Consider the following 53,022-nt stretch of genomic DNA (forward strand, 5'->3'; position numbering starts at 1 on the left):
AGGGAAACAACTGGCGGGAGACATCAAAGGCCAGGTGCGCTGCGGGCGTCTGGAGCGCGAACAAATGATTGCCTGGCTACAGGAAAACCGGACGCACTGGGTGATCGATGCCTCGCATCCGTACGCCGAGGTGGTGAGCCGCAACATCATGAGCGCCTGCGAAGCGGCGGGCGTACTGCTGAGCCGCTACCAGCGCCCTGAGCAGTTGAGTGGTTTAACTCACCCGCACCTGTACACCGTACAAAGCATTCCGCAAGCCTGTGAGGTGGCGCGACGCTTCGGCGATCGTGTGCTGCTGACGACCGGCAGTAAAGATCTGGCCATCTGGCGCGAAGGGTTGCCTGAAAAAAAGCTGCTGGCGCGCGTTCTGCCTGTTCCTAAGGTCATTCAGCAATGCGCGGATCTGGGATTTGGTGTCGGTGAAATCTTCGCACTGTGCGGGCCGTTTAGCGCCGAGTTCAACGCCGCGTTTTATCGCCAGTGCCAGGCTGATGTGGTGATCACCAAAGCATCTGGCGCTGAAGGTGGTTATCAGGAAAAGGTTCAACCCTGTCTGGATGCCGGAATCCCCTGCATTGTGATTACACGTCCGGCACCGTTGGTGACGGGAGAAGAGTTACTGGAAAGTCAGGCCGCCTTTGGGGCGCGTTTAACGCGCTGGCTGGCCACTGCTTAAGGAGTTTGAGATGAAAAAGGCGCTTCTGGTGGTCAGCTTTGGCACCAGCTATCACGACACCTGCGAGAAAAATATCGTGGCCTGTGAGCGCGATCTTGCAGCTAGCTGCCCTGACCGCGACCTGTTCCGGGCGTTTACCTCCGGGATGATAATCCGCAAGCTCAAGCAGCGAGACGGTATTGAAATCGACACGCCGCTACAGGCGCTGCAAAAACTGGCGGAGCAGGGGTATCAGGATGTGGCTATTCAGTCACTGCACATTATCAATGGCGACGAATACGAAAAAATTGTCCGCGAAGTGCAAAGTATGCGTCCGCTGTTTTCACGCCTGACGCTGGGTGTACCGCTGCTGAGCAGCCATGAAGATTACGCACAGTTGATGCTGGCGTTGCAACAGCAGATGCCGGCGCTTGGCGAAAGTGAAAAAGTGGTCTTTATGGGACACGGTGCCAGCCACCATGCTTTTGCCGCCTATGCCTGTCTCGACCACATGATGACGGCGCAGCGCTTTCCCGCGCGGGTTGGGGCGGTGGAAAGCTATCCGGAAGTGGATGTGCTGATTGAAAGTTTATCTCAGGAAGGGGTGACGGCGGTGCATCTGATGCCGCTGATGTTAGTCGCTGGCGACCATGCCATCAACGATATGGCCTCCGACGAAGATGATTCCTGGAAAACGTTGTTCAATGCAGCAGGGATACCGGCTACGCCGTGGCTTAGTGGTCTGGGTGAGAACCCGGCGGTTCGCGCCATGTTCGTGGCACATTTACAGCAGGCGCTTAATGTGGCGCTGGAGGAAGCTGCATGAGCGGAAAACTGTATGCACTGAGCACCGGGCCAGGTGCTTCCGACTTGATTACCGTGCGTGCCGCACGCACGCTGGGCGCGCTGGATATTCTCTATGCGCCTGCCGGGCGTAAAGGCGGCGACAGTCTGGCATTGTCGATTGTACGTGAGTATATCGGTGAACAGACCGAAGTCCGCTGCTGTCATTTTCCTATGAGTGCCGATAGCGCTGAAAAAGAGGCCGTCTGGGATGAAGTTGCTGCCGCGCTGGTTCAGGAAGTCGAGGCCGGTAAACAGGTGGGGTTTATCACTCTCGGCGATGCGATGCTGTTCAGCACCTGGGTCTTTTTACTTCAGCGTATTGGTTGTCCTGACTGGCTGGAAATCGTTCCTGGCGTCACGTCTTTCGCCGCGATTGCCGCGCGTTCCAAAACGCCGCTCGCTATGGAGCAGCAGTCACTGGCGGTGGTCTCCTGTACTGCACCGGAAGCGGAAATCCAGCAAGCGTTACAACAGCATGACAGTCTGGTGTTGATGAAAGTGTACGGTCGTTTTGCACGTATCAAAGCGCTGCTACAACAAGAAGGTTTGTTGGACTGTGCATTAATGATGTCTGAAGCCACGCTGCCAGGTGAACAGTGCTGGCGTCATCTCGATGAGGTGAGCGACGATCAGCCGCTGCCTTATTTCTCGACCATTCTGGTCAATAAACAGTGGGAGTATGCACAATGAAGCTTGAACAACAGCTAAAACAGCTGTCTTTCAGCGGGTTGGCTGCGGCGCTATTACTGATGATTGTTCCTGAACAAGCGTTCGCCATGCACATTATGGAAGGTTTCTTGCCGCCGATGTGGGCGCTGGCCTGGTGGCTGCTGTTTTTACCCTGCCTGTGGTACGGGCTGGTACGTCTGCGCCAAATTGTGCAAGAGGATAACCACCAGAAGGTTTTGCTGGCCCTGTGTGGCGCTTTTATTTTTGTGCTGTCGGCGCTGAAAATTCCTTCCGTTACCGGAAGCTGCTCACATCCTACCGGTGTAGGCCTGGCGGTTATCCTGTTTGGACCGGGCGTGGTAGCCATCCTTGGGGCGATTGTCCTGCTGTTCCAGGCTCTGCTGCTGGCACACGGTGGTTTGACAACGCTCGGCGCGAACGGCATGTCGATGGCGGTAATTGGCCCGGTAGTGGGTTACATGGTGTGGAAAATGGCCTGCCGTGCAGGGCTGCGTCGTGATGTCTGCGTCTTCCTGTGCGCGATGTTGGCGGATCTCGTCACCTATTTCGTGACCTCGGTGCAGTTGGGCGTTGCGTTCCCGGATCCGTCCGCTGGCGCTACCGGCTCAATCATCAAGTTCATGGGGATTTTCTGCCTGACGCAGATCCCAATTGCGATAGCGGAAGGGTTACTTACCGTGCTGATTTACGATCAGCTAACCAAACGCCAGTTGATAACCGCACAAGGGCATTAACGATGAAAAAGACGCTGATTATATTGGGCATGGTAGTGGCGCTGGTGATCCTGCCGTTCTTTATCAACCACGGTGGGGAGTACGGCGGTTCAGATGGTGAGGCGGAAAGCCAGATTCAGGCTATTGCCCCGCATTATGAGCCCTGGTTCCAGCCGTTGTATGAACCCGCAAGCGGTGAAATTGAAAGTCTGCTGTTTACGCTCCAGGGATCGCTTGGCGCAGCCGTGATTTTCTATATCCTGGGTTACACCAAGGGCAGGCAACGCCGTGATGACCGGGCTTGACAGGCTTAGCTATCAAAGCCGTTGGGTTCATGTCTCGCCGGTGCGGAAATTTCTGCTCTGGCTGGTGATGATGATTCTGGCGTTTACTCTGCCCCCATTGGGGCAGGGTATTGAGCTTTTACTTATTGCCGCGCTGAGCTGCTGGCTGCTGCGTATTTCCTTCTGGCGCTGGTGCCGTTGGATGGCATTACCGTTTGGTTTTCTCACGGTTGGCGTGGTGACCATTTTGTTTAGCATCAGCCGCGATCCACAGACGCTGTTGGCCAGCATACCTGTGGGAAGTTACTGGTTGGGGATCAGTGCACCAGGTGTGGTAACCGCCAATGAAACCTTCTGGCGCAGCCTTGCCGCGTTGGCGGCAACTTTCTGGCTGGTGCTGAATCTGCCGTTTCCGCAATTAATTATCTTACTCAAACGCGCGCATGTTCCTCGCCTGCTAACTGAGCAGATCCTGCTGACCTGGCGGTTTATTTTTATCCTGTTAGACGAGGCGCTGGCTATTCATCGCGCACAAACGCTGCGTTTTGGTTATCGTAGCTTGCCGTTGGGCTACCGCTCTCTGGCAATGCTGGTGGGATTGCTGTTCACCCGCGTGTTGATCCGCTACCAGCAAATGACTACCACACTGGATATCAAACTGTATCAGGGTGATTTTCACCTGTAAGGAAAAGTATGCTTGCCACCTCAGCGCTTTGGTTTCGCTATCAGGATGACCCGATCCTCAAAGGGCTAACGCTGGATTTTTCGACGCATGCCGTCACCGGACTGGTAGGCGCTAATGGCTGCGGGAAATCCACGCTGTTCATGAACCTGAGCGGTTTACTGCGCCCACAGCAAGGCGCGGTGATGTGGCAGGGCAAACCGCTGGATTACAGCAAGCGCGGCCTGCTGGCGCTGCGTCAACAGGTGGCAACGGTATTTCAGGACCCCGATCAGCAAATCTTTTATACCGATATCGACAGTGATATCGCCTTTAGCCTGCGCAATCTTGGGGTGGATGAAGCTGAAATCGCTCGCCGCGTGGAAGATGCGCTTACGCTGGTCGACGCCCAGCATTTTCGCCATCAGCCCATTCAGTGTTTAAGCCATGGGCAAAAAAAACGGGTAGCAATTGCCGGGGCGTTGGTGTTGCAGGCGCAGTATCTGCTGCTGGATGAACCTACTGCGGGCCTCGACCCGTCAGGCCGCACGCAGATGATTGAGATAATCAAACGCATCGTTGCGCAAGGAAACCACGTCGTAATTTCCAGCCATGATATCGATCTTATCTATGAAGTAAGCGATGCGGTGTACGTTTTACGCCGGGGCGAAGTGCTCACGCACGGTACGCCAGGCGACGTTTTCGCCCGTACGGATCTTATTGAACAAGCGGGATTAACTCAGCCCTGGCTGGTGAAGCTGCATACAGAGTTGGGCTTCCCGCTGTGTAAAACAGAGGCTGAATTTTTTAGCTGTATGCGAGAGAACGCACTGAAGGAGGCGTCATGACGCAGGCAATAATGTTGCAGGGAACGGCATCTGATGTGGGTAAAAGCGTATTGGTCGCCGGGCTGTGTCGTATTTTTTATCAGGATGGACTGCATACCGCGCCGTTCAAATCGCAGAACATGGCGCTGAACTCTGGCATTACGCCAGAGGGAAAAGAAATGGGCCGCGCGCAAATTTTTCAGGCCGAAGCCGCAGGCATTACGCCAGATGTGCGTATGAACCCGGTGTTACTTAAACCGACCAGCGATCGAAAAGCGCAGGTAGTGCTGATGGGTAAAGTGGCAACCGATATGGACGCGGTGAGTTACCACGAGTACAAGCCACGTCTGCGGGAACAGATCCTGTCAGTTTATAACAGCCTGGCGCAGGAGTTCGATGTGCTGGTGCTGGAAGGAGCGGGGAGCCCGGCAGAGATTAACCTGCGCGATCGCGATATCGTCAATATGGGTATGGCCGAGATGGCGCAGTGCCCTGTCGTTTTGGTGGCGGATATCGATCGTGGCGGGGTGTTCGCCTCCATTTACGGCACGCTGGCGCTGTTGCACGATCACGAGCGCGCGCGGGTAAAAGGGGTGATCATCAACAAGTTTCGCGGTGATGTGACGCTGCTGCACTCCGGTATCGAGCAAATTGAAGCGCTGACCGGCGTTCCTGTGCTGGGCGTGATGCCATGGCTGGATGTTGATCTGGAAGATGAAGACGGCGTTGCGCTGCAAAAGGGCAAGTATTTGCGCACTGACAAACGCGACATCGACATCGCCGTTGTTCAAATACCGCACATTTCTAACTTTACTGATTTCAATGCGCTTGCTGCGCAGCCGGATGTGCGCGTGCGCTATGTTCGCCAGCCTGAAGAGCTGGCGGGGGCCGATCTGGTGATTTTGCCGGGCAGCAAAAATACCCTTGGCGATCTGGTATGGCTGCGTGAAAGTGGGATGGCGCATGGCGTCGTGCAATTACATCGTAATAACGTACCGGTGGTGGGGATTTGTGGCGGCTATCAAATGCTCGGCGACACCATCATTGATGAAGTAGAGTCGGGCCTCGGTACGCTGCCGGGTCTGGGCTTACTCAATACAGTCACCCATTTTGCCCAGCACAAAACCACGACCCTGGTTGAGGGACAAATGTCTTCATCGCTGCCTGACTGGCTGGCGGGCACGGCGGGGTTATCCGTTCGCGGTTATGAAATTCATATGGGCGAAACAGCATTAACCGATGAATGCCGGTCGGTGATGACGTTGTACAAAGACGGCGGCAGCGTTGCTGACGGCGCGGTCACTCCGGATGGTCTGGCGTTCGGCACTTATCTTCACGGTCTTTTCGACAGCGATGATTTCACCCGTGCGTTGGTCAATGGCCTGCGAGAACGTAAAGGGTTAGCTCCGCTGGATTCCACCTTCCATTACGCGCAATATAAATCGCAGCAGTTTGATCTGCTGGCGGATGCGATGCGGCAACACATCGATATTGAAAAAATTTATACCATCATGCAGCAACACCGGGAGCCAGTATGATGATTCTGGTTACTGGCGGCGCGCGAAGCGGCAAGAGTCGGCATGCGGAAGCGCTGATCGCTGATTCCCCAAACGTTTTGTATATTGCGACTTCGCAGATTTTTGATGAGGAGATGGCTGCGCGAATTCAGCATCATCGCGATGGACGTCCTGCGCACTGGCGTACAGCCGAACGTTGGCAACATCTTGATGAACTGATCACGGCCGCGAACGATCCTCATGAAGCCATTCTGCTGGAATGCATCACCACGATGGTGACCAATTTGCTGTTTGCGCTGGGCGGTGAAAGCGATCCGGACAGCTGGGATTACGCGGCGATGGAGCAGTCTATCGAAGGTGAAATCCGTTCGCTGATCGCAGCCTGTCAGCGCTGCCCGGCAAAGATCGTGTTGGTCACTAACGAAGTGGGAATGGGGATTGTGCCGGAGAACCGTCTGGCGCGGCATTTTCGTGATATTGCAGGACGCGTGAACCAGCGACTGGCGGCGGCAGCAGATGAGGTCTGGCTGGTGGTATCAGGAATTGGAGTCAAAATTAAATGAGTAAGTTGTTCTGGGCAATGCTCTCTTTTATCAGTCGCTTGCCCGTTCCTGCTCGCTGGTCGCAAGGACTGGATTTCGAGCACTATTCCCGCGGTATTGTAATGTTTCCCCTGATTGGCGTCGTGTTGGGAGGGCTGACGGGGCTGGTCTTTATGGCGCTCCAGCCCTGGTGCGGTATTCCGTTGGCGGCCCTTTTTGCGGTGCTGACACTGGCATTGCTGACCGGGGGATTTCATCTGGATGGTCTGGCGGATACCTGTGATGGCATTTTTTCGGCGCGCCGACGCGAGCGGATGCTGGAAATCATGCGCGACAGTCGTCTGGGCACCCACGGTGGGCTGGCGTTAATTTTCGTTTTACTGGCGAAGGTACTGGTGGTGAGTGAACTGGCTTTGCGTGGCACGCCGATGCTGGCCGCGCTGGCAGCGGCATGTGTCGCCGGGAGAGGAACGGCGGTGTTGCTGATGTATCGGCATCGCTATGCCCGCGAAGAAGGACTGGGCAACGTTTTTATTGGCAAAGTCACCGGGCGTCAAACCTGCGTTACGTTGGGATTAGCGGCGATCCTTGCCGCCGTGCTACTTCCCGGCATGCGCGGCGTGGCAGCGCTGGTTGTCACAATAGTGGCGATTTTTATTCTTGGGCAGTTATTAAAACGCACGTTGGGTGGGCAAACCGGCGATACGCTGGGCGCTGCCATTGAACTTGGCGAGTTGATTTTCTTGCTGGCTCTGCTCTGAGTCAGCCCACATACTGGAACCCTTATGCAGACTTTAACCTCTTTACTCCGCACGATCCCATCACCCGACAGTGCCGCGATGCTTCGTGCACAGCAGCATATTGACGGCTTGCTTAAGCCGCCGGGAAGTTTAGGGCGACTCGAATCTCTCGCCGTACAATTGGCCGGGATGCCTGGCCTGAAGGGTGTGCCGCATGTGAACGGCAAAGCGATGCTGGTGATGTGCGCCGATCACGGCGTGTGGGATGAAGGGGTTGCCGTTTCGCCTAAAGTTGTCACGGCTATACAGGCTGCCAATATGACGCGTGGAACGACCGGCGTCTGCGTCCTGGCCGCTCAGGCTGGGGCGAAGGTTCATGTGATAGATGTTGGGATTGATGCTGAACCTATTCCCGGTGTGGTGAATATGCGAGTGGCACGCGGCTGCGGCAATATAGCCGAAGGTCCGGCAATGAGCCGTTCGCAGGCCGAGGAGCTGTTGCTGGAAGTCATCCGCTATACCCATGAACTGGCAAAAGACGGTGTAACGCTGTTTGGCGTCGGGGAGCTTGGTATGGCAAATACCACACCTGCGGCGGCCATTGTCAGCGTGCTGACCGGCAGTGATGCTGAGGAAGTCGTGGGTATTGGCGCTAACCTTCCTCTTTCTCGGGTGGGGAATAAGGTAGACGTTGTGCGCCGGGCAATTGCCGTCAATCAACCGGATCGCCATGACGGTGTCGATGTGCTGGCTAAGGTTGGCGGGTTTGATCTTGTCGGTATGGCGGGGGTGATGCTGGGGGCGGCCTCCTGTGGCCTGCCGGTCGTGCTGGATGGTTTTCTTTCGTATTCTGCTGCTCTGGCGGCCAGCCAGATTGCGCCGCAGATTAAACCCTACCTAATCCCGTCACACTTCTCCGCTGAGAAGGGCGCCCGCACCGCGCTGGCGCATCTTGAATTGGATCCTTATCTGAATATGGGGATGCGTTTAGGCGAAGGTAGCGGGGCCGCGTTGGCGATGCCGATTATTGAAGCTGCCTGTGCGATGTACAAAAATATGGGGCAGCTCGCCGCCAGTAACATCGTGCTTCCAGATGGTAAGGAAGCGTAGTTACTGCTCAACCTGAACCTCGCCTGATGGCGAGGTTTTTTTATGCGCAAATATGTTGTAAGCCACTAAAACAGATAATAAAAGCTATACTTTACGGATATCTGTTGCGACGAAGGAAAGGAAAAAGATGCGTCGTGTAAAACTGCTTTGTTCACTCATTATGCTGCTTGCGAGTCAGGGAGCGCAGGCGGTGAGTTATCCGCTGCCGCCAGAGGGGAGTCGCCTGGTGGGTAGCACTTTGACTATTACGGTTCCACAAGGAAACACCAAGCCGCTGGAGGCATTTGCCGCTCAGTACGGGCAGGGGTTGAGCAATATGCTTGAAGCCAATCCGGGCGTCGATGTTTTTCTGCCTAAATCGGGTTCAACGCTGGTTGTGCCACAGCAACTGATACTTCCGGATACCGTGCGTGAGGGGATTGTCATCAACGTCGCCGAGATGCGGCTTTACTATTATCCTGCTGGCAGCAATACGGTTGAGGTTTTACCCATTGGCATTGGTCAGGCGGGTAGAGAAACGCCGCGTAACTGGGTGACAGCGGTAGAACGTAAGCAGGAAGCACCAAGCTGGACGCCGACGCCAAATACCCGACGTGAATACGCCGCTCGCGGGGAAAGCTTGCCGGCATTTGTTCCTGCCGGACCAGAAAATCCGATGGGCCTGTATGCAATTTATATTGGCAGGCTTTATGCCATTCACGGGACAAATGCCAATTTCGGTATTGGTCTGCGGGTAAGCCAGGGGTGCATCCGTTTGCGGAATGACGACATCAAGTACCTGTTTGATACGGTGCCTGTAGGGACGCGTGTACAATTAATTGACCGACCGGTGAAATACAGCGAAGAGCCGGACGGTAGTCGCTGGGTGGAAGTACATGAGCCGCTGTCACGAAACCGTTCGGAATACGAGTCTGACAGAAAGGTGCCTTTGCCAGTCACTCCCGCTTTGCGCACCTTTATCAGCGGGAATGACGTGGATGTGAGCCGCGGGAGCCAGGCGTTGGAAAGACGTTCCGGTATGCCGGTGAACATCAGCCTGGTACAGAAGCATTATTAATTTTCAGGGCGACCCTGTTTACCTTCAGGTCGGATGGGTCGCTTTTTTAATTTGATACTGCCCCATTTTTACCACGCCAATATGGTCAGCCATTAGCTGGGCTTCGTGTTCACTGTGGGTAACCAACAGCGCCGTTTGCCCGGCGGCGCGCAAAATATCCCGTACCTCGTTGCCAAGACGCTCACGCGTGCGTTTATCCAGGCTGGAGAAGGGTTCATCCAGCAACAGGATTTCCGGATGTGGCGCCAACGCGCGAGCAAGGGCGATACGCTGTTGTTGCCCGCCGGAAAGCTCATGCGGATATCGGTTGGCATGGCTGTGTAACTCCACCATTTTCAACAGCTCAGTCACTCTGGCCTGTTGTTCCTCACGCGGCATGCGACGCAATCCAAAGGCCACATTTTGCTGCGCGGTCAGATGGGGGAATAACGCATATTCCTGGAAGACCATGCCGACATGACGTTTTTCCGGTGGCAGATGAACGCCGGGACCGGCAACACGTCGCTGTGACACATAGATCTCTCCGTTTTGCAGGCGTTCAAATCCGGCTACTGCGCGTAGCACCGTGGTTTTTCCGCAGCCTGAAGCGCCCAGCAGACAGGCAATTTCACCTTTACGTACCGACATTGAAAATCCGCTCAGTACCGATTGCTGGCTGTTGCCATAAGCAACGTGTACATCCTGGAGTCGTAATGCAATTTCTGACATTGTTGCTCTCTTAACCACGGCGAGTCATTTGGTGACGCACCAACAAAATAACCGGTAGCGTGCCAGCTAAAACAATCATTAGCGCGGCGATAGCACCTTCTTCATAGGTTCCACGTGCGGCTTCCGCATACAGCAACGTTGCCAGCGTTTCAAAATTGACCGGGCGCAAAAGCAACGTTGTTGGCAGCTCTTTCATGGCATCAGCAAAAACCAGCAGGGCACTGCTGACTAACGCCGGGCGCAGCAGGGGAAAATGGACTCGTGCAAACGTCCCCGCACCATTCTCACCCAACAGACGAGACGCCTGTTCCAGCGAAGGTGGAATGCGGCCCAGACCAGAATCCAGCGCGCCAATGGCAATCGCCTGGAATCGCATGGCACAACAAATTACCAGCAGGATCCCGGCGGACATCAGCGGCAGGCCGCGAACATCCAGTAAATCTGCCAGCCAGCGGTCGACAGCCATGGCGGGGGGTAAAAAACCAATCGCCAGAATTGTGCCGGGAACCGCATAGCCTAAAGAGGCCAGACGCATCACGCCGCGACGAAATCCCGGCATGGCGTTGTCTGCGGCGCTATGACGCGCGCTCCAGGCCACCAGCATACTGACGCAAACCACCACTAGCGTAGTTCCCGCTGCCAGCGATAGCGTATTTTGCAATGCTGACAGTAACGAAGAGGAAAGGGGGTTCTCATCACCTATACGTTTGGCGCTTTCCCACATTAAAAACAGTACCGGAGCCAGAAAACCCAGCACAACCGGCAGTGAAATAACGCCACCGAGCAGCCAACCACGCCAGCCACGCACGCGCGTTGGTTGAATTTCCCGCAGGCTGCGGCTGCTGAATCCTTGTTTTCTGCGACCATAAAATTCCAGCGTCAGAATAAGGAATATAAACATCAGCATCATGCAGGCAATTTGTGCCGCGGCAGATAAATCAGACCGCGAGATCCATGTGGTGTACACGGTAACGGTTAACGTCTGTACACCGAGAAACTCCGATGCGCCAATATCGTTGAGCGTTTCCAGCAGTGCCAGACTGATCCCAACGGCCAACGCCGGACGAGCCATGGGCAAAGCAACTCGAAAAAAGGTTCCGGTCGCGCTGCATCCCAGCGTGCGTGCGGCTTCCAGTAAATGAGCCGGTTGGCTAATAAACATGGCGCGGGTTGTCAGATACACGTATGGGTATAGCACTAATCCGAGCAGGATGATTGCGCCGGAAAGTGAGCGTAAATCAGGCAGTCGGAACTGTCTTGGGCTGTCAAAACCCAATAAAAAACGGATAAACGTTTGCAGAGGGCCAATCGGATGCAGCAGATCGAGCCATGCAAAGGCCACAATGTAGGTCGGCATCGCCAGCGGCAACAGTAACGCCCAACTAAGTATTTTACGTCCAGGAAAATCCCATGCCGTTACCGCCCATGCGCTGCCTACGCCAATCACGCCGACCATCACCGCGACACCGGCTAATAACAGCACGGTATTTTTTAGTGCGGCAGGCAGTACATACGTCAGGAGATTATCCCAGTGAGATAAATCGGCCTGGGTAGCCTGCCAAATCAGCGCAATGATCGGTGTCAGAACGCCAAGCGCTACGCACAGCGCGCCAAGATGTAGCGGCGTTAATAATGACTGCGGCCCGGAAACCAGGCCGCGTAACGTCGGAAACTGCAGAGGTTTATTGATCGAATCCAACTTTATCTACCAGCAGACTAGCTTGTTTACGATATTTAACGATTTCGGTTAACGGCGTTTTATCGACGTCGATTTCACCAATAGTTGCACTGATAACCGGATCAAGCGTCACGCCTTTCAGTACCGGGTATTCGAAGTTCGCTTTCGCATACTGCTGCTGGGCAGGTGCGGAAACCAGATATTCCATCAGCTTAACGGCATCGGCTTTATTTGGTGCATAGCGGGCTACAGCTGCGCCACTGATGTTGACGTGTGTACCGCCATTTTCAAAGGTGGGTTTAACGACTTTAATCGCATCGCCCCACTGACGTGCATCACTGCCTTCTTTGGCGTTTTTCATATGGCCGACGTAATAGGAGTTGGCGAGACCAATATCGCAAATGCCGCCGAGAATATCGCGAGCTACATCGCGGTCGCCACCGGTAGCTTTACGCGCCAGGTTAGCTTTCACGCCGCGCAGCCATTCTTCGGTCTTTGCTTCACCGTGATGAGCAATCATTGCGGCGATCAGCGCTGTGTTATACGGGTGCTGTCCGGAACGAATACAAACTTTACCTTTGTACTCAGGGCTGGCGAGTTGTTCGTAATGCCAGTTATCGATTGGCAGTGACTTCTCGGCATACAGCACGCGGGCACGCATCGACAGCGCAAACCACTGATTATCTGCGCCGCGCAGATTGGCCGGAATAGCGGTTTTCAGTGCTTCTGACTCTACTGGCTGAGTTACACCCGCTTCCACTAAATCAATGAGGTTACCGGCATCAACGGTCATCAGCAGGTCAGCAGGTGAATTTTTACCTTCAGCTTTAACGCGCTCAAGCATACCGTCCTTGATATAGACCGTACTGACTTTGATGCCGCTGGTTTTGGTCCAGCTATCAAGCAAAGGCTGGATCAGACCCGGTTCACGGGTGGTATAGAGCGTTAACGTTTCCTGAGCGAAAGCCGGTAGGCTAACAGAGAAGACCAGGGCAGAGGCAAGGGTGATACGGCGCAGTCCGGCGCGAGGCAGAGAATTCATCGTTTATATCCCAGAGTAATTGGAACGTACAGTGAACCGAGCGGGGGGCTCGTTCCTTTGGCTCGCGTACAATAAATGATAATCACTAGCACTTACAATAATTGCAAAGTTTAAACGATTTACATTTACATAACTTTAATCAACGTTGTGATGCGGCATGTAACAGCGGTGCAGAGCGGGCAGGAGGCTTATGAGAGGGATTTAATAGCGACCTGAAAAGCAAAAAGCCTGCTTAGTTTCCTAAGCAGGCTTCTTAAATATGGCTCCTCTGACTGGACTCGAACCAGTGACATACGGATTAACAGTCCGCCGTTCTACCGACTGAACTACAGAGGAATCGTGTGAACGAGGCGCATATTACTGACCTGACCATGAGGTGTCAACAGTAAAATTAGCGCGTCATTTCAATTGGTTAATTAATCTTCAAATTCAGCGTTAATGCACATTTGGTGAGCGACAATGGCCACCTTAGCGGGTATCGCGTAACCGCTCCATGGGGTTCTGGCGGTAAAACTGAATGAAACGTTGCCATAAGGCCGGAAAACGTGGTGCAAATAATTCAGGGGCACTGAAGAAATATTCCGATAGAACGGCAAAGCATTCGGCAGGATCGGTCGCTGCGTAGGCATCTATACTGCACGCGGTTTCACCGACCAGATCAATTTCATCCTGAATGTTATTCATTGCGGCATGCAGGTCGTGCTCCCAACTGGCAATATCTCGCAGAGGGATCGCCGGAATACCGCTGGCGCGGTCGCCATTACGCATATCAAGCTTATGTGCCACTTCATGGATGATCAGATTGAAGCCGGAGGCATCAAAAGAATCCTGAATGTCGAGCCAGTTGAGGATTATTGGACCTTGCTGCCAGCTTTGCCCGGACTGTACAACACGTTGGTTATGTACCAGCCCAATATCGTCTTCCCATTCATCGTCCACGACAAACGGGGCAGGGTAGATGAGAACTTCATGAAACCCGTCGAGCCACTCGATCCCCAATTCCAGAACAGGCAAACAGAAAAGCAGCGCAATGCGCGCACTTTTTAGTGGATCCAGTTCAAACCCCTGAAGCGCTACCAATCTTTTTTGCTGTAAAAAGCGCTCGGCCAGGGCGATAAGCCTGGCTTGTTCTTGCTCGGTGAGATTCACCAGAAGAGGAATAGCCAGGGCGTCGTCCCACGGCCAGTCGTCACTCCGGGTTGTTTCTTGCTCTTTCCAGGGCCACTTAATCATCGTTTTGCTCGCAAACTCGTCACTTGAACGAAATTGACGGAACGGGGTCTGTTAAAATGCCAAATTACCTGGCATCATGGCAACCGCCAAAACGGAGAGATGCCAGAGCGGCTGAATGGACCGGTCTCGAAAACCGGAGTAGGGGCAACTCTACCGGGGGTTCAAATCCCCCTCTCTCCGCCACTATTCAAGCACTTGCACGCCTCGCTTTCAACGACAGTTCTCATGGATGTTTTTTTCTTTGAGTATCCTCACAAGTTTATCGTTGTAATGCCCGCGTGGTAAAAAAATACGTTTCGTATAAATAAAAAGCCCGCTTCATATGAAGCGGGCTTGCTTGTTTTTGCGTCAATTAGAACTGGTAGATCATACCAACACCTACAACATCATCAGTAGAAATACCGACTGCGTCGTAGAATGCATCATCGCCGTCAAGCAGGTTGATTTTGTAATCAACGTAGGTGGAGAAGTTTTTGTTGAAGTAGTAGTTAGCACCAATAGATACGTACTTAACCAGATCTTTGTTGTTGTACTTATTGGTAATGAATCCCATGTCTTCAGTCAGGTCCTTACCTTTAGATTGCAGGTAAGAAATTTCCGGACGCAGACCGAAATCAAACTGGTATTGAGCCGTTACTTCGAAGTTCTGAGTTTTGTTGGCAAAACAGATACTACAATCGCTACTTCCTACTGGGGTCATATTGCGGGTTTCCGCATACATGGTTGCCAGATAGATGTTGTTAGCATCGTATTTCAGACCAACAGTCCAGGCTTCTGCTTTTTCACCATTTGCAGTGGTACCATACTGTTGTTCATTGGTACGGTCAGACGTTGAGAATGCTGCACCAGCACTGATACCCATGCCGAAGTCGTAAGTGGTGGACATACCGAAACCGTCGCCGTTCTGTTTGCGCACATTACGACCGTTGTTGGTTCCTTCCTGACCAAAGACAGAGTTTTTGCTCTCATTTGCACCTTGATACTGCAGTGCAAAATTCAGGCCCTCAACCAAGCCAAAGAAATCAGTGTTGCGGTAAGTTGCTACACCGTTGGTACGGCCTGTCATAAAGTTATCAGTGTAGGTGTATGAATCACCGCCCCATACAGGCAACATGTCGGTCCATGCTTCGATGTCATACAGCACGCCATAGTTACGGCCATAGTCGAAGGAGCCATAATCACTGAATTTCAGACCCGCAAAACCCAGACGAGTAGCGGTATTTGCATTATCATCTTCAATTTCATTTGCTTGAATATTGTATTCCCACTGACCAAAACCGATCAGATCAGAATTAATCTGAGTTTCACCTTTAAAACCCAGACGTACATATGTAGCGTCCCCGTCCTCAGTAGTATCTTCGGAGAAGACATGACGTGCATCGACTTTACCGTACAGATCCAGTTTATTGCCGTTCTTATTATAGATTTCAGCCGCATTTGCTGCGCCTGCAGCTAATAAAGCAGGGAGAAGCAGTGCCAATACTTTTCTTTTCATTATGTATTCCCTTTGCATGATAATTAAAATGAATATGTAGTACTATCCGAGTGACTACATTTGGATACTATCTATGAAGTTCATTTAATTTAAAATATAACATGTAACAAATGTATTTAAAATATTTCAAAATGTTTCTTTTGCATCTTTGTATAATTATGCGTGTGTGTTAATTACATTGGTATTCGCCATGTGAATTGTTTTTAATCAGTTAGTTATATGTGTTTATCTATTTATTTGTTATGTGCATTTTATTTGTTTTGGATGTTTGTTTTTAATATTCATATAAATTATTTTTCGATATTGGTGTCGTGGGTTTTATAAATTCATGTGGATTTTATTTTTAGTGCAATAATAAAAGATGATTATGTAATGGGGCGGGCAGTGGTCTGCAATGAAAATTGTTGCTAAGGTGATTTTCTTTCTACAAAGGGAGATAGCATGAAACTGCACGACTGGCAGTCGCGATTTGAAGCCTGGTTAGCTGATAACCATTCTGGACAAGATGCTGCACATGACATCTTTCACTTTCGACGTGTGTGGATAACGGCGCAAAAGCTGAGTACAGATGCAACCGTAGACTGGCTGGTGGTGTTGACCGCGTGCTACTTCCACGATCTCGTCAGTCTGCCAAAGAACCATCCTGAGCGTCATTGTTCGTCGGTACTGGCAGCCAAGGAAACATGTCGTGTTTTGATGCGCGATTTTCCGGATTTTCCACAACAGCGGTTATCGGCAGTGTGTCATGCCATTGAGGCGCACAGTTTTAGCGCAAAAATCGCGCCAGAAACCCTTGAAGCGAAAATCGTGCAGGATGCAGACCGGCTTGAGGCGCTGGGTGCAATTGGTTTAGCGCGCGTATTTGCCGTTTCAGGGGCGTTAGGGGTTGCGCTGTTTGATGCGGAAGATCCGTTTGCCCGAAAGCGTAGCCTTGACGATAAACAGTACGCGCTCGATCACTTCCAGACCAAGTTATTGACGTTGCCGTTGACGATGCAAACAGAACAAGGGAGGCATTTGGCACAACATAATGCGGATTTTTTACTGACGTATATGGCGAAGCTGAGTGCGGAGTTAAAAGGAGAATACGAAATGCTGGATCTTGACGCGATTCAACCCTTTAAAGCGCGCTAGTCGTCAATACGGCTGAAACGTCAACCGTGCTAATTTATGTTAATCTGTCGGTTATCCATTTCTGCCGGTTAAATGTATGCAGGATAATTTTTCAGTAGCAGGCTCCATGAACCCGATGACAGATGAAAACGAGACCGACGTGCAGGTGATGTTGGCCAAGTTGCTTGAAATATATGACGTGAAAACGCTGGTTGCTCATCTGAATGGCGTTGGTGAGAACCGCTGGAGCCCGGCCATCTTTAAGCGAGTGGTTGCTAATGAAACATGGCATCGCCTCAGCGACCGCGAGCTCATTCATCTGAATACTTTGTTGCCGAAACCACCTGCGCATCATCCGCATTATGCCTTTCGCTTTATCGATCTTTTTGCCGGTATTGGCGGTATTCGTCGCGGCTTTGAAGCGATTGGCGGGCAGTGCGTGTTTACCAGTGAGTGGAACAAGCATGCGGTGCGCACCTATAAAGCGAACAACTACTGCGATCCGCTCCAGCACAACTTTAATGAAGATATTCGTGATATCACACTCAGCCATCACGATGGGGTGAGTGACCAGCAGGCAGCAGAACATATTCGGCAGCATGTTCCTGAACATGACGTGCTGTTAGCCGGATTCCCTTGCCAGCCATTTTCTCTGGCTGGTGTATCAAAGAAAAACGCGTTAGGGCGGGCACATGGTTTCGCCTGTGATACGCAAGGCACGCTATTTTTTGACGTGGTGCGTATTATTGATGCGCGTCGGCCAGCCATATTTGTGCTCGAAAACGTCAAAAACCTGAAGAGTCACGATCAGGGCAAAACGTTTCGCATCATTATGCAAACGCTGGACGAGCTGGGTTATGACGTAGCGGATGCGGCGGATAACGGCCCGGACGATCCGAAAATTATCGATGGGCAACATTTTTTGCCTCAGCATCGCGAACGTATCGTGCTTGTCGGCTTCCGACGCGATCTGAATTTGAAATCAGACTTCACGCTGCGGGATATTGTCACGCGTTATCCGCCGCGGCGTACCACGCTGGCGGAACTGCTTGAACCGACCGTCGATGCGAAATATGTACTGACGCCGGTGTTGTGGAAATACCTCTATCGCTATGCGAAAAAGCATCAGGCGCGGGGCAATGGATTTGGCTATGGCATGGTGTATCCCGGTAACCCTGATTGCGTAACGCGCACGTTATCTGCGCGTTATTATAAGGATGGGGCGGAGATCCTGATTGACCGTGGTTGGGATATGGCGCTGGGTGAGAAAGATTTTGACGATCCGCAGAATCAGCGCCACCGCCCACGCAGACTTACGCCCAGAGAGTGCGCGCGTCTGATGGGGTTTGAATCTCCGCAGGGCTATCAGTTCAGGATCCCTGTGTCAGATACCCAGGCTTATCGCCAGTTTGGTAATTCGGTGGTCGTTCCGGCATTTGCGGCGGTGGCCAGGTTGCTGGAGCCGAAAATCAGGCAGGCAGTTGCTATTCGCGAGAAAGAGAATCAGCGTGGCAGACGTTCACGATAAAGCAACACGCAGTAAAAATATGCGGGCGATAGCTACCCGCGATACCGCAATTGAAAAACGCCTTGCCAGCGTGCTGACAGAGCAGGGGGTAACGTTTCGCGTGCAGGATGCGACGTTACCCGGTCGCCCCGATTTTGTGGTGGATGATTATCATTGTGTGATTTTTACTCACGGCTGTTTCTGGCACCACCACGATTGCTATTTGTTTAAAGTCCCCGCGACACGAACGGAATTCTGGCTGGAAAAAATAGGCAAAAATGTCCTGCGCGATGCGCGGGATTGTGAAAAGTTGCAGGCTCTGGGCTGGCGCGTACTGATTGTCTGGGAGTGCGCCCTGCGTGGTCGCGAAAAGCTGGACGATGAAGCGTTATCTGAACGTGTCATCGAGTGGATCTGCGGCGGTGGCGACACCGCGCAGATCGACACACTCGGTATTCATTTACTGTAACGTTTTTTCCGACGGGGTAGCAACGGCATCCGCTTTAACAGGGAACAGGTATTTCCCCAACGTTACCAGCACCACAGCAAACACGATCACGCCGAGCGCCAGCCATTCGATAGGGGCCAGTCTTTCTCCCCCCAGACCGGTACCTAACAGCACGGCAACAACCGGATTGACGTAGGCATAGCTGGTGGCTAGCGCCGGGCTGACATTGCGGATCAGGAACATATACGCATTAATGGCAATAATGGAGCCAAACAGGGCCAGGTAAGCCACCGCCATAAAGCCTGAAAATGTTGGCATGGTGGTCAGTTTTTCCCCGGAGAGTAGCGATGCACACATCAGCACAATACCGGCGGCTAACATTTCAATGGCTCCGGCCATCATGCCAACGGGTAGGGTAATGCGTGAACCGTACACCGAGCCAAACGCCCAGCTTATTGAACCGATTAGGATCAAAATAGCGCCCCACGGATTGCCACTTAAATTGCCCCCGCTGTTCAGCATGATGATCCCTGCTAGCCCAATCGCTATCCCCAACCATTCCAGCTTGCGCGTTTTGATGCCAAAAAAGTGGCTAAAACACAGCGTAAATAACGGGACGGTGGCGACCACCACGGCGGCAATACCGGAAGGGACATTTTGGTGTTCTGCGACGGTGACCAGCCCATTACCCACAGCCAGCAGCAGGATACCAATTAACGCGGCGTTCAGGATTAGGCGTAAGGGGGGCAGCTTATGCCCACGAATAAGTAAGAAACTTGTTAATAAAATGCCCGCGGAGAGAAAACGTACGGCTGCCATCATTAACGGCGGCCAGCTTTCAACGCCAATGCGAATAACGAAGTACGTGGAACCCCAAATGATGTACAGCGCGAATAGCGCACTGAAAAGCGGTAACAATTGCCTGAAACGCATAATCCCTCACGGTGGAAATAAAAAGGTGCAACATAGTAAACGTCAAAACTATCTTACTGGCGAGATTTATAATTACGTGTTGATGTTAAAAACTTGTTGACCAGAAAGGTCAGTTTCAGCATGGCGTGTTTTACTTCATACTTATGACTGCAAAAAAATAATATTGAGGGTGAAAATTTTGGCAGGAAGTAGCTTACTGACCTTACTCGATGATATCGCCACGCTGCTGGATGATATCTCAGTGATGGGAAAACTGGCCGCGAAAAAAACCGCGGGCGTGCTGGGGGATGATCTGTCGCTTAATGCACAGCAGGTGTCGGGCGTGCGGGCGAACCGCGAACTCCCGGTGGTCTGGAGTGTGGCGAAAGGATCGTTTGTTAACAAAGTTATTCTGGTGCCGTTGGCGCTATTGATAAGCGCATTTATTCCCTGGGCGATCACCCCCTTATTAATGGTAGGCGGGGCGTTTCTCTGTTTTGAAGGGGTGGAAAAGGTTCTGCATACCCTGGAGGCGCGGAAGCACAAAGAAAGCCCGGAAGAGCGTCAGCAGCGTCTGGCTGCTCTGGCCGCACAGGATCCACTCACCTTTGAGAAAGATAAAATCAAAGGGGCAATACGTACCGACTTCATTTTGTCTGCCGAGATTGTCGCAATTACGCTGGGTATTGTAGCGGACGCACCCTTGCTGAATCAGGTGTTGGTGCTATCAGGTATCGCGTTAGTGGTGACCGTGGGCGTGTATGGCCTGGTCGGGATTATCGTTAAGCTTGACGACATTGGGTACTGGTTGGCAGAAAAGCGCAGCCTGCTTGCCCAGTCGTTGGGCAAAGGGTTACTGGTGGTTGCCCCCTGGCTTATGAAAACACTTTCTGTGGTCGGCACACTGGCGATGTTTTTAGTGGGAGGCGGCATTGTGGTACACGGAATATCGCCGCTGCATCATGCGATTGAACATTTTGCTCAGCAGCAAAGTACATTGATTTCGCTAATGCTTCCGACCCTGCTTAACCTGGTGCTCGGCTTTATCATCGGTGGGATTGTCGTTCTGCTGGTAAAAGCTGTCGCCAGAGTGCGCGGGATTTCGCACTAATTGTTACAGGACTGATTACGCAAAACGCCTCCTTGTCATCTAAGGTGTAAAGGTTTCTCTTGATACAGGAGGCTGGTATGGTCTTTTCTGTCAGTGAGGAAGTCACCTCCAAAGAGGGTGGCCCACGTATGATCGTTACCGGGTATGCCAGCGGAATGGTGGAGTGTCGCTGGTACGACGGCTTTGGCGTTAAACGGGAAGCATTCCGTGAAGATGAACTGGTGGTGCCTGGCGAGCGAAGACAGCTCTGTCAGGATGCCTGAACATTTGGCTCGACCGTAACCTGGTGATCTCTCACCTATTAGTTATATTTATCATTCCGGTGAGAATTATTTACTTGTCAGGCAAAAAAATTGCAGATAAGGTTTGGTTCACATCAGATTTTCTGGTGTAACGAATTTACAAGTGCTTCTTGCATAAGCAAGCTTGATCCCGACCCGATAAGGGCCGGGATTTTTTTCGCCCTCAGTCAGCGATTGATTTCCGACACGCTAAAATCATGGATATCAAGCTCGAACGCATCGGCCAGTTCATGCCATGTATGGTAATCACGCCCGTCAACGCTGACGCGCTCCGGGTCATCCTGGCTGCGATGAATTTCACTCTCGCAGATTTCGTTGATTGCCTTTAGCAGCGCGTCGACATCGACGCTGACTTCACGTTTGGCCGTATCGCTGTACTCTTTCGCGGTTTTCATCCTCATACCTCTCAACCGTTAAGGATACCGGGGGAGCGTACCCAAACATCAGATACGCACAACTTAAGTATAGACCGTCGATAAAACCCGCAATCGCGCGTGCACAGCGCTGCCAGAAAAAGGAATTTGTTCTACACTGGCACAAAGCCACAGGAGGAAAACTATGAAGGTGAATGATCGGGTCACAGTCAAAACGGACGGCGGTCCTCGTCGACCGGGCGTGGTACTGGCAATCGAAGAGTTTAGTGAAGGCACCATGTACCTGGTTTCGCTGGAAGACTACCCGCTCGGTATCTGGTTCTTTAATGAATCAGGTCATCAGGATGGTATCTTTGTGGAAAAAGTGGAGTGAGATGAGTTTCGCTGTTTGATTCTGACTGGTGGAGTCGCCACCAGTCAGAACGTCTTAGCGCATATTCACAAAGATACCATTGGTGACGTTATCCGTAAGCCTTACAACGTGATAGATAACTTGCTTATTATGCGTTTTAATCTTTCGTTTTATATTCCCCTTATGGGATGACACCGTCTTGGCTTTGATATTCATTTGATCTGATATCTGTATTGTTCCCTGACCCTCCATCCACATACGCAGCATGCTGGATTCGGTTCGACTTAATGATAATGTCGGCAGATTCACATCAATAGCAATATCTACTTCCTTTTTCAGAATATCGCCAAGTAGTTTATCCAGTGAGTCAGGTTTAATCGATTTAGAACTAATCAATAAATTTTTTCTGACGAGTAGATATTCATCAAAATGTACGTTGGCAATTGCCATAAACACAATAAATAATGTGCTGGGATGCTGATTAATGATTCGCTTTATTTGCTGGCTATTAGCAGGATCGTGGATAAAGCAGTCCTCATTAATAAACACCACAGCGGGTTGTTGAGAGACACAGGCGAGACTGAGTTCATCAACGTTGGAAATGTTGTTGATTTCCCTTTTTTTCACTCCCCGACTTACCAGATATCCGGTTAACCCTAGTCGGGTGTAACTGCATAAATCCATAATAATCGTTGACATGGCATACCCTCACTCAATGCGTAACGATAATTCCCCTTACCTGATTATTTCATCACAACTAAACGGAATAATAACGACCCAAGATGACGCTTTCGCTGTTTTTCAGGCGAATTTACTATCCCGTAAAGTTGCGTATAATTTGCCAGGAAACATCTTAAAGTAAAGTGAATGTTGCGTTATGTGAGTGAGGCAAAAACAAATAAGCCGCGACAGAGATATCCTGGTGGATGTTGTCACTTTTTAAATTTAGGACAATCCTTAGTAAAACAGGATAAAAAATAAGGGTTATTATTTTCCAGGCATTTCGCTGACGATATCGGCCAGTAAATTAAAAATTTCACTGAATAATCGTTCGCAGAATGGCGCAATTAATGGCATTAGCGCCGCCATTAGTGAAATACCTACGGTCAGAGTGAGAGGAAAGCCGATGACGAAAACCGACAGCTGTGGTGCCATGCGATTTAACAAACCAAGTGCAAGGTTCAGCGTGAGCAGCAGCGTCATTACCGGCAGGGCCAGCATTAGCCCGTTGAGGAAAATCAGGCTACCCGCCCGTGCCAGCGCGAGAAACGCATTGCTGTTCACCGGATTGCCGCCGATGGGCAGAGTATGAAAAGTATCTACCAGCAGCGAAATCAGCCATAAATGGCCGTTAAAGGTCAGGAACAGAAGCATGGCGAGCATGTCGATCAGTCGTGCCAGAACCGGCATATTCAGACGGCTACCGGGATCGAAGAACGTCGCGAAGGAAAGGCCCATTTGCAGGCCAATTAATTCCCCGGCGGTACGTACTGCGGCAAACGCAAACTGCATGGTGAAGCCTAATGCGATACCGATCAGGATTTGTTGCATTGCCTGCCAAAGCGCGCCAACAGAAAAGATGGGGACGTCAACGGCGGGAATCGATGGGGCGATAACGACGGTAATCATCAACCCCAGCCCCAGCTTTACCCGTTTGGGGATGGCTCGTTCACTGAGGATGGGGGCCGTTGAGATGAGCGCCAGTATGCGCAACAAAGGCCAGAAGTATAAATTCAGCCAGTGGAGCCACTCAACGCTGGACACCTGCAACATAACGTTGTCTACCCGATGATATAGGGGATATTGCTGAACAGCGTACGCACGTAGTCGAGCAGCAGGTTAAGCATCCACGGGCCAGCAACAATGATGGCAATAAACACCGCGACAATTTTGGGGATGAAGGACAGCGTCATTTCGTTAATCTGGGTCGCCGCCTGCAGAATACTGATGATAAGACCCGTGATGAGAGCGACCAACAGCAAAGGCGCGGCAAGGGCCAGGGCGACTTTCATCGCCTCTGTGCCCATCATCATGACCGATTCAGGAGTCATTTCGCGCCTCTAACTGTAAAAGCTTTGTGCCAGCGAGCCGACAAGTAGCTGCCAACCGTCTACCAACACAAACAGCATCAGCTTGAACGGCAACGCGATTGTGGCGGGCGGGACCATCATCATCCCGAGCGCCATCAACACGCTGGCGATCACCAGGTCGATAATCAGAAACGGAATAAAAATGGTAAAGCCTATCTGGAATGCTGTTTTCAGCTCACTGGTGACATAAGCGGGCAGCAAAATTCGCATCGGCACGGCTTCTGGTCCCTGTAACGGACCGCTGTTTGCTAAGCGCGCGAAGAGTGCCAGATCGGCTTCACGGGTCTGGCGCAACATAAACTCACGCAGCGGCTGGGCGCCTTTCTCCATGGCTTCCTGCATGGAGATCTTCTCTTCGCTGAACGGCTGGTATGCGTCAACGTAGATTTTATCGATCACCGGCGACATGATGAAAAAGGTCAAAAAGAGCGCCAGGCCCAGGAGCACCTGGTTAGGTGGTGCTGAGGGGGTACCCAGCGCATTTCGCAGTAGACCAAAAACGATGATGATGCGGGTGAAGCTGGTCATCATCAGCAAAATTGCAGGCAGGAACGTCAGCGAGGTGATGAACACCAGCGTCTGCACGGGCAACGTCCAGTTTTGTCCGCCGCCCGGCAACGGCTGACTGACCAGACCCGGGAGTTGGGCGAGGGCAACGGGGCTGAAAAGCCACAAGCCTGCCAGCGTAAGGGATAACAAACGGCGCATCAGGATCTCCCAGGACGCTTCAGCAAACTCTTCATCATGGCCTGGAAATCCGCAGGGGAGGCCGTTTTTTCTTCTGCATCGGCAGGTGCCGGGGGCAGAGTATGCAGGACATTAATCTGCGAGGCTGTGACGCCCAGTACCAGACGGGCATCTTCGACCTCGACAATCACCACGCGCTCACGTGGACCCAGTGAGGTGCTGGCCGTGACTTTCAGCCCACGCGTACCGGCACTTTTAGGGGCAAACCCCAGACGTTTAATGACCCAGGCCGCCGCCAGGATCAAGACGATGATCCCGAGCAGCGCGCCGCTTACCTGCACCAGCGGTGAGCCGGGAACGGCGGCGGGTTGAGAAACGGTAGCCTGGGTATTCATGATTAACGGCTCAGGCGGCGCATACGTTCAGACGGGGTGATAATGTCAGTGATACGCACACCGTATTTATCCGCAACTACGACGACTTCGCCCTGGGCAATCAGATAACCGTTGATCAGAATATCCAGCGGTTCGCCTGCAAGACCATCCAGTGCGACAACCGAACCCTGCGTCAGACGCAGCAGCTCTTTGATGGTCATGCGGGTACGGCCCAGTTCGACGGTCAGCTTGACCGGAATGTCCATGATCAGGTCGATGTCCTGCAAAGCACCGCTGACGTCGCCGCCACCTAACTGCTGGAATACCGCATCGGCCGCACTTTTGGTGGGCGTGGTTTTTTGCTCGTTTAACGCGTCAGCCCACAGATCGTCCAATGCGCCAGTGTTCTCATCGGACGGATTATTCATATCACTCATTTGGGCTGTTCCTCATTCAGCGAATTCAAAATCGGGTTTATCAGATGTTCTACGCGTAACGCATACTGACCGTTTACGGTGCCATACTGGCTGGTCAGCACAGGCACGCCGTCCACATGAGCAATAATGCGGTCGGGTTTTTCAATCGGCAGTACATCGCCGGGTTTCAGTTTTAAAATCTGGGATAGCCGCAGCGGAATGTCGGCAAAGTTTGCCACCAGCTCCAGCTCAGAATGCTGAACCTGACGCACCAGATTATTGCGCCAGTTCTGATCTTCATTACGTGAGTTTTCCAGCGGCGGATTCACCAGCAGCTCACGCAACGGTTCAATCATGCTGAATGGCAGACAGATGTTAAATTCACCGGTCAGGTTGCCAATTTCAACGTGGAACGGGGTATTCACCACGATGTCGTTCGGAGAGGTAGTGATATTGGTAAATTTCACCTGCATCTCAGAACGGACGTATTCCACTTCCAGCGGGTTGATGGCCTTCCACGCGTCGCTGTAGCTTTCCAGCGCCAACTTCAACATGCGGTTGATAACGCGCTGTTCCGTGTGCGTAAATTCGCGACCTTCGACTTTCGTCGGGAAACGACCGTCACCGCCAAACAGGTTGTCTACGGCGATAAATACCAGACTCGGTGAGAACACCACCAGACCCGTACCGCGCAGCGGCTTCAGGTGGATTAAGTTCAGGTTGGTCGGAACCGGTAAGTTGCGCGCAAATTCATGGTATGGCTGGATACGGATCGCACCCACGGTAATATCCGGGCTACGGCGCAACAGGTTAAATAACCCCATACGGAACTGGCGCGCAAAGCGTTCGTTAATGATCTCCAACGCCTGTAAACGCTCACGTACCACGCGACGCTGAGTGTTGGGATCATAAGGACGAATATCGCTTTCTTTTGCGATACCTGAAATGGGTTCGTCTTTGGTTTCGCTATCGCCGTTGAGCAATGCGTCGATTTCAGCCTGAGAAAGAATACTGTCGCCCATGTCTTTACCGCAGAATAAAAGCTGTATAAAGAACGTCGGTGACAACCTGTTTCGGCTGCCCAACAACGAGCGGAGTCGCCAGCGTCTCTTTGATGGCGGTAATCAGCTGTTGCTTACCTTCCTCGGTGGCGAGTGTGGCTGCATTCTGACGAGAGAACAGCAGCAGCAAGCGGCTGCGCACTTCCGGCAGATATTCGTTAAGACGTGAACGTGTCGCCTCATCTTTCATGCGCAGCGTGATACCGATATACAGCACACGATCTGCATCACCCAGATTGACGGTAAAGGTATCCAGCGCAAAGAACACCGGGGCTGGCGGTGGAGGCGGTTCCGCTTTGACGCTGGCGGACGGCTGCTGCTGCATGCGCCAGTAGCTATAACCCGCAGTTGCGCAGGCGGCGAGGGTAATTAATACCAGCAGAGGGATCCAAATAGCGCGTTTACTTTTTTTGTTAATCGCGGAGTCAGTCATCAGATACGGGCTTCCTGTTTCGGTACAGCTTATGGGCTGATTATCCCGTGTCCTGTCCACGACAAAGCGTGGAAAAGACGCGGATAATCATGCTACCTCTGGCGTTAGGCGAAGATGTCTACTGCGCCATCGCCGCGGGCAGCGGCTTGCAGCGAGGCTGGGGTTGCCAGTATTGCGTCATCTTCAGCGGCAAAAATGTCTTGTCCTTGAGCGCGACCAGTCTGCTGTTGCTGCCCGGAAGACTGCTGATGGCCAGCGAAGCTTTCACTGCTGATGTTGCTTTGCCCCAGTTGAATGCCGCTTTCAGCCAACTGCGTACGCAGCATCGGTAATGCGGCTTCCAGTGCGGCGCGCACATGACTGTGCGGTGAAACCATTTGCAACTGTGCGAGGTTGTCGTCCAGCTTGAGGGAAATATGTACCTGACCCAGGTCTTGCGGATGCAGACGCAGCTCTGCGCTTTGCTGGCCCTGGCGCGTGAACAATGTGACGTGCTGGCTCAGCGATTGCTGCCATTCATGGCTACCTAACGGAGCGCTTAACACCGGCGCGGCCGTCGGTAACGGTTGTGCGTGTGTTTGTGGACCACTTAGCGGGGCCGCAGTCATGCCAATGCTGGTCGGTGACGGGGTGCTATCGATTTCAGCTCTGGCGTTCGCCGCCGCCGTCAGCGGGGTTAGTGCTGGATTGTTTGCCTGATTAGCACCACCGCCAGCAAGTGTGACATCCGCTTTACCTTTTTTGGCATCACCCGGCAGCAATTCGTCTGCGTTATCAGTCGTCGCGCCGTGTACCGCGCCACGAGACAACACCGAAAGCGTGGCATCAACCGGGGCTGGTGCGCTGTCGACGGCAGGCGTTGCCAGCGGTTGTCCTGGTAGCATGGCGAACAGTGCGCTCAGGTTGGCGAGATCGTCATCACTCAGCGTAGTGTTTTTTTCGTCCTGCTGAGCAACTTTGCCCAGCGTCGTCAGGGCATTAGCTTTCAGTGAAGGTGTGAGAGCAGACAACAGTTGCTGAGCGTCCGTCATGTCGGTAAGAGAAGCCTCGGTTTGCAGCTCTTGTTGCGCCAGCAGATCGGTTAATTTGACCGACTGTGTGGCATCGCCATTTTTTTGCAGTAACCCTTTTTGCAGCTTACTGCTGGCCGCCTGTAAGTCGGCAAGCGACAGCGGAGCGTCTTTACCCTGCGCGTCGCCCGCACCTAATGCGCCAGCCAGCAGCGCTAAAAAATCCTCGGGTGAATCTACCGCTTTGCCTGACTGAAGACCTGCGGCTACGTCGGTGTCGGTGGTAATCAGTTGGGGTAAAGTAATCATTCGGGTTTCCTCATAGCTGCGCGCTGAGCAAATTCATCCATTTTTTTCTGATCCAGACGGTTTTCGGCCAGTAACGCCGCCGAGGTTTGTCTGTCCTGCAACGTCTGCCACGCCTGTAATCGTTGTTTTTTGTCGCGCCAACTGTTCAAAGCCATGTCCACTTTTTGCGTCCACTGATTGAGCTGTTGGCGGTGTTGCTCAATCGCTTTTTCCAGCGTCTGAATAAATTGCTGGTAGTTAATCCAGCGATTGCTGGTAATACCCTGGCCCATATCGGTATTCAGATTGTTGCGATACTCATGCTGATAATCGATCAGCATTTTTAACTGTTCTTCCGCCTGCTGACAGCCACGACGCATCTCTCCTAATAAGACAGCGGCGTCATCTACCTCTTTTTCAGCCAGGTCTTTCAGTGTTGCTAACGCACCATGTTGTGCCATGACCTATGCTCTCCTGCTTAATCACACACCAGGGAAAATCAGTTCTAAAGCTTGTAGAGAATCTTCCCAGTCAGCCCGTTCAAAGATGCCTTGCTGTAAAAACGCTTCCAGCTGTGGCCATAAGGCGATGGCTTTATCCAGCATTGGATCGCTGCCTTTGGCATACGCCCCCACGCTAACCAGATCGCGGTTACGCTGGAAGCTGGACAGCAACTGTTTAAAGTTGCGCACCCGTGCGTAGTGTTTTTCACTAATGAGCGCGGTCATGGCGCGGCTAATTGAGGCTTCGATATCAATGGCCGGATAGTGACCCGCTTCGGCTAAATGACGAGACAGCACGATGTGCCCGTCCAGTATCGCGCGCGCGGAATCGGCAATCGGGTCCTGCTGGTCATCACCCTCGGTCAGTACCGTATAAAACGCGGTGACTGAACCGCCGCCGTGAATACCGTTCCCGGCACGTTCAACCAGCGCCGGTAATTTGGCGAATACTGACGGCGGATAACCTTTAGTCGCCGGCGGCTCGCCGATCGCCAGGGCTATCTCACGTTGCGCCATCGCATAGCGGGTGAGGGAATCCATAATCAGCAATACGTGCTGTCCGCGATCGCGGAAATCTTCGGCGATGCGCGTGGCGTAGGCCGCGCCTTGCATACGTAACAGCGGCGAGACGTCCGCCGGAGCGGCAATCACTACCGAGCGTGCGCGACCGTCAGCGCCGAGAATATTTTCAATAAAATCTTTAACTTCACGGCCACGTTCGCCAATCAGGCCCACGACGATAACATCGGCCTGGGTATAGCGCGCCATCATGCCAAGCAGGACGCTTTTACCGACGCCGGAACCTGCGAAAAGCCCCATACGCTGGCCGCGACCAACGGTTAATAACGCGTTGATGGGGCGTACGCCAGTATCCAGAACGTGTTCAATTGCGGTACGTTGCAGCGGGTTAAACGGCGGCGTAATCAGCGCGCCGGTTTCGGTGGTATCCGGGGCGGGCAGTCCGTCGAGCGGTTTGCCGCTGCCGTCCAGCACACGCCCCAGCAGAGCAGGGCCAAGTGGTAATTGCTTCCCGCTTTGCAGACCTTCTCCGGCAATGTTCTTCGCGTATACGCGCGCGCCGGGCAGAACGCCTTCGACCTCTTCGAGCGGCATCAGAAACAGACGTTGACCGTTAAAGCCCACGACTTCACTTTCGACTTCCTGGGTTTCGTTGCCGTCCTGGCGTTCAATGACGCAGGTGGCACCCAGCGGCAGCTGTAACCCCGTGGCTTCCAGCACCAGCCCGGTGGCGCGGGTCAGGCGACCGTAACGACGCACCGCAGGCAGCAGCGACATTTTCTCTTCGAAGTTGTCCAGCGTATTGAGCCAGCGAGTCAGGCGAGTGGTCATTACACAACTCCCGGCGCTGCCAGACGGCAGAGTTCTTGCCAGCGCGTGGCGACGCTGGCATCCAAATCGCCTTCGTCGGCTGAGACTTTACAACCACCGTGATGCAGCGTGGGATCGCCGCGCAACCGCCAGCCGTGCAGGCTGAGAGTTGCACCGAGCATCTCCTCCACACGCTGGAGATCGTCCGGATGTACGCGTAGCTGCGGTTTACCGCTAAACAGCGGTTCCTGTTGCAATAACTGTTGGATCTGCTTAATCAGCGCAGCGTTATCCACGATAGGCGTCTGACCAATCACCTGACGCGCAGCTTCCAGCGCCATTTGCATCAGGCGCGAGGCAATGACGCTGTCCAGTGCGTCCAGCGTATTCTGAAACTCGCTCACCAGCTGCTGCATACGGGCATGAATCGGCGCATGCTGCGCACGCGCCTGGTTCTGGCCTTGCTCCAGCCCCTGACTCAGACCTTCCTGATAGCCTTGTTCATGACCCTTTTGTCGACCTTCCGCCAGCCCCGCGTTATACCCTTGCTCATGGGCCTGCATTTGCAGCTGTGCGAGCTGTTGTTCAAGCTGTTGCTCTGCGGAAAGCTCGGGTTCTTCCGTCTCTTCGGACAGCGGCGTTTCGCTGTGGTCGGCCAGCACGAACTCTGCCATCGGTGGGGCGAGATCGTCCGGAGTCCAGACTTTCCACGGCAGTTCGTTAGACATAGGTATCCTCGCCGCTGCCGATCACCATCTCGCCGGTTTCCGCCAGACGACGCACAATAAGCAGAATCGCTTTCTGTTCGTTTTCCACCTGCGACAAGCGCACCGGACCGCGGTTGGCAAGGTCGTCGCGCAGAATATCGGCAGCACGTTGCGACATGTTGCGCAGGAACTTCTCGCGTAGCGGCTGTTCGGCACCTTTCAGCGCAATCAGCAGCGATTCGGAATCCACTTCCTGCAGCAGGCGCTGGATACTGCGATCGTCGACGTCCACCAGGTTTTCGAACAGGAACATTTCGTCGATAATTTTCTGCGCCAGTTCGCCGTCGAACTCGCGTACGGCGGTGATAACCGCTTCTTCCTGCTGGGTTTTCATCAGGTTGATAATTTCTGCCGCCGTTCTCACGCCGCCCATTTTGCTGCGCTTGAGGTTCTGGCCATCGAGCAGACCGTTCAGTACCTCGGTCAGTTCTGCCAGTGCGGCAGGCTGCACGCCGCCGAAGGTAGCAATACGCAGCATCACGTCGTGACGTAAACGCTCGTCGAACAGCGCCAGAATATCGGCGGCCTGGCCCCGTTTGAGGTGCACCAGAATGGTGGCGATAATCTGCGGATGCTCGTCGCGGATAAGGTCGGCGGCGCTTTGCGGCTCCATAAAGTTGAGCGTTTCAATGCCGCTGGTGGTATCGCGGGTTTCCAGAATATCTTCCAGCAGGCTGGAGGCGCGTTCCTCGCCCAGCGCTTTCACCAGCACGGAGCGCAGATATTCGTTGGCGTTGATATTCAGCGCGGCAAACTGTTCTGCTTCTTGCTCAAATTCGGCCAGCACTTCCGTCAACTGTTTGTTGGAGATCTGGCGTACGTTCGCCATCGCTGTACTCAGCGCCTGAACTTCGCGCGTGGAAAGGTGTTTAAACACCTCAGCAGCGCGATCTTCGCCAATGGTCATCAGCAGGATGACGCTTTTATCGGTACCGGTAAGGGCATTACTCATGATCGTTACTCATCCACTGGCGAATGACCAGCGCCACGACGCGCGGATCGTTATCTGACATTTCACGAATACGCTGGCTCATCACTTCTGCACCCAGACGCTGATTCGTACGACGCTGCTGGGTCTGCTCGTCTTTGCTGAGGCGAACTTCTACCGCTTCTTCGGTTTCCTGACGGATCCGCGTTTGTTCTTGTACCGCTTTTGCTTCTTCGCTGCGGCGAACCAACTGCGGACGAACAGCCTTACGCCACAGGATCCAGGCAACAAGCAGAACCAGTAACCAACGGCCTGCGGTCATCAACTGATCAATAAAGAACGACTGTTTCCAGAACGGCAGCTCGCCCATGGAATCGTCGGTCGCCGTGAACGGAGAGTTCACCACGTTCAGGGTATCGCCACGTTTGTCGGAGAAGCCCATCGCTTCGCGGGTCAGATCCTCAATCTGTTTCATCTGATCGGCGGTTAACGGCAGCGGTTTGCCGTCCGGCAACGTTTTATAGTTGACCACCACTGCAACCGAGAGACGCTGCACATCGCCGACGTTCATTTTGGTGTGGCGAATGGTACGGTCGACTTCATAATTGCTGGTTTCATTGCGCTGCGTACTGCGTGGTCCGGCATTATTGCTGTTATTTGCCGTCTGCGTGTTTTGCGCATTTTGCTGATTAGCGGGAGGGTTGGCGATTGGCGCGGTATTCGCCGGTGCTGGTTGATTGGACAACGCGCCTGGTACGCCGCCTGGCGCTCCGCTTCCGATCTGCTCGCTGACGTTTAACTGGCGTGAACGCAGCACGGCCTGGGAATCATCACCGTTTGGACGGTACTGTTCTTCGGTTTGCTCTTTATTAGCAAAATCCAGCTGCGCGGTGACCTGCGCATGTACGTTACCGTTGCCGACAATCGGCGACAGAATCGATTCGATACGACGTTGAACGCGGCCTTCGACATCGCTGGCGTATTTCAACTGCGCATCGTTAAGATCGCGGCTGCTGGTGTTCGACTGAGTTAGCAGATGACCCGCCTGGTCGACCAGCGTAACGTTGCCCGGCGGTAACCCGGCGACAGCGCTGGAAACCAGATGCGTGACCGCACTGATTTGACCTTCATCCAGTGCGCGACCCGGCTCAAGATTCACGGTCACGGAGGCTGAAGGCGCTTTTTGCTCACGCACAAACAGCGACGGTTTCGGCATTGCCAGATGCACGCGGGCGCGTTTTACCGGTCCCAGCGTTTCAATGGTACGGGCTAATTCACCTTCCAGCGCACGCTGGTAGTTGACCTGCTCGCTAAACTGGCTGATACCAAACTTTTCCTGATCCAGCAGTTCAAAACCAACGGCTCCGCCTTTGGGCAGGCCTTGCTGCGCCAGACGTAAGCGCAGTTCGTGGACTTTATCGGCAGGAACTTCGATAGCACCGCTTCCCTCAGTAAAACGATAGGGAACGTTCATCTGCGTCAGTTGGGTGACAATCGCGCCACCATCCTGATCGGAAAGATTGCTGAACAGCGTGCGATAGTCAGGCGCTTTGGCCCACAGGACCATCGCCACGATGATAGCGACGGCAGCGGCTCCCGCCACAATCAAAGGAATTCTGGGATTCGCGCGCAGGCGGTTTAACCACTCGAGAGGTTTAAGCTGGGTTGCAGTCGATGCTGTCGCACTCATCTCGCACCTCGTGGCTTATCGTGGACGGCGTTTTTTGCAAAGTGGAACAAGACTCACTCCCGGGTCAGCAAACTCGAAAAATTGACGGTCTCATTATTTGCGGTTTCGAATTTTTCTATGCGTTAAAAACCGTGGTTTTTTATCGTTATTTAACGCCTTTATCTTATTGACTAACTGGTAATCTCAGCTACGTAAAAAATCATCCAGGGGATCAGAATGTCGGCAATACAGGGGATTGAAGGGGTCATCAGCCAGTTACAGGCCACGGCGATGTCAGCAAAAATGCAGGATATGCAGCCACAACCGACCGTGAGTTTTGCCGGACAACTGCATGCGGCGTTAGACAGAATCAGCGATGTGCAAACCGCGTCCCGTACGCAGGCTGAGAAATTTACCCTGGGTGAGCCGGGTATTGCGTTAAATGATGTGATGACCGATATGCAAAAGGCGTCGGTATCGATGCAGATGGGTATTCAGGTGCGTAACAAACTGGTGTCGGCGTATCAGGAAGTGATGTCCATGCAGGTGTAGGGACAACGTGCTGGGAATGTTTGCCGGATAAGCGCAGTGCCATCCGGCAACCAGTTACTTCTGAATCAAATAGCGGATCGTTGGACCATCCTGCTGAATATCCAGCACCGTATAGCCGTGATTACGCGCATCCAGTGGTATATTGTTGATTGACTGCGGGCAATCGCTCACCACTTCCAGAATTTCACCTTTCTTCAATTGCGGCATCGCTTCCAGCGTGGCTACAGCCGGATATGGACACGGTTCGCCGACCATATCGAGGCGATAATCAGGCACGATATTTTTCATACAGACTCCTTGGCAGGCGTCAGCCCTGCGCGACGGAAGAAACGTTTTTCCCAGCCGATAATCAGCATCAGCGCGGCAAACAACAGCAGATAAGTCACCAGCAGACCGCCGAGCGGACCGAAGGTGTTGAGCAGATTCACTTTGTCCCAGTTGGTGGCAAGCGCGGGAGCAAAATCATCCCAGTAGTAGGCCAGAATGGTCGAGCCAATAACGTTGCCCAGACCAACCCACCAGTAATGCACCTGGCCTTCGACGGCGCGATACATCCAGCCGGTTTCACATCCGCCCGCTAAAACGATGCCAAAGCCAAACAGCAAGCCACCGATCACCGCATTCGGACCCGCCCACATGATTTTAGGCTCGACGCCCAGTTGCACATAGCTAAAGATACCGATGGCGCTGACTGCCATCCCGAAGATAATCGCTTTTGCCATATGGGTGCGACCGGAAATCCACAGGTCGCGGAAGGCGGAGGTGAAGCAGATTTGCGCCCGTTCAATCAGCAGTCCGAACCCAACGCCGAACAGCATCGCCAGACCGAGCTTGGGTTTATCCATCGCCGTGAGTAGCGCCCAGCCGATCATGCCGATAAACACCAGCATGCCCAGGCGGAAACGGCGACGGGCCTGATCCGGCTTTTGCGTTAACGGCGAAGCGGCGGAGACTTTCTGCATTTTGACCGGAATACGGAACATTGGCAGCAGGGTAAAGCGTGCACCAAACCAGGAGCCAATGGCTGTGGCCAGCGCAAAAAACCAGGCGTGTAGCGAGAACTGCGGAATGCCGGTGAAGAATGCGGCCAGGTTACAGCCCATTGCCAGCCGTGCGCCGAATCCGGCGATTGCCCCGCCGACTATCGCCTGCATGATGCGCACTCGACTGCGCGGCAAGCGTAACTTGACGTTGTTGGCCCACAGTGCGGCAGCAAAACAGCCGCCGAACATACCGAGGATCATCATGCCGTCGATGCGGGTCAGGGGTGAGCCTTCGAGATGGATCAGCTTGTAGTATCCCCACTCTTCGGCGTGCACGCCAAACAGTTGCAGGATTTGACCACCCCAGCGGGTGAATTCACCGGTAACGGCCCAGAAGGTTCCCGTAATGCCGAAATAGTAAGTGGAGAGAATACCCGCTGCGATGACCGCAGGGGCGGGGGCCCAAAATTTAATTAACCAGGCCTGTTTGAAGTGTTGCCATGACATGCGTTGTGCCTCTGAACTCAGAAGGTATGTAACAAGAAGTGAGGATACTACACCGTTCAGAATTTTTGACTATGAGTAATAAGAGGTAACACCGTCTGGATCAATCTTTCTCAACGCTGCCGAAAGGCTGGCGACATCAGGCCTTTAATGCCACAATCCCATTTTCTTCGCATGCAGGATGAATGATGAAAAAATTAGCAATCGTTGGTGTATTTCTGGCGCTTACCGGATGCGCCGAAGTAGAAAATTATAACGACGTGGTGAAAACGCCAGCGCCAGCCGGTCTGGAAGGATACTGGCAGTCAAAAGGTCCGCAACGCAGTCTGGTGAGTCCGGAAGCGATTGCCAGCCTGGTGATAACGAAAGAGGGCGATACACTGGATTGTCGCCAGTGGCAGCGGGTGATCGCGCTGCCGGGGAAACTGACGATGCTCTCTGGCGATCTCACCAACGTGACGGTGAAACGCGAGCTGTACGAGATCGAGCGCGAAGGCAATACGCTGGAATATGACGGTATGACGCTGCAGCGGGTGGATCGCCCGACGCAGGAATGTGCTGACGCGTTAAAGAAAACGCCGCTGGCAACACCGCTGCCATAAGCCGTACGCCCCGGTAACCATCGGTCACCGGGGTTGAGCTTTACAACACGTCTTCAATCACCCACACGCTGACGCTCCCGCCGTTACAGAAAAACGTCGCTTCGCCGTTTTCATCGGTGACCACGCTTTCTTCACGATTTCCCAGATAGTCCCGCCAGGTTTTATTGCCATAATTGGTGCCGAGATTGATGGTCTTTTCTCCGTCATCGCCGTTAGACAGCACCACCACACAGCCGGGATCCTCGTCTGTGCCGCTGCGGCTAAAAGCGATACAGTTAGGGTGATCGAAAAAGAGCGTCTGTACCCCATGCGCGAAGCGCTGGCGCGCGAGAATCAGTTCATCAAGTTGTTCAATGATCGGCATGTCGATTGGATAGGTTTCGCCATCGCCGCCGGTGTCTTCGTAATGCGCTCCGTAGAGGTCAGGGTAAAACACCGACGGTACGCCATTTTCGCGCAACAGGATCAGCGCATAGGCCAACGGCTTAAACCACGGCTCGACGGGGGCTTCGAGTGCCTGTAAAGGTTGTGTGTCGTGATTGGCCACCAGCGTGACGGCATGAAACGGATCGGCCTCCACCAGAGTGTTGGTGAAAATCTGGCTCATGTCGTAATCGCGGCCCTGACGGGATGCTTCGTGGAATTTCATCTGCAAAGGGGCGTCGAACAGCATGGTTTTCCCCTCCACCTGATTAATGTAGGTTTGCAGCTTGTCGACTTCGTGGGACCAGTATTCCGCCACAATAAACAGCGGCTTGGGTGCAACCTCCTGCACGTGCTCAATCCACTCTTTGTAAAACCATGCCGGAATATGTTTCACAGCATCTAAACGAAAACCGTCACACTGGGTTTGCTCCATTACCCAACGCGCCCAGTATTTAAGCTCCTCAGTCACCGCGTGATTGCGAAAATCAATGTTTTCGCCCATCAGATAATCAAAATTACCCAACTCATCATCGACCTGATCGTTCCAGCCTTCTCCGGTGTAATCGTTAACGATTTTAAAAATCCCGTCTTCGGTTGGATTCTCGATATGGTCAATGCCGCTGAAGCATTTAAAGTCCCAAATGAATTGCGAATACTGGCCAGCGCGGGCAGGGAAGGTATAGCGCGTCCAGCCTTCGCACTCGACAATCTCATCATCTATTTGCGTACGATCCTCGGCGTTAACGCGCTGGACGCGGATCTTTTCTTTCTCATCTGCGCCCATTTTGTGGTTAACCACTACGTCGAGCAGTACGGCGATGTCGTTATGCTTTAGCGCGTTAATGGCCGCCAGCAGCTGGTTTTTATCACCGTATTTGGTGGCGACGGTTCCCTTTTGGTCGAATTCGCCCAAGTCAAACAGATCGTAGGAATCATAGCCAACGGAATAGCCGCCGGACGCGCCTTTATAGGCGGGGGGCAGCCATACCATATTGATGCCGATATCATTGAGTCCGCCTGCGCGTTCGGCAAGCTCGGGCCAGAGTTGACCGCCATCAGGGTAATACCAGTGGAAGTACTGCAATAACGTGGGATTTTTCATCTTCCGTGCTCCAGAAGTCGTTTGGCCGACCTCTGGAGTATGGAAGATAATTCAGACGAGACGGGAAATTATTGTGGCGAGGTGGGGGCGTCGGGTACCAGCAGCATGCCGGAAAGACGGCCATAGGCGTTATTCAGCGTCTTTTGGCGTGTCGACTGGCCGATGAGGTTGCTGAGCTCATCCAGGCGCTGCTGCAACAACGTTTTGAGCAGTTGTTCGTTATCCAGCGTCTGTTTAATGTACCCGGCCACTAAGTCCTGAATACTTCGCGTAATGCCCGGTGGAGTTTGCTCTTCCATGACCACTTCAATACTTTGCAGATAGGTAACTTCCTGTTCCAGTAAAAGGTCCCATTCACCACGCTGCGCCAGTTCCAGCAGCGAGTGACTGAGTAGCGCGATGCGCTGCCAACGGTTGATAAACTCCACGGCTGAGGTCATTAACGAGACTCCTGGGACGACGCTTTCGGTGAGATCTGTTTCCAGGCATCTGCAATGTTGCCGAGTAACTCTTCGACTTCTTCAATGGCCTGACAATCATTACGCAAGTTAGCTTGCAGTAAACGGCGGATCATATAGTCATACAGCGAGGACAGGTTAGTGGCGATTTCACCGCCAGTTTCCTGATCCAGACCTGCTTTCAGACCATTGTCGATAATGTTAATGGCTTTGCTTATAGCCTCGCCTTTGGCGACGATATCACCCTGCTGCATAAACAGGCGAGCGCGCACCAGGGCGCTGTTCGCGCCATCAAACAACATTTCAATCAGCTGATGCGGACTGGCGCTCATTACGGCGCTTTCCACACTGACCTGTGCATAGGCTTTGGTACCGCTCGCGGTATACATGCTTACCTCGTGTTATCAGGATTTATTCATCGCTGTAAATTGTTGGCCCAGGTAGGTACTGGTGTTATTCAGTTTGCTCATCATGCTATCGAGCTGGGTAAACTGCGCCGTATAGCGCGCCACCATATCATCAATGCTGGCGCTCACAGACAGATACTGTTTGGTCAGCTTTTTCAACGTGGCATTAATGCTGTCCTGTGCGCTGTCGATAATACCGTCATCAGCCAGGTAGCTTTTAACTTCAGCTGCAATCTTGGTAGTAATACCGGTTTCTTTACCATCGCCCGCCAGCAGTTCGCGAACAGAGGCGGTGTTTTCGTCCAGCGCTTTTTTCAGTTTGGTATCATCGATGGACATCTTGCCGGTTTTGCCGTCTTGCTTGATGCCGATTTCATTCAGGGTCTTAAAGGCACCTTCAGTACCAGAGTTGGCAAACTGCGCGCGAATACCGGTCTGAATGGTTCTTACCACGCTATCGCCCACCAGCGCACCGTTATCTTTGTCCTGACCTTCTGCGCCGGCATCAACCGCTTTATATTTGGTCAGTGAATCAAAGGTATCAATCAGCGAGTTATAAGCATCAACCCAGCCTTTAATCGCTTCTGTGGCTTTTTCATTGCTTTTGGTCACGGTAACGCGTACATCAGTGACTATTTTAGTTAGCTCCAACGTAACACCCTGTGGGGCATCGGTAACTTTGTTGCTTTGACGTTCAATATCGATACCGTTCATCGTGAGTTTGGCGTTTTGTGCTTCAACCAGCTCGGTCATTTTTCCAGTACCGGACTTACTGTCGTAGGCCAGCAGATCGTTCAGCTTACTGTCGCCGTCAACGGAGATGGTCATCTTGCTGTCAAGACCTTCGGCTGCGGTCAGCACCAGTTTGAACTCGCCGTCTTTCACCTTCACGATACTGGCGGAGATGCCGCTATCGGTATCGTTTATCGCCTTGCTGATATCATCCAGCGTGGTCTTATCTTGCGAGAGTTTGATCTCCAGCGGCTCTTTACGACCCGGCTGCTCAATTTTAATGGTACGCGTACCAGAACCATCACCAAGCGCCTCTTTGTTTGAAGCAACTGATTTGGTGCTCAGAGATTGCGCTTGTGCCAGCTGCGTGACGCTGATGGTATAAATACCTGGTGCCGCACCGGCTTCAGTAGTGACTTTTAGGTCTTCGGTGCTGCTGGTGACATTACTGCTTCTGAACAGCTCCGGTTTATTTAACGCGGTATTGGCCGTCTGGAATTTTTCCAGCGCACTCTTCAGCGTACCGTAGGCCGTCAGGCGGGCGGTATTATCGGTCTGTTGCTGAGTAATTGGATTTAAACGTTTTTTCTCAGCAATAGTCAGGTTGTTTAGCAACGTGTCCAGTGGTAAGCCTGAGCCTACGCCTAATGATGTAAATGAAGCCATGCCCGATTCCTTGTGATTGCAAACAATTGATGTCCGGGTTATCGGCAATCTGCGCGCAAAGTTTAATGATAGTTTGGTAAAAATAATGCGCGGAATAGTGGGGCAGAACGAGGGTATTTCGCGGGCTAAGAAAAAAAACGACGGAAACTAAAAATTTTCTAAAGTTCGAATTTAAGGTGCCGATACATGGGTTACGGTCAGAAACCGTGGGCAACAGCCCAATAACATCGAGTTGTAATTGATAAGGAAAAGATCATGGCACAAGTCATCAATACAAACAGCCTGTCGCTGTTGACCCAAAACAACCTGAACAAATCTCAGTCCGCTCTGGGCTCCGCTATCGAGCGTCTGTCGTCTGGTCTGCGTATCAACAGTGCGAAAGACGATGCGGCTGGTCAGGCGATTGCTAACCGTTTCACCTCTAACATCAAAGGTCTGACTCAGGCGTCACGTAACGCCAACGACGGTATATCTATTGCACAAACGACAGAAGGTTCTCTTAACGAAATCAACAACAACCTACAGCGTATTCGTGAACTTGCTGTTCAGGCTGGTAACGACACTAACTCAAAATCTGATCTGGATTCTATTCAGGCTGAGATTACGCAGCGCTTAGGTGAAATAGACCGTGTATCCGAGCAAACCCAATTTAATGGTGTAAAAGTCCTGTCTAAAGGCCAGGACCTTACTATTCAGGTTGGTGCAAATGATAACGAAACTATTACTATCAATTTGAAAGAAATCAATTCCAAAACTTTGGGACTTGACGGCTTTAGTGTCCAAAATAAAGCGGTGATGAAGGACAAAGATGTTGCAAACTTTGGAACTAAACCTGCAATTACAATTGATAATACGTTAGATATTTCAAGTCTTGATGGTACCGGTACTGCTGCAACAAATGGGAAAATTTATACTGATGGCACGAAACATTATATTGAGGTAACAAACTCAGATGCGGCGAAAGCTGGTGTTTATGAAGTAACTGTTCAAAATGATAGTACTGTAGCGAACCCAGGCAAATTAACATTAGGCGGAAAAAGTGCGCTGGCGGATACTTCAACATTGACTGAAACGACAACAGTAGCTGATGCTTCTGGGACTATTCCGGTTGATATAGACACAGCAACTACTACTGCTATTCCTGGAGCAAAATTAGTCAAATTGACTGATGAAGCAGGAAAAGATGCGGGATATGCAATTAAGGGTAACGATAACAAGCTATATGCTGCAAATGTAAATGAAGGCAATGGTAAAGTTTCTGTTGAAACGATTAGTTATACAGATGCGAAAGGTACTACTGTAAACAATGCAAATGTAGAACTTGGTGGACTAGATGGAAAAACTAAATTCGTAACAGTTGGTACTGGTAGTGAGGCTAAATCTTATAAAGCCGATGACCTAAAAGGTAAAGATCTTCAAACTGATAAAGTGTCTTCGGTTGCCACATCACCTACTGAAAACCCATTAGCAGCCCTAGATAAAGCGTTATCGCAAGTTGATGAATTGCGCTCCGACCTTGGTGCAATCCAAAACCGTTTTGAATCTGCAGTTTCAAACTTGGGTAACACCGTTAACAACCTGTCTTCTGCTCGTAGCCGTATCGAAGACTCCGACTACGCGACCGAAGTGTCTAACATGTCTCGTGCACAGATCCTGCAGCAGGCAGGTACATCTGTACTGGCACAGGCTAACCAGACCACGCAAAACGTCCTTTCTTTACTGCGTTAATCCATCGATTGGGTTACTCAGTCATTAGATACAATAAAGGCAGCGAAAGCTGCCTTTTTTCTATACTGGAGTCTGAAGAATGCAAGAAATTACCGTTACTGAACCCCATTTTGTGACTACGTTTCAGTGCACCGGCACGCAATGTCGCGACCATTGCTGTAAAGGCTGGAATATACATCTGGATAAGGCAACGGTGAATAAGTATGTCTCCAGTAAAAATGAGAATATTAGAAATATTGCTAAAGAGAATATTATTCTGCTTAAAAAAGATATTGCACAATGGGGGATGATTAAGCTTGCTGATAATACAGGAAACTGTCCTTATCTAACTGAAGAGAGTCTGTGCCAGGTACAAAAAACATTGGGAGTCCAGGCGTTAAGTACGACCTGCCAGACATTCCCGCGTATTGAACGCGTTTATAGAAATGATGTGAGAAAATCGCTAAATTTATCCTGCCCTGAGGTTGTTAGCATTGTATTAACAGACCCTAATGCAATGATGTTAAACGAAAAAAACATCGTTAAACCGCAGGCTAATGTTAAACCCGCGCTTACACCACAGAAAAAGTTGTTGAATCTTTTTTGTTTAAGCCTGGTGGATCAGGCTGGGCGTGATATCAACGCCGGGCTTTATGCGCTGATTAAGTTTACGCTATTTATCGAGAAATTTAAGGTGGTTGATAATACCGCATTGGCAGAGATTGAACCCGTTTATCATGCGCTGTTGACTCAACTTCAATCGGGAGAGTTAAGAAAAGAGTTGTCAGATTTCTCGGCTGATCGAAATATCAAATTATCCTTAGCGCTTTTGTTGCAGGACTATTTTCGCAGTAATTCAGGGAGCAGATCGAGTGGTGTGCTGAATTATTATATTCAGTGCTTACTGAGAACGTTAACTCAGGACGATACGCAGTCTGTAGATGAGAGGCTCGTCAGGCTAGAGGCGACCTGGCAGAAGGTTTACGAACAACAGGATGAGACTGGATTCGATCTTAAAAATCTTATTTTGTATAAAATGTGGGAAAACAACTTCCCGAATCAAAAGAACGTTGACTCGCTACGTTCCCTGTACATGATATGTGTCGAATACTACTTTATCAAAATTCTGATCGCCGCGAGCGCCTACGAGAGAACGTATCTGGAGAAGGAGGATGCTATCAATATCGTCTATAGCTTCCATTCGCTAAGCCAGCATAATCCGACCGTGCATGAAAACTTTCATAAGCACATCGAGACCGTGCGCACAGGGGATGACCTGTCGATGATTCATCTCTTGACATAATTTTAACGGGGATGCGTGAAAACGCATCCCTCGCAAGCTAACCATTTGATTTATGTTTGATTATTCCTGATGCGAAATAACGCCTTCAGCTACATAAGTGAAATAACCCTTCTTTTATAGCCTTATTCCTCCGATAGAACCCCCTGCAGAAACGGATAATCATGCCGATAACTCATTTAACGCAGGGCTGTTTATCGTGAATTCACTGTATACCGCTGAAGGTGTAATGGATAAACACTCGCTGTGGCAGCGTTATGTACCGTTGGTGCGTCACGAAGCATTGCGCCTTCAGGTGCGTTTGCCGGCGAGCGTAGAACTGGATGACCTGCTACAAGCGGGCGGCATCGGGTTATTGAATGCCGTTGACCGATATGACGCTTTGCAAGGAACGGCATTTACCACTTACGCAGTGCAGCGTATTCGTGGAGCAATGCTGGACGAACTACGTAGCCGGGATTGGGTGCCGCGTAGCGTTCGGCGCAATGCTCGCGAAGTGGCACAGGCGATGGGACAACTGGAGCAGGAATTAGGGCGCAACGCGACGGAAACCGAAGTGGCGGAGCGTCTGGCTATTCCTGTGCAAGAGTATCGTCAGATGTTGCTCGATACCAATAACAGCCAACTCTTCTCATACGACGAGTGGCGGGAAGAGCATGGCGATAGTATTGAGCTGGTGACGGAAGAACATCAGCAGGAAAACCCGTTACAACAGCTTCTTGAGGGTAACCTCCGCCAGCGCGTGATGGACGCGATCGAGGCGTTGCCGGAGCGCGAAAAGCTGGTGTTAACGCTGTACTACCAGGAAGAGCTGAATCTGAAAGAGATCGGCGCGGTACTGGAAGTCGGGGAGTCGCGGGTCAGCCAGTTGCACAGTCAGGCCATCAAACGTCTACGCACTAAGCTGGGTAAGCTATAGGGGTACATCATTACCCCTGAACAATGCCGCATTACGAATTGACTACCAGGAGTTCTCATGACGGTGCAGCAATCAAAAAGACGGCCTCTAAGCCGCTACCTCAAAGATTTCAAACACAGCCAGACGCATTGCGCCCATTGCTTTAAGTTGCTCGACCGGATCACGCTGGTTCGTCGCGGGCAAATTGTGAATAAAATCGCCATCGCTCGACTGGACACTTTGTTGGATGAAGCCGAGTGGGAGCAGGAGAAAAAAGAGTGGGTGGCGCTGTGTCGTTTTTGCGGTGATTTGCATTGCAAAGAGCAGAGCGACTTTTTCGACATTATTGGATTTAAACAATTTTTGTTTGAGCAAACCGAAATGAGCCACGGCACAGTACGTGAATACGTTGTCCGCCTGCGTCGCCTCGGGAATCACCTGACCGAACAAAATATCTCTCATGACCTGCTGCAGGAAGGGTTCCTCGACGAAAACCTTGCCCCGTGGCTGCCGGAAACCAGCACCAACAATTACCGCATCGCCTTGCGTAAGTATGAGCAGTTCAAAGCCCATACCCATATGGGACATATGCAGAAATCCTCCTGGACAGCCAGTTCTGATATATATTAAAAACGAATAAGGTGTAACAGAGTCGTGTTTGTGGATCACGACAAACGCTCTACACTACAGTCATATACACGTCATCCTTCAAGCTGTCTCTGCGTTGGCTGCGCTCATTCACCCCAGTCACTTACTTTAGTAAGCTCCTGGGGATTCACTCGCTTGCCGCCTTGATACAACTCGAATGATTTTGTGTATAAATAGCAGTCACTAATGACAATATTCGGGGTAACTATGAAATTAGCACTTCTGGGACGTCAGGCTCTGATGGGTGTAATGGCTGTTGCACTTGTCGCCGGAATGAGCGTAAAGACTTATGCAGATGAAGGTCTGTTAAATAAAGTTAAAGAGCGCGGCACGCTGCTGGTGGGCCTGGAAGGGACCTATCCCCCGTTTAGTTTTCAGGGCGATGACGGCAAGCTGACCGGTTTCGAAGTGGAGTTCGCTGAGGAACTGGCCAAGCACCTTGGGGTGAAAGCTAACCTGAAGCCGACCAAGTGGGACGGTATGCTGGCCTCTCTTGATTCTAAGCGCATTGACGTGGTCATCAACCAGGTGACTATCTCTGACGAACGTAAGAAAAAATACGATTTCTCTACCCCGTATACGGTTTCTGGTATTCAGGCGCTGGTGAAGAAAGGTAATGAAGGCGTTATTAAGACTGCTGCCGATCTGAAAGGTAAAAAAGTCGGCGTTGGTCTGGGCACCAACTATGAAGAGTGGCTGCGCCAGAACGTGCAGGGCGTGGATATTCGTACCTATGATGATGACCCGACCAAATACCAGGATCTGCGTGTAGGCCGTATCGACGCCATTCTGGTTGACCGTCTGGCGGCGCTCGATCTGGTCAAGAAAACCAAGGATACGCTGGCTGTGACCGGTGAAGCATTCTCCCGCCAGGAGTCCGGCGTGGCGCTGCGCAAAGGCAATGAAGATCTGCTGAAAGCGGTTGATGCGGCCATTGCTGAAATGCAGAAAGACGGTACGCTGAAAGCCCTGTCTGAAAAATGGTTTGGAGCGGATGTGACGAAATAATCGGCATTCGATGAAAAAAGGCGCCTTTAACAGCGCCTTTTTTTATTTCATTGCGCCTGAGCGTGCATAATAAAAAGAACATCACAACAACGAATACCGGAGGCTGTATGCCGCTGCATAACTTAACGCGCTTTCCACGTCTGGAATTTATTGGCGCGCCAACGCCGCTCGAATATCTTCCACGTTTCTCCGACTATCTCGGGCGCGATATTTTCATCAAACGCGATGACGTCACGCCGATGGCCATGGGTGGCAATAAGCTGCGTAAGCTGGAATTCCTGGCCGCAGACGCACTGCGTGAAGGCGCTGATACGCTGATAACCGCGGGTGCCATCCAGTCTAACCATGTTCGACAGACGGCGGCGGTAGCGGCGAAGCTTGGCCTGCACTGCGTGGCGCTGTTGGAAAATCCGATTGGCACTACTGCGGAAAACTATCTCACCAACGGCAACCGTCTGCTGCTGGACCTGTTTAATACGCAAATCGAAATGTGCGATGCGCTGACCGACCCGAATGCGCAACTTCAGGAACTGGCGACGCGCATTGAAGCACAGGGCTTCCGCCCGTATGTGATCCCCGTTGGCGGTTCTAACGCCCTGGGCGCATTGGGTTATGTGGAAAGCGCGCTGGAAATTGCCCAGCAGTGTGAAGGGGCCGTTGCGCTCTCTTCTGTAGTAGTGGCATCGGGCAGTGCGGGAACGCACGCCGGGCTGGCCGTGGGCCTGGAACAACTGATGCCAGACGTCGAGCTGATCGGCGTGACCGTCTCGCGCAGCGTCGCCGATCAAAAGCCCAAAGTTGTAACGTTGCAGCAGGATATTGCCCGCGAACTGGAACTGACGGCCTCGGCGGATATCCTGTTATGGGATGATTATTATGCGCCGGGCTACGGTACGCCAAACGAAGAGGGCATGGAGGCGGTAAAACTGCTGGCGCGCCTGGAAGGCATTTTGTTGGATCCGGTGTATACCGGTAAGGCGATGGCGGGTTTGATTGACGGTATCAGCCAGAAACGCTTCAAAGACGAAGGCCCAATCCTCTTTATTCATACCGGTGGGGCACCTGCACTGTTTGCCTACCATCCTCACGTGTAACAACCAGGTCGAAAAACGCTAATGCATGAAAGTATCCAACTGGTAATTGATTCTCTGCCGTATCTGCTCAAAGGCGCGGTTTTTACGCTGCAACTGAGTATCGGCGGGATGTTTTTTGGCCTCGTGCTGGGGTTTATCCTGGCGCTGATGCGTTTGTCGCCGCTGTTGCCTGTGCGCTGGCTGGCGCGTTTTTATATCTCTATTTTTCGCGGAACACCGCTAATTGCCCAGCTGTTCATGATCTATTACGGTCTGCCGCAGTTTGGTATTGAGCTTGATCCCATCCCGGCGGCGATGATTGGCTTGTCGCTGAATACGGCAGCCTATGCTGCGGAAACCCTGCGTGCGGCAATCTCTTCCATCGACAAAGGGCAGTGGGAGGCGGGGGCCAGTATTGGTATGACGCGCTGGCAGACCATGCGCCGGGCAATCCTGCCGCAGGCTGCGCGCGTTGCGTTGCCGCCGCTGAGCAACAGCTTTATCAGTCTGGTGAAAGATACCTCTTTGGCCGCCACTATTCAGGTACCGGAACTGTTCCGTCAGGCGCAGCTGATTACCTCGCGTACGCTGGAAGTCTTTACGATGTATCTGGCGGCCTCGTTGATTTACTGGGTGATGGCGACGGTGCTTTCTGCGCTGCAAAACTATTTTGAAGAACAACTGAACCGCCAGGAGAGAGAGCCGAAATGAGTGCTATCGAAGTCAGAAACCTGGTCAAAAAATTTCATGGGCAAACGGTGCTGCATGGGATCGATCTTGACGTCAAACCTGGTGAAGTAGTAGCGATTATCGGGCCGAGCGGATCGGGCAAAACCACGCTGCTGCGTAGCATTAATTTGCTGGAGCAACCGGAGGCGGGCACTATTAAAGTGGGTGAGATTACCATTGATACCGCGCGTTCGTTGACCCAGCAGAAAGGGCTGATTCGTCAGTTACGTCAGCACGTCGGTTTTGTGTTCCAGAACTTTAATTTGTTCCCGCATCGGACGGTGCTGGAAAACATTATTGAAGGGCCGGTGATAGTCAAAGGTGAACCAAAAGCTGAAGCGACTGCTCGTGCGCGTGAGCTGCTGGCGAAAGTCGGACTAGCAGGTAAAGAAACCAGCTATCCGCGGCGTTTATCGGGCGGACAGCAGCAGCGCGTAGCGATTGCCCGAGCGCTGGCGATGCGACCTGAGGTTATTCTTTTTGATGAACCGACCTCTGCGCTCGATCCGGAGCTGGTTGGCGAGGTACTTAATACCATCCGCCAACTGGCGCAGGAAAAACGCACCATGGTAATTGTGACGCATGAAATGAGTTTTGCTCGCGATGTTGCCGATAGAGCGATATTTATGGATCAAGGACGGATAGTGGAGCAGGGACCAGCAAAATCCTTATTCACGCATCCGCAGCAGCCGCGTACCCGTCAGTTTCTTGAGAAGTTTTTGATGCAATAAATAGTGCATATAGCACTCGTCGGAATTGTTTCTGGCGAGTGCTGTTCGCATAACTATTTATAATTATTGCTTTATTATTAATGCTTGAATCTGTTACTTCCTTCCACTGTTGAGTAATACTCAAGTAATTCTTCATTTGTCCGATAATTTGCATATATAAAATACATTTATGTGTTAGCTTGTTTCATATGTTTGGATGATTATCAATCTCAGGGGCATTACCACTTAGTATGCAGGATCATGATTTCTTCACCTGGCGACGGAGCATGCTGTTACGCTTTCAGGAAATGGCGACGGCAGAGGATGTCTATACGGAATTACAACAACAGACGCAGCACTTAGAGTTCGATTTTTACGCGCTCTGTGTTCGTCATCCGGTACCTTTTACCCGACCTAAAACGTCTCTTCATACGACCTATCCCAAAGCATGGGTGGCGCATTATCAGTCCGAAAATTATTTCGCCATTGATCCGGTGCTGAAACCTGAAAACTTCAGTCAGGGGCATTTACCCTGGAACGATACTCTGTTTCGCGATGCGCAACCTTTGTGGGACGCAGCACGCAATCACGGTTTACGCAAAGGGATGACGCAATGCTTAATGTTGCCTAATCGGGCGTTGGGTTTTTTATCTGTATCGCGTGCTAGTATTCGTAACAGTCGCCTTGCGAGCGATGAAGTGGAGCTCAGGATGCAGCTTCTGGTGCGGGAAAGCCTGTCTGTACTGACGCGGCTGGAAGATGACATGGTTATGGCGCCAGAAATGCGCTTTAGCAAGCGGGAAAAGGAAATATTGAAATGGACGGCGGAGGGGAAGACCTCTTCAGAGATAGCCATCATTCTGTCTATTTCTGAAAATACCGTAAACTTCCACCAGAAGAATATGCAAAAGAAATTCAATGCACCAAACAAAACGCAGATAGCCTGTTATGCCGCGGCAACCGGGCTTATCTGAGTAAATTATCGTTCTGAGTGTCAGACGCAAAACCGGCTGAGAGCATTGCTATCAGCCGGTTTCTTTTTACTGGCGGTAAGCTTGTTTAATTTGCTTAACCGTGTTGGAAAATACCGCCGCCTGTGATTGATCTTCAATCAGCGCGAGCTGTTTTTCCATTTTAAGAATCACGCGGCCTGCATCGGCTTGACCCATTGCCTGCAGCATCAGCGTTAACATGGCTTTCAGGCAGGTGACTTCATTGGCCAGTTCCTGGTTATTCTCAGCAGTGGAAAAGTCAGGCGTACTCATTTATTTTCCTCGTTATGTTTCAATGAAAAAGTGCGATGTCAAATCTTAAGGCGGCGGAGTATACCATAAGCGAGGCTAAAAATATCTGTGGTTGTTTTTTGCGCGGACCAATGTTGTGGACATTAAAATAAACAACATGTTGCAGTGCATATATTTTCTCCACATGTTGTTTATTTCGAGTATTTTCCTCGTTAATTATTGTTACAACTTTGACTGCCTATTTTGCATTCAGCGGGGGAATATGAATTTTTTGTCACTATTCTGAAACAGCTATGCAGATATAACCGTGGCAGAAGGCTGTCAGGACTGAAAGTTTCCACTCGTCGTACAATCTAATTTCCAAAAACGAGAGCAAAATCGAAAGTCGGGCGTTTTTTACATTTCAAAGTTGAGATAAAACCCGTTAACATAGGGCCGATTAACTATCGGTAGCGTTATCCCTATTCTGGAGATATTCCTTTGATCAACGTTTTTCTTGTTGATGACCACGAACTGGTGCGCGCAGGGATACGACGCATTCTGGAAGATATAAAAGGCATAAAAGTTGTCGGCGAAGCGTGCTGCGGTGAAGATGCGGTAAAATGGTGCCGCTCAAATTCCGTTGACGTTGTGCTGATGGATATGAATATGCCCGGTATTGGCGGTCTGGAAGCAACCCGCAAAATTGCGCGTTCCACGGCAGACATTAAAGTGATCATGCTGACGGTACACACCGAAAACCCATTACCTGCAAAAGTTATGCAGGCAGGGGCCGCAGGGTATCTCAGCAAAGGCGCCGCCCCCCAGGAAGTAGTGAGTGCGATTCGTTCGGTTTATTCCGGGCAGCGTTATATTGCCTCCGATATCGCTCAGCAAATGGCGCTCAGCCAGATTGAGCCTGAGAAAACGGAAACCCCGTTTGCCAGTTTGTCTGAACGCGAGTTGCAGATTATGCTGATGATCACCAAAGGTCAGAAGGTCAATGAGATCTCAGAACAGCTGAATCTTAGTCCTAAAACGGTGAACAGCTATCGCTATCGAATGTTCAGTAAATTAAACATTCACGGCGATGTAGAGCTGACTCACCTGGCAATTCGCCATGGCCTGTGTAATGCGGAGACATTAACAAGCCAGTGACCGATCAGTTTGATGCCAAAGCGTTCCTGAAAACCGTGACCAGTCAGCCCGGTGTCTATCGTATGTATGATACCGCCGGGACGGTTATCTATGTCGGGAAAGCGAAAGACCTGAAAAAAAGGCTTTCCAGCTACTTCCGTAGTAATCTTGCTTCACGCAAGACCGAAGCGCTGGTCGCGCAAATCCAGCAGATTGATGTCACGGTAACGCACACTGAAACCGAAGCGTTATTGCTTGAGCACAACTACATCAAGCTGTATCAGCCGCGCTATAACGTATTGCTGCGCGATGATAAATCCTACCCTTTTATATTCCTTAGCGGCGATACCCATCCGCGCCTGGCGATGCATCGCGGGGCAAAGCATGCCAAAGGCGAGTACTTTGGACCGTTCCCTAACGGTTATGCGGTGCGTGAAACGCTGGCGCTGTTGCAGAAAATATTCCCTATCCGTCAGTGCGAAAACAGCGTTTATCGCAACCGTTCTCGACCTTGTCTGCAATATCAGATTGGCCGCTGTCTCGGTCCGTGTGTCGCGGGTCTGGTGAGTGAGGAAGAGTATGCTCAGCAGGTCGAGTATGTTCGTCTGTTCCTGTCCGGAAAAGACGATCAGGTATTAACGCAGCTGATCGCCCGCATGGAAAAGGCCAGCCAAAATCTCGAATTTGAAGAGGCTGCGCGCATTCGTGACCAAATCCAGGCCGTACGCCGCGTGACAGAAAAACAGTTTGTCTCTAATACCGGAGACGATCTGGATGTCATTGGCGTGGCGTTTGACGCCGGTATGGCCTGTGTGCACGTTCTGTTTATTCGCCAGGGTAAAGTGCTGGGCAGCCGCAGCTATTTCCCGAAAGTACCCGGTGGCACGGAACTCGGCGAGGTCGTCGAAACCTTTGTCGGGCAGTTTTATCTGCAGGGGAGCCAGATGCGTACCTTACCCGGGGAGATCCTGCTCGATTTTAATCTTAGCGATAAAACCCTGCTGGCAGACTCTCTGTCTGAACTGGCCGGCAGGAAGATTAACGTGCAGACGAAACCGCGAGGGGATCGCGCACGTTATCTCAAGCTGGCGCGGACCAACGCGGCAGTGGCGCTCACCACGAAACTTTCTCAGCAGTCGACGATTACGCAACGTCTGACGGCGCTGGCATCGGTGTTGAAGTTACCTGCAGTGAAGCGTATGGAATGCTTCGACATCAGCCATACGATGGGTGAACAGACGGTAGCTTCCTGCGTGGTCTTTGATGCCAATGGCCCGCTGCGCGCAGAATATCGCCGTTACAACATTACCGGCATTACGCCGGGTGATGATTATGCGGCGATGAATCAGGTTTTGCGTCGGCGTTATGGTAAGGCGATTGAAGAAAGTAAGATTCCGGACGTCATATTGATCGACGGCGGTAAAGGTCAGTTAGGGCAGGCGAAAGCCGTTTTTGCTGAGCTGGATGTTCCCTGGGACAAACAGCACCCATTCTTGCTGGGGGTGGCAAAAGGGGCCGATCGTAAAGCAGGCCTGGAAACGCTGTTCTTTGAGCCGGAAGGTGAGGGCTTTAGCCTGCCGCCGGATTCGCCTGCATTGCACGTTATCCAGCATATCCGCGATGAATCTCACGATCATGCGATTAGCGGGCATCGTAAAAAGCGGGCGAAAGTGAAAAGCACCAGCACGCTTGAGACCATCGAAGGTGTCGGGCCAAAGCGTCGCCAGATGTTGTTGAAATATATGGGAGGTTTGCAAGGCCTTCGTAACGCAAGTATCGAAGAAATTGCAAAAGTGCCGGGTATTTCGCAAGCTCTGGCAGAAAAGATCTTCTACTCGTTGAAACATTAGGCCCTCTGTAGCAACATAGGGGTAATTTCACTGACAACAGATAGTTATCCGTCATATGCAATTTAATATCCCTACGTTGCTCACGCTGTTTCGCGTCATCCTGATCCCATTCTTTGTATTGGCTTTTTACCTGCCATTCACCTGGGCTCCCTTTGTTTGTGCGCTGATCTTCTGTATTGCAGCGGTCACTGACTGGTTTGACGGTTTTCTGGCGCGCCGCTGGAACCAAAGCACGCGTTTTGGCGCCTTCCTCGATCCGGTCGCTGATAAGGTGCTGGTGGCTATCGCGATGGTCCTGGTGACAGAGCATTACCACAGCTGGTGGGTGACGCTTCCTGCCGCAACAATGATTGCGCGTGAAATCATCATCTCTGCACTGCGTGAATGGATGGCCGAACTGGGTAAACGCAGCAGCGTAGCCGTATCCTGGATCGGTAAAGTGAAAACCACTTCGCAAATGGCTGCACTGGCCTGGCTGCTGTGGCGTCCAAATATCTGGGTAGAGTATGCTGGGATCGCACTTTTCTTCGTCGCCGCGATACTGACTTTGTGGTCAATGTTCCAGTATTTGAGCGCTGCACGTGGAGATTTGCTTGATCAGTGATCGTTTCGACGCAAATTTCAGCAAACGATCGTCAGTGGTGAAAAATATCGTTGACTCATTGCGTCAGGTAAGTAGAATGCAACGCATCGAACGGCGGCACTGATTGCCAGACGATAACAAAATCAAGTGATTAACAAAGTTACTTGGTGATGCGGGAATAGCTCAGTTGGTAGAGCACGACCTTGCCAAGGTCGGGGTCGCGAGTTCGAGTCTCGTTTCCCGCTCCAAATT

The 53,022-nt window shown here is 51.8% G+C and carries 60 protein-coding genes, 3 tRNA genes and 1 pseudogene (1 of these 64 only partly in view); 34 read left to right on the plus strand and 30 right to left on the minus strand.

The window, feature by feature from the left end; all coding sequences use genetic code 11:
• The 12 genes from OGY10_RS03690 to ldtA form a co-directional block, all read left to right on the plus strand.
• On the plus strand, positions 1–676 hold the 3' portion of the coding sequence (locus tag OGY10_RS03690; protein WP_286576293.1) for a cobalt-precorrin-6A reductase. It extends 110 nt beyond the left edge of the window; only the last 676 of its 786 coding nucleotides appear in the window; its start codon lies beyond the left edge, outside the window; its stop codon occupies positions 674–676.
• 10 nt (positions 677–686) lie between these two features.
• Positions 687–1,481, plus strand: a complete 795-nt coding sequence (cbiK, locus tag OGY10_RS03695; RefSeq protein WP_008785135.1) for a sirohydrochlorin cobaltochelatase — start codon at positions 687–689, stop codon at positions 1,479–1,481.
• Entirely contained in the window at positions 1,478–2,191 is a 714-nt protein-coding gene (locus OGY10_RS03700) for a cobalt-factor II C(20)-methyltransferase (RefSeq protein WP_057067535.1), read from the plus strand. The genes cbiK and OGY10_RS03700 overlap by 4 nt, the downstream gene beginning before the upstream one ends.
• Entirely contained in the window at positions 2,188–2,925 is a 738-nt protein-coding gene (gene cbiM, locus OGY10_RS03705; protein ID WP_003834098.1) for a cobalt ECF transporter S component CbiM, read from the plus strand. Before OGY10_RS03700 ends, cbiM begins: the two co-directional genes overlap by 4 nt.
• A 2-nt stretch (positions 2,926–2,927) precedes the next feature.
• Positions 2,928–3,209, plus strand: coding sequence for an energy-coupling factor ABC transporter substrate-binding protein (locus OGY10_RS03710; RefSeq protein ID WP_003030289.1), 282 nt, complete (start codon positions 2,928–2,930; stop codon positions 3,207–3,209).
• The gene (locus tag OGY10_RS03715; RefSeq protein ID WP_008785133.1) at positions 3,196–3,873 is read left to right on the plus strand and encodes an energy-coupling factor ABC transporter transmembrane protein; all 678 of its coding nucleotides are present in this window, start codon (positions 3,196–3,198) and stop codon (positions 3,871–3,873) included. Before OGY10_RS03710 ends, OGY10_RS03715 begins: the two co-directional genes overlap by 14 nt.
• An 8-nt stretch (positions 3,874–3,881) precedes the next feature.
• Complete coding sequence (locus OGY10_RS03720) at positions 3,882–4,697, plus strand: energy-coupling factor ABC transporter ATP-binding protein (protein ID WP_003839037.1); 816 nt, start codon at positions 3,882–3,884, stop codon at positions 4,695–4,697.
• On the plus strand, positions 4,694–6,214 hold the full coding sequence (locus tag OGY10_RS03725; protein ID WP_153687540.1) for a cobyric acid synthase: 1,521 nt from the start codon (positions 4,694–4,696) through the stop codon (positions 6,212–6,214). The genes OGY10_RS03720 and OGY10_RS03725 overlap by 4 nt, the downstream gene beginning before the upstream one ends.
• Positions 6,211–6,756, plus strand: a complete 546-nt coding sequence (gene cobU, locus OGY10_RS03730) for a bifunctional adenosylcobinamide kinase/adenosylcobinamide-phosphate guanylyltransferase (protein ID WP_111465414.1) — start codon at positions 6,211–6,213, stop codon at positions 6,754–6,756. The genes OGY10_RS03725 and cobU overlap by 4 nt, the downstream gene beginning before the upstream one ends.
• Entirely contained in the window at positions 6,753–7,496 is a 744-nt protein-coding gene (gene cobS / locus OGY10_RS03735; RefSeq protein ID WP_003834082.1) for an adenosylcobinamide-GDP ribazoletransferase, read from the plus strand. Before cobU ends, cobS begins: the two co-directional genes overlap by 4 nt.
• Before the next feature lie 24 nt (positions 7,497–7,520).
• A complete protein-coding gene (gene cobT / locus OGY10_RS03740) occupies positions 7,521–8,585 on the plus strand; it encodes a nicotinate-nucleotide--dimethylbenzimidazole phosphoribosyltransferase (protein ID WP_008785130.1) in 1,065 nt (354 codons plus the stop codon).
• Between the two features lie 127 nt (positions 8,586–8,712).
• Positions 8,713–9,642 carry a L,D-transpeptidase gene (gene ldtA / locus OGY10_RS03745; RefSeq protein WP_008785129.1) on the plus strand — a complete coding sequence of 310 codons (930 nt, stop codon included), beginning with the start codon at positions 8,713–8,715 and terminating at the stop codon, positions 9,640–9,642.
• Positions 9,643–9,666: 24 nt separating this feature from the next.
• On the opposite strand, the gene OGY10_RS03750 is transcribed toward ldtA, so the two are convergent.
• From OGY10_RS03750 to mtfA, 5 genes are all read right to left on the minus strand, one after another.
• The gene (locus OGY10_RS03750) at positions 9,667–10,350 is read right to left on the minus strand and encodes an ABC transporter ATP-binding protein (RefSeq protein ID WP_032669186.1); all 684 of its coding nucleotides are present in this window, start codon (positions 10,348–10,350) and stop codon (positions 9,667–9,669) included.
• 10 nt (positions 10,351–10,360) lie between these two features.
• On the minus strand, positions 10,361–12,049 hold the full coding sequence (locus OGY10_RS03755; RefSeq protein WP_191227065.1) for an ABC transporter permease: 1,689 nt from the start codon (positions 12,047–12,049) through the stop codon (positions 10,361–10,363).
• The gene (locus tag OGY10_RS03760; RefSeq protein ID WP_003834073.1) at positions 12,033–13,070 is read right to left on the minus strand and encodes an extracellular solute-binding protein; all 1,038 of its coding nucleotides are present in this window, start codon (positions 13,068–13,070) and stop codon (positions 12,033–12,035) included. Before OGY10_RS03760 ends, OGY10_RS03755 begins: the two co-directional genes overlap by 17 nt.
• A 260-nt stretch (positions 13,071–13,330) precedes the next feature.
• A tRNA-Asn gene (locus tag OGY10_RS03765) sits at positions 13,331–13,406 on the minus strand.
• Between the two features lie 132 nt (positions 13,407–13,538).
• Positions 13,539–14,303, minus strand: a complete 765-nt coding sequence (gene mtfA, locus OGY10_RS03770; protein ID WP_032943883.1) for a DgsA anti-repressor MtfA — start codon at positions 14,301–14,303, stop codon at positions 13,539–13,541.
• 93 nt (positions 14,304–14,396) lie between these two features.
• Here mtfA and OGY10_RS03775 point away from each other — a divergent pair.
• Positions 14,397–14,486: transfer RNA gene (locus OGY10_RS03775), tRNA-Ser, on the plus strand.
• Between the two features lie 169 nt (positions 14,487–14,655).
• Here the strand turns inward: OGY10_RS03775 and ompC are convergent.
• The gene (gene ompC / locus OGY10_RS03780) at positions 14,656–15,798 is read right to left on the minus strand and encodes a porin OmpC (RefSeq protein WP_208744154.1); all 1,143 of its coding nucleotides are present in this window, start codon (positions 15,796–15,798) and stop codon (positions 14,656–14,658) included.
• Positions 15,799–16,239: 441 nt separating this feature from the next.
• Here ompC and OGY10_RS03785 point away from each other — a divergent pair, with 441 nt between their 5' ends.
• The 3 genes from OGY10_RS03785 (at position 16,240) to OGY10_RS03795 (ending at position 18,887) form a co-directional block, all read left to right on the plus strand.
• Positions 16,240–16,932 (plus strand): phosphohydrolase, encoded by a 693-nt coding sequence (locus OGY10_RS03785; protein ID WP_125363757.1) that lies wholly within the window; start codon positions 16,240–16,242, stop codon positions 16,930–16,932.
• Positions 16,933–17,008: 76 nt separating this feature from the next.
• Positions 17,009–18,439: a DNA cytosine methyltransferase gene (locus tag OGY10_RS03790; protein WP_079935377.1), complete on the plus strand. Its 1,431-nt coding sequence runs from the start codon at positions 17,009–17,011 to the stop codon at positions 18,437–18,439.
• Entirely contained in the window at positions 18,420–18,887 is a 468-nt protein-coding gene (locus tag OGY10_RS03795) for a very short patch repair endonuclease (protein WP_286576299.1), read from the plus strand. Before OGY10_RS03790 ends, OGY10_RS03795 begins: the two co-directional genes overlap by 20 nt.
• On the opposite strand, the gene yedA is transcribed toward OGY10_RS03795, so the two are convergent.
• Positions 18,879–19,799: a drug/metabolite exporter YedA gene (gene yedA, locus OGY10_RS03800; protein WP_003834062.1), complete on the minus strand. Its 921-nt coding sequence runs from the start codon at positions 19,797–19,799 to the stop codon at positions 18,879–18,881. The genes OGY10_RS03795 and yedA overlap by 9 nt on opposite strands.
• A 178-nt stretch (positions 19,800–19,977) precedes the next feature.
• Here yedA and OGY10_RS03805 point away from each other — a divergent pair, with 178 nt between their 5' ends.
• A complete protein-coding gene (locus OGY10_RS03805; protein ID WP_048235177.1) occupies positions 19,978–20,889 on the plus strand; it encodes a DUF808 domain-containing protein in 912 nt (303 codons plus the stop codon).
• Positions 20,890–20,966: 77 nt separating this feature from the next.
• On the plus strand, positions 20,967–21,152 hold the full coding sequence (locus tag OGY10_RS03810) for a YodC family protein (protein ID WP_003030415.1): 186 nt from the start codon (positions 20,967–20,969) through the stop codon (positions 21,150–21,152).
• 206 nt (positions 21,153–21,358) lie between these two features.
• Here OGY10_RS03810 and yodD read toward each other — a convergent pair whose 3' ends face one another.
• On the minus strand, positions 21,359–21,586 hold the full coding sequence (gene yodD, locus OGY10_RS03815) for a YodD family peroxide/acid resistance protein (protein WP_003030417.1): 228 nt from the start codon (positions 21,584–21,586) through the stop codon (positions 21,359–21,361).
• Positions 21,587–21,749: 163 nt separating this feature from the next.
• On the opposite strand from yodD, the gene dsrB reads away from it, so the two are divergent.
• The gene (gene dsrB / locus OGY10_RS03820; protein ID WP_003030419.1) at positions 21,750–21,938 is read left to right on the plus strand and encodes a protein DsrB; all 189 of its coding nucleotides are present in this window, start codon (positions 21,750–21,752) and stop codon (positions 21,936–21,938) included.
• Positions 21,939–21,992: 54 nt separating this feature from the next.
• Here dsrB and rcsA read toward each other — a convergent pair whose 3' ends face one another.
• From rcsA to fliF, 14 genes and pseudogenes are all read right to left on the minus strand, one after another.
• Entirely contained in the window at positions 21,993–22,616 is a 624-nt protein-coding gene (rcsA, locus tag OGY10_RS03825) for a transcriptional regulator RcsA (RefSeq protein WP_125112514.1), read from the minus strand.
• A gap of 233 nt (positions 22,617–22,849) precedes the next feature.
• Positions 22,850–23,690 (minus strand): annotated as a pseudogene (gene fliR / locus OGY10_RS03830) (flagellar biosynthetic protein FliR).
• A gap of 8 nt (positions 23,691–23,698) precedes the next feature.
• Positions 23,699–23,968, minus strand: coding sequence for a flagellar biosynthesis protein FliQ (gene fliQ / locus OGY10_RS03835; protein WP_008785117.1), 270 nt, complete (start codon positions 23,966–23,968; stop codon positions 23,699–23,701).
• Positions 23,969–23,977: 9 nt separating this feature from the next.
• The gene (gene fliP / locus OGY10_RS03840; protein WP_003834056.1) at positions 23,978–24,715 is read right to left on the minus strand and encodes a flagellar type III secretion system pore protein FliP; all 738 of its coding nucleotides are present in this window, start codon (positions 24,713–24,715) and stop codon (positions 23,978–23,980) included.
• Positions 24,715–25,092: a flagellar biosynthetic protein FliO gene (gene fliO, locus OGY10_RS03845; RefSeq protein WP_103014243.1), complete on the minus strand. Its 378-nt coding sequence runs from the start codon at positions 25,090–25,092 to the stop codon at positions 24,715–24,717. The genes fliP and fliO overlap by 1 nt, the downstream gene beginning before the upstream one ends.
• Positions 25,092–25,505, minus strand: coding sequence for a flagellar motor switch protein FliN (gene fliN / locus OGY10_RS03850; protein ID WP_003030433.1), 414 nt, complete (start codon positions 25,503–25,505; stop codon positions 25,092–25,094). Before fliN ends, fliO begins: the two co-directional genes overlap by 1 nt.
• Complete coding sequence (gene fliM / locus OGY10_RS03855) at positions 25,502–26,506, minus strand: flagellar motor switch protein FliM (protein ID WP_003030434.1); 1,005 nt, start codon at positions 26,504–26,506, stop codon at positions 25,502–25,504. The genes fliN and fliM overlap by 4 nt, the downstream gene beginning before the upstream one ends.
• Before the next feature lie 4 nt (positions 26,507–26,510).
• A complete protein-coding gene (gene fliL / locus OGY10_RS03860; RefSeq protein WP_003834054.1) occupies positions 26,511–26,978 on the minus strand; it encodes a flagellar basal body-associated protein FliL in 468 nt (155 codons plus the stop codon).
• A 104-nt stretch (positions 26,979–27,082) separates the two neighbouring features.
• Positions 27,083–28,297, minus strand: a complete 1,215-nt coding sequence (fliK, locus tag OGY10_RS03865) for a flagellar hook length control protein FliK (RefSeq protein WP_286576301.1) — start codon at positions 28,295–28,297, stop codon at positions 27,083–27,085.
• Positions 28,294–28,737 carry a flagellar export protein FliJ gene (fliJ, locus tag OGY10_RS03870; RefSeq protein ID WP_003834052.1) on the minus strand — a complete coding sequence of 148 codons (444 nt, stop codon included), beginning with the start codon at positions 28,735–28,737 and terminating at the stop codon, positions 28,294–28,296. The genes fliK and fliJ overlap by 4 nt, the downstream gene beginning before the upstream one ends.
• 21 nt (positions 28,738–28,758) lie before the next feature.
• The gene (gene fliI / locus OGY10_RS03875; RefSeq protein WP_003030440.1) at positions 28,759–30,129 is read right to left on the minus strand and encodes a flagellar protein export ATPase FliI; all 1,371 of its coding nucleotides are present in this window, start codon (positions 30,127–30,129) and stop codon (positions 28,759–28,761) included.
• Positions 30,129–30,836, minus strand: a complete 708-nt coding sequence (gene fliH, locus OGY10_RS03880; protein WP_003834049.1) for a flagellar assembly protein FliH — start codon at positions 30,834–30,836, stop codon at positions 30,129–30,131. Before fliH ends, fliI begins: the two co-directional genes overlap by 1 nt.
• Positions 30,829–31,827 carry a flagellar motor switch protein FliG gene (gene fliG / locus OGY10_RS03885; protein ID WP_003030443.1) on the minus strand — a complete coding sequence of 333 codons (999 nt, stop codon included), beginning with the start codon at positions 31,825–31,827 and terminating at the stop codon, positions 30,829–30,831. Before fliG ends, fliH begins: the two co-directional genes overlap by 8 nt.
• On the minus strand, positions 31,820–33,493 hold the full coding sequence (fliF, locus tag OGY10_RS03890; protein WP_267454695.1) for a flagellar basal-body MS-ring/collar protein FliF: 1,674 nt from the start codon (positions 33,491–33,493) through the stop codon (positions 31,820–31,822). The genes fliG and fliF overlap by 8 nt, the downstream gene beginning before the upstream one ends.
• A gap of 216 nt (positions 33,494–33,709) precedes the next feature.
• Here fliF and fliE point away from each other — a divergent pair, with 216 nt between their 5' ends.
• On the plus strand, positions 33,710–34,024 hold the full coding sequence (fliE, locus tag OGY10_RS03895) for a flagellar hook-basal body complex protein FliE (protein ID WP_003030448.1): 315 nt from the start codon (positions 33,710–33,712) through the stop codon (positions 34,022–34,024).
• Between the two features lie 54 nt (positions 34,025–34,078).
• On the opposite strand, the gene yedF is transcribed toward fliE, so the two are convergent.
• Both yedF and yedE read right to left on the minus strand, forming a co-directional pair.
• On the minus strand, positions 34,079–34,312 hold the full coding sequence (yedF, locus tag OGY10_RS03900; RefSeq protein ID WP_000790504.1) for a sulfurtransferase-like selenium metabolism protein YedF: 234 nt from the start codon (positions 34,310–34,312) through the stop codon (positions 34,079–34,081).
• Positions 34,309–35,514 (minus strand): selenium metabolism membrane protein YedE/FdhT, encoded by a 1,206-nt coding sequence (gene yedE, locus OGY10_RS03905; protein ID WP_267445620.1) that lies wholly within the window; start codon positions 35,512–35,514, stop codon positions 34,309–34,311. Before yedE ends, yedF begins: the two co-directional genes overlap by 4 nt.
• Positions 35,515–35,699: 185 nt before the next feature.
• Between yedE and yedD the strand changes: the two genes are divergently transcribed.
• A complete protein-coding gene (gene yedD, locus OGY10_RS03910) occupies positions 35,700–36,113 on the plus strand; it encodes a lipoprotein YedD (protein WP_003030454.1) in 414 nt (137 codons plus the stop codon).
• Positions 36,114–36,153: 40 nt separating this feature from the next.
• On the opposite strand, the gene amyA is transcribed toward yedD, so the two are convergent.
• The 4 genes from amyA to fliD form a co-directional block, all read right to left on the minus strand.
• On the minus strand, positions 36,154–37,641 hold the full coding sequence (amyA, locus tag OGY10_RS03915) for an alpha-amylase (protein WP_286576305.1): 1,488 nt from the start codon (positions 37,639–37,641) through the stop codon (positions 36,154–36,156).
• A 68-nt stretch (positions 37,642–37,709) separates the two neighbouring features.
• The gene (gene fliT, locus OGY10_RS03920) at positions 37,710–38,081 is read right to left on the minus strand and encodes a flagella biosynthesis regulatory protein FliT (protein ID WP_008785101.1); all 372 of its coding nucleotides are present in this window, start codon (positions 38,079–38,081) and stop codon (positions 37,710–37,712) included.
• Entirely contained in the window at positions 38,081–38,488 is a 408-nt protein-coding gene (gene fliS / locus OGY10_RS03925; RefSeq protein WP_286576307.1) for a flagellar export chaperone FliS, read from the minus strand. The genes fliT and fliS overlap by 1 nt, the downstream gene beginning before the upstream one ends.
• A 15-nt stretch (positions 38,489–38,503) precedes the next feature.
• The gene (gene fliD, locus OGY10_RS03930) at positions 38,504–39,904 is read right to left on the minus strand and encodes a flagellar filament capping protein FliD (protein WP_286576309.1); all 1,401 of its coding nucleotides are present in this window, start codon (positions 39,902–39,904) and stop codon (positions 38,504–38,506) included.
• A 255-nt stretch (positions 39,905–40,159) separates the two neighbouring features.
• Here fliD and OGY10_RS03935 point away from each other — a divergent pair, with 255 nt between their 5' ends.
• The 9 genes from OGY10_RS03935 to sdiA all read left to right on the plus strand — a co-directional run bounded on the left by OGY10_RS03935 (position 40,160) and on the right by sdiA (position 48,951).
• Positions 40,160–41,632 (plus strand): flagellin N-terminal helical domain-containing protein, encoded by a 1,473-nt coding sequence (locus OGY10_RS03935; protein ID WP_286576312.1) that lies wholly within the window; start codon positions 40,160–40,162, stop codon positions 41,630–41,632.
• Between the two features lie 79 nt (positions 41,633–41,711).
• Positions 41,712–42,914 carry a flagellin lysine-N-methylase gene (gene fliB, locus OGY10_RS03940; RefSeq protein WP_286576313.1) on the plus strand — a complete coding sequence of 401 codons (1,203 nt, stop codon included), beginning with the start codon at positions 41,712–41,714 and terminating at the stop codon, positions 42,912–42,914.
• 196 nt (positions 42,915–43,110) lie between these two features.
• Positions 43,111–43,830, plus strand: coding sequence for an RNA polymerase sigma factor FliA (gene fliA / locus OGY10_RS03945; RefSeq protein WP_016153479.1), 720 nt, complete (start codon positions 43,111–43,113; stop codon positions 43,828–43,830).
• A gap of 57 nt (positions 43,831–43,887) precedes the next feature.
• Complete coding sequence (fliZ, locus tag OGY10_RS03950; protein WP_003030467.1) at positions 43,888–44,439, plus strand: flagella biosynthesis regulatory protein FliZ; 552 nt, start codon at positions 43,888–43,890, stop codon at positions 44,437–44,439.
• Between the two features lie 225 nt (positions 44,440–44,664).
• Entirely contained in the window at positions 44,665–45,465 is an 801-nt protein-coding gene (gene tcyJ, locus OGY10_RS03955) for a cystine ABC transporter substrate-binding protein (RefSeq protein WP_003030469.1), read from the plus strand.
• 107 nt (positions 45,466–45,572) lie between these two features.
• Positions 45,573–46,559, plus strand: coding sequence for a D-cysteine desulfhydrase (dcyD, locus tag OGY10_RS03960; protein WP_048235184.1), 987 nt, complete (start codon positions 45,573–45,575; stop codon positions 46,557–46,559).
• Positions 46,560–46,580: 21 nt separating this feature from the next.
• Positions 46,581–47,249 (plus strand): cystine ABC transporter permease, encoded by a 669-nt coding sequence (tcyL, locus tag OGY10_RS03965; protein ID WP_003030474.1) that lies wholly within the window; start codon positions 46,581–46,583, stop codon positions 47,247–47,249.
• Complete coding sequence (tcyN, locus tag OGY10_RS03970) at positions 47,246–47,998, plus strand: L-cystine ABC transporter ATP-binding protein TcyN (RefSeq protein ID WP_003030477.1); 753 nt, start codon at positions 47,246–47,248, stop codon at positions 47,996–47,998. The genes tcyL and tcyN overlap by 4 nt, the downstream gene beginning before the upstream one ends.
• 230 nt (positions 47,999–48,228) lie before the next feature.
• A complete protein-coding gene (gene sdiA, locus OGY10_RS03975) occupies positions 48,229–48,951 on the plus strand; it encodes a quorum-sensing transcriptional regulator SdiA (protein WP_008785095.1) in 723 nt (240 codons plus the stop codon).
• 66 nt (positions 48,952–49,017) lie between these two features.
• Here the strand turns inward: sdiA and OGY10_RS03980 are convergent, their stop codons facing one another.
• Together OGY10_RS03980 and OGY10_RS23765 are read right to left on the minus strand one after the other, a co-directional pair.
• Complete coding sequence (locus OGY10_RS03980) at positions 49,018–49,242, minus strand: DUF2594 family protein (RefSeq protein ID WP_003030482.1); 225 nt, start codon at positions 49,240–49,242, stop codon at positions 49,018–49,020.
• Positions 49,243–49,261: 19 nt separating this feature from the next.
• On the minus strand, positions 49,262–49,405 hold the full coding sequence (locus tag OGY10_RS23765; RefSeq protein ID WP_418219448.1) for a hypothetical protein: 144 nt from the start codon (positions 49,403–49,405) through the stop codon (positions 49,262–49,264).
• A 296-nt stretch (positions 49,406–49,701) separates the two neighbouring features.
• On the opposite strand from OGY10_RS23765, the gene uvrY reads away from it, so the two are divergent.
• The 4 genes from uvrY (at position 49,702) to OGY10_RS04000 (ending at position 53,018) form a co-directional block, all read left to right on the plus strand.
• Positions 49,702–50,358, plus strand: coding sequence for a UvrY/SirA/GacA family response regulator transcription factor (uvrY, locus tag OGY10_RS03985; protein ID WP_006684079.1), 657 nt, complete (start codon positions 49,702–49,704; stop codon positions 50,356–50,358).
• Positions 50,355–52,187 (plus strand): excinuclease ABC subunit UvrC, encoded by a 1,833-nt coding sequence (uvrC, locus tag OGY10_RS03990; protein ID WP_286576315.1) that lies wholly within the window; start codon positions 50,355–50,357, stop codon positions 52,185–52,187. The genes uvrY and uvrC overlap by 4 nt, the downstream gene beginning before the upstream one ends.
• A 55-nt stretch (positions 52,188–52,242) precedes the next feature.
• Positions 52,243–52,791, plus strand: a complete 549-nt coding sequence (gene pgsA / locus OGY10_RS03995; RefSeq protein ID WP_003030490.1) for a CDP-diacylglycerol--glycerol-3-phosphate 3-phosphatidyltransferase — start codon at positions 52,243–52,245, stop codon at positions 52,789–52,791.
• 151 nt (positions 52,792–52,942) lie between these two features.
• Positions 52,943–53,018 (plus strand) — tRNA-Gly (locus OGY10_RS04000).
• Positions 53,019–53,022: the final 4 nt, after the last annotated feature.

It is taken from the genome of Citrobacter sp. Cpo148, from assembly GCF_030332375.1.
GTDB classification, from domain to species: domain Bacteria; phylum Pseudomonadota; class Gammaproteobacteria; order Enterobacterales; family Enterobacteriaceae; genus Citrobacter; species Citrobacter portucalensis.

Coding starts and splice junctions, on each gene's coding strand:
- cbiK (WP_008785135.1), top strand. CDS start 687: ATGAAAAAGGCGCTTCTGGTGGTCAGCTTTGGCACCAGCTATCACGAC.
- OGY10_RS03700 (WP_057067535.1), top strand. CDS start 1,478: ATGAGCGGAAAACTGTATGCACTGAGCACCGGGCCAGGTGCTTCCGAC.
- cbiM (WP_003834098.1), top strand. CDS start 2,188: ATGAAGCTTGAACAACAGCTAAAACAGCTGTCTTTCAGCGGGTTGGCT.
- OGY10_RS03710 (WP_003030289.1), top strand. CDS start 2,928: ATGAAAAAGACGCTGATTATATTGGGCATGGTAGTGGCGCTGGTGATC.
- OGY10_RS03715 (WP_008785133.1), top strand. CDS start 3,196: ATGACCGGGCTTGACAGGCTTAGCTATCAAAGCCGTTGGGTTCATGTC.
- OGY10_RS03720 (WP_003839037.1), top strand. CDS start 3,882: ATGCTTGCCACCTCAGCGCTTTGGTTTCGCTATCAGGATGACCCGATC.
- OGY10_RS03725 (WP_153687540.1), top strand. CDS start 4,694: ATGACGCAGGCAATAATGTTGCAGGGAACGGCATCTGATGTGGGTAAA.
- cobU (WP_111465414.1), top strand. CDS start 6,211: ATGATGATTCTGGTTACTGGCGGCGCGCGAAGCGGCAAGAGTCGGCAT.
- cobS (WP_003834082.1), top strand. CDS start 6,753: ATGAGTAAGTTGTTCTGGGCAATGCTCTCTTTTATCAGTCGCTTGCCC.
- cobT (WP_008785130.1), top strand. CDS start 7,521: ATGCAGACTTTAACCTCTTTACTCCGCACGATCCCATCACCCGACAGT.
- ldtA (WP_008785129.1), top strand. CDS start 8,713: ATGCGTCGTGTAAAACTGCTTTGTTCACTCATTATGCTGCTTGCGAGT.
- OGY10_RS03750 (WP_032669186.1), bottom strand. CDS start 10,350: ATGTCAGAAATTGCATTACGACTCCAGGATGTACACGTTGCTTATGGC.
- OGY10_RS03760 (WP_003834073.1), bottom strand. CDS start 13,070: ATGAATTCTCTGCCTCGCGCCGGACTGCGCCGTATCACCCTTGCCTCT.
- mtfA (WP_032943883.1), bottom strand. CDS start 14,303: ATGATTAAGTGGCCCTGGAAAGAGCAAGAAACAACCCGGAGTGACGAC.
- ompC (WP_208744154.1), bottom strand. CDS start 15,798: ATGAAAAGAAAAGTATTGGCACTGCTTCTCCCTGCTTTATTAGCTGCA.
- OGY10_RS03785 (WP_125363757.1), top strand. CDS start 16,240: ATGAAACTGCACGACTGGCAGTCGCGATTTGAAGCCTGGTTAGCTGAT.
- OGY10_RS03790 (WP_079935377.1), top strand. CDS start 17,009: ATGCAGGATAATTTTTCAGTAGCAGGCTCCATGAACCCGATGACAGAT.
- yedA (WP_003834062.1), bottom strand. CDS start 19,799: ATGCGTTTCAGGCAATTGTTACCGCTTTTCAGTGCGCTATTCGCGCTG.
- OGY10_RS03810 (WP_003030415.1), top strand. CDS start 20,967: ATGGTCTTTTCTGTCAGTGAGGAAGTCACCTCCAAAGAGGGTGGCCCA.
- yodD (WP_003030417.1), bottom strand. CDS start 21,586: ATGAAAACCGCGAAAGAGTACAGCGATACGGCCAAACGTGAAGTCAGC.
- dsrB (WP_003030419.1), top strand. CDS start 21,750: ATGAAGGTGAATGATCGGGTCACAGTCAAAACGGACGGCGGTCCTCGT.
- rcsA (WP_125112514.1), bottom strand. CDS start 22,616: ATGTCAACGATTATTATGGATTTATGCAGTTACACCCGACTAGGGTTA.
- fliQ (WP_008785117.1), bottom strand. CDS start 23,968: ATGACTCCTGAATCGGTCATGATGATGGGCACAGAGGCGATGAAAGTC.
- fliP (WP_003834056.1), bottom strand. CDS start 24,715: ATGCGCCGTTTGTTATCCCTTACGCTGGCAGGCTTGTGGCTTTTCAGC.
- fliN (WP_003030433.1), bottom strand. CDS start 25,505: ATGAGTGATATGAATAATCCGTCCGATGAGAACACTGGCGCATTGGAC.
- fliM (WP_003030434.1), bottom strand. CDS start 26,506: ATGGGCGACAGTATTCTTTCTCAGGCTGAAATCGACGCATTGCTCAAC.
- fliL (WP_003834054.1), bottom strand. CDS start 26,978: ATGACTGACTCCGCGATTAACAAAAAAAGTAAACGCGCTATTTGGATC.
- fliK (WP_286576301.1), bottom strand. CDS start 28,297: ATGATTACTTTACCCCAACTGATTACCACCGACACCGACGTAGCCGCA.
- fliJ (WP_003834052.1), bottom strand. CDS start 28,737: ATGGCACAACATGGTGCGTTAGCAACACTGAAAGACCTGGCTGAAAAA.
- fliI (WP_003030440.1), bottom strand. CDS start 30,129: ATGACCACTCGCCTGACTCGCTGGCTCAATACGCTGGACAACTTCGAA.
- fliH (WP_003834049.1), bottom strand. CDS start 30,836: ATGTCTAACGAACTGCCGTGGAAAGTCTGGACTCCGGACGATCTCGCC.
- fliG (WP_003030443.1), bottom strand. CDS start 31,827: ATGAGTAATGCCCTTACCGGTACCGATAAAAGCGTCATCCTGCTGATG.
- fliF (WP_267454695.1), bottom strand. CDS start 33,493: ATGAGTGCGACAGCATCGACTGCAACCCAGCTTAAACCTCTCGAGTGG.
- fliE (WP_003030448.1), top strand. CDS start 33,710: ATGTCGGCAATACAGGGGATTGAAGGGGTCATCAGCCAGTTACAGGCC.
- yedF (WP_000790504.1), bottom strand. CDS start 34,312: ATGAAAAATATCGTGCCTGATTATCGCCTCGATATGGTCGGCGAACCG.
- yedE (WP_267445620.1), bottom strand. CDS start 35,514: ATGTCATGGCAACACTTCAAACAGGCCTGGTTAATTAAATTTTGGGCC.
- yedD (WP_003030454.1), top strand. CDS start 35,700: ATGAAAAAATTAGCAATCGTTGGTGTATTTCTGGCGCTTACCGGATGC.
- amyA (WP_286576305.1), bottom strand. CDS start 37,641: ATGAAAAATCCCACGTTATTGCAGTACTTCCACTGGTATTACCCTGAT.
- fliT (WP_008785101.1), bottom strand. CDS start 38,081: ATGACCTCAGCCGTGGAGTTTATCAACCGTTGGCAGCGCATCGCGCTA.
- fliS (WP_286576307.1), bottom strand. CDS start 38,488: ATGTATACCGCGAGCGGTACCAAAGCCTATGCACAGGTCAGTGTGGAA.
- fliD (WP_286576309.1), bottom strand. CDS start 39,904: ATGGCTTCATTTACATCATTAGGCGTAGGCTCAGGCTTACCACTGGAC.
- OGY10_RS03935 (WP_286576312.1), top strand. CDS start 40,160: ATGGCACAAGTCATCAATACAAACAGCCTGTCGCTGTTGACCCAAAAC.
- fliB (WP_286576313.1), top strand. CDS start 41,712: ATGCAAGAAATTACCGTTACTGAACCCCATTTTGTGACTACGTTTCAG.
- fliZ (WP_003030467.1), top strand. CDS start 43,888: ATGACGGTGCAGCAATCAAAAAGACGGCCTCTAAGCCGCTACCTCAAA.
- tcyJ (WP_003030469.1), top strand. CDS start 44,665: ATGAAATTAGCACTTCTGGGACGTCAGGCTCTGATGGGTGTAATGGCT.
- dcyD (WP_048235184.1), top strand. CDS start 45,573: ATGCCGCTGCATAACTTAACGCGCTTTCCACGTCTGGAATTTATTGGC.
- tcyL (WP_003030474.1), top strand. CDS start 46,581: ATGCATGAAAGTATCCAACTGGTAATTGATTCTCTGCCGTATCTGCTC.
- tcyN (WP_003030477.1), top strand. CDS start 47,246: ATGAGTGCTATCGAAGTCAGAAACCTGGTCAAAAAATTTCATGGGCAA.
- sdiA (WP_008785095.1), top strand. CDS start 48,229: ATGCAGGATCATGATTTCTTCACCTGGCGACGGAGCATGCTGTTACGC.
- OGY10_RS03980 (WP_003030482.1), bottom strand. CDS start 49,242: ATGAGTACGCCTGACTTTTCCACTGCTGAGAATAACCAGGAACTGGCC.
- pgsA (WP_003030490.1), top strand. CDS start 52,243: ATGCAATTTAATATCCCTACGTTGCTCACGCTGTTTCGCGTCATCCTG.